Origin of the sequence: Cellulomonas xiejunii, assembly GCF_024508315.1 — a bacterium.
Classification (GTDB): domain Bacteria; phylum Actinomycetota; class Actinomycetes; order Actinomycetales; family Cellulomonadaceae; genus Cellulomonas; species Cellulomonas xiejunii.
Genome location: NZ_CP101987.1, coordinates 3,490,419 through 3,546,277, shown reverse-complemented (window position 1 = coordinate 3,546,277; position 55,859 = coordinate 3,490,419). Strand labels below are relative to the sequence as shown.

General features: G+C 74.8%; 56 protein-coding genes, 1 tRNA gene, 1 other RNA gene and 2 pseudogenes (2 of these 60 cut by a window edge). 38 read left to right on the top strand and 22 right to left on the bottom strand.

Translation table 11 applies throughout. The annotated features are described in order from the left end of the window. A protein-coding gene (locus NP048_RS16270) for an AAA family ATPase (RefSeq protein ID WP_227575383.1) crosses the window boundary here: on the top strand, positions 1 to 714 show its 3' portion. The gene continues 33 nt to the left of window position 1, outside the view; 714 of the gene's 747 nt are visible here — the last part of the coding sequence; its start codon lies off the left edge, out of view; the stop codon is at positions 712 to 714. An 83-nt stretch (positions 715 to 797) separates the two neighbouring features. Here NP048_RS16270 and NP048_RS16265 read toward each other — a convergent pair whose 3' ends face one another. After that, a complete protein-coding gene (locus tag NP048_RS16265; protein WP_227575384.1) occupies positions 798 to 2,075 on the bottom strand; it encodes an amidohydrolase in 1,278 nt (425 codons plus the stop codon). A gap of 146 nt (positions 2,076 to 2,221) precedes the next feature. Here NP048_RS16265 and NP048_RS16260 point away from each other — a divergent pair, with 146 nt between their 5' ends. From NP048_RS16260 to NP048_RS16230, 8 genes and pseudogenes are all read left to right on the top strand, one after another. Continuing rightward, a complete protein-coding gene (locus NP048_RS16260; protein ID WP_227575385.1) occupies positions 2,222 to 3,202 on the top strand; it encodes a hypothetical protein in 981 nt (326 codons plus the stop codon). Between the two features lie 59 nt (positions 3,203 to 3,261). Then, positions 3,262 to 3,358, top strand: an RNA gene (ffs, locus tag NP048_RS16255) — signal recognition particle sRNA small type. 160 nt (positions 3,359 to 3,518) lie between these two features. Continuing rightward, positions 3,519 to 4,292 (top strand): annotated as a pseudogene (locus tag NP048_RS16250) (ABC transporter ATP-binding protein); the annotation flags it as partial. A gap of 93 nt (positions 4,293 to 4,385) precedes the next feature. Beyond that, the gene (locus NP048_RS19365; protein WP_431355889.1) at positions 4,386 to 5,747 is read left to right on the top strand and encodes an FtsX-like permease family protein; all 1,362 of its coding nucleotides are present in this window, start codon (positions 4,386 to 4,388) and stop codon (positions 5,745 to 5,747) included. A 75-nt stretch (positions 5,748 to 5,822) separates the two neighbouring features. Beyond that, positions 5,823 to 8,387 (top strand): DNA polymerase III subunit gamma and tau, encoded by a 2,565-nt coding sequence (locus NP048_RS16245; RefSeq protein ID WP_227575386.1) that lies wholly within the window; start codon positions 5,823 to 5,825, stop codon positions 8,385 to 8,387. Between the two features lie 20 nt (positions 8,388 to 8,407). After that, a complete protein-coding gene (locus NP048_RS16240; protein ID WP_227575387.1) occupies positions 8,408 to 9,094 on the top strand; it encodes a hypothetical protein in 687 nt (228 codons plus the stop codon). Positions 9,095 to 9,133: 39 nt separating this feature from the next. Then, the gene (gene recR, locus NP048_RS16235) at positions 9,134 to 9,733 is read left to right on the top strand and encodes a recombination mediator RecR (RefSeq protein ID WP_227575388.1); all 600 of its coding nucleotides are present in this window, start codon (positions 9,134 to 9,136) and stop codon (positions 9,731 to 9,733) included. A 19-nt stretch (positions 9,734 to 9,752) separates the two neighbouring features. Next, positions 9,753 to 10,334: a DUF5063 domain-containing protein gene (locus NP048_RS16230; protein WP_227575389.1), complete on the top strand. Its 582-nt coding sequence runs from the start codon at positions 9,753 to 9,755 to the stop codon at positions 10,332 to 10,334. A gap of 117 nt (positions 10,335 to 10,451) precedes the next feature. On the opposite strand, the gene NP048_RS16225 is transcribed toward NP048_RS16230, so the two are convergent. From NP048_RS16225 to NP048_RS16215, 3 genes are all read right to left on the bottom strand, one after another. Continuing rightward, the gene (locus NP048_RS16225; protein ID WP_227575390.1) at positions 10,452 to 11,594 is read right to left on the bottom strand and encodes an ABC transporter permease; all 1,143 of its coding nucleotides are present in this window, start codon (positions 11,592 to 11,594) and stop codon (positions 10,452 to 10,454) included. Then, complete coding sequence (locus NP048_RS16220; RefSeq protein WP_227575391.1) at positions 11,591 to 12,646, bottom strand: ABC transporter ATP-binding protein; 1,056 nt, start codon at positions 12,644 to 12,646, stop codon at positions 11,591 to 11,593. The genes NP048_RS16225 and NP048_RS16220 overlap by 4 nt, the downstream gene beginning before the upstream one ends. 152 nt (positions 12,647 to 12,798) lie before the next feature. Beyond that, entirely contained in the window at positions 12,799 to 14,082 is a 1,284-nt protein-coding gene (locus NP048_RS16215; protein WP_227575392.1) for a cellulose binding domain-containing protein, read from the bottom strand. A 230-nt stretch (positions 14,083 to 14,312) separates the two neighbouring features. Between NP048_RS16215 and NP048_RS16210 the strand changes: the two genes are divergently transcribed. Together NP048_RS16210 and NP048_RS16205 are read left to right on the top strand one after the other, a co-directional pair. Next, the gene (locus tag NP048_RS16210; RefSeq protein ID WP_227575393.1) at positions 14,313 to 15,578 is read left to right on the top strand and encodes an aspartate kinase; all 1,266 of its coding nucleotides are present in this window, start codon (positions 14,313 to 14,315) and stop codon (positions 15,576 to 15,578) included. 1 nt (position 15,579) lies between these two features. Beyond that, positions 15,580 to 16,641, top strand: coding sequence for an aspartate-semialdehyde dehydrogenase (locus NP048_RS16205; RefSeq protein ID WP_227575394.1), 1,062 nt, complete (start codon positions 15,580 to 15,582; stop codon positions 16,639 to 16,641). Between the two features lie 278 nt (positions 16,642 to 16,919). Here NP048_RS16205 and NP048_RS16195 read toward each other — a convergent pair. Then, positions 16,920 to 17,234, bottom strand: a pseudogene (locus NP048_RS16195) (serine hydrolase); the annotation flags it as partial. On the opposite strand from NP048_RS16195, the gene NP048_RS16190 reads away from it, so the two are divergent. Further along, complete coding sequence (locus tag NP048_RS16190) at positions 17,184 to 17,666, top strand: GNAT family N-acetyltransferase (RefSeq protein WP_227575395.1); 483 nt, start codon at positions 17,184 to 17,186, stop codon at positions 17,664 to 17,666. The pseudogene NP048_RS16195 and the gene NP048_RS16190 overlap by 51 nt on opposite strands. A gap of 4 nt (positions 17,667 to 17,670) precedes the next feature. On the opposite strand, the gene NP048_RS16185 is transcribed toward NP048_RS16190, so the two are convergent. Then, positions 17,671 to 19,935, bottom strand: coding sequence for an LLM class flavin-dependent oxidoreductase (locus NP048_RS16185; RefSeq protein WP_227575396.1), 2,265 nt, complete (start codon positions 19,933 to 19,935; stop codon positions 17,671 to 17,673). A 79-nt stretch (positions 19,936 to 20,014) separates the two neighbouring features. Here NP048_RS16185 and NP048_RS16180 point away from each other — a divergent pair, with 79 nt between their 5' ends. The 7 genes from NP048_RS16180 (at position 20,015) to NP048_RS16150 (ending at position 25,419) form a co-directional block, all read left to right on the top strand. Next, positions 20,015 to 20,509 carry a MarR family winged helix-turn-helix transcriptional regulator gene (locus NP048_RS16180; RefSeq protein WP_227575397.1) on the top strand — a complete coding sequence of 165 codons (495 nt, stop codon included), beginning with the start codon at positions 20,015 to 20,017 and terminating at the stop codon, positions 20,507 to 20,509. A gap of 149 nt (positions 20,510 to 20,658) precedes the next feature. Beyond that, positions 20,659 to 21,066, top strand: a complete 408-nt coding sequence (locus NP048_RS16175; RefSeq protein ID WP_227575975.1) for a GntR family transcriptional regulator — start codon at positions 20,659 to 20,661, stop codon at positions 21,064 to 21,066. Beyond that, positions 21,063 to 21,992 (top strand): ABC transporter ATP-binding protein, encoded by a 930-nt coding sequence (locus tag NP048_RS16170; protein ID WP_227575398.1) that lies wholly within the window; start codon positions 21,063 to 21,065, stop codon positions 21,990 to 21,992. The genes NP048_RS16175 and NP048_RS16170 overlap by 4 nt, the downstream gene beginning before the upstream one ends. Then, on the top strand, positions 21,989 to 22,735 hold the full coding sequence (locus NP048_RS16165; RefSeq protein ID WP_227575399.1) for a hypothetical protein: 747 nt from the start codon (positions 21,989 to 21,991) through the stop codon (positions 22,733 to 22,735). The genes NP048_RS16170 and NP048_RS16165 overlap by 4 nt, the downstream gene beginning before the upstream one ends. 30 nt (positions 22,736 to 22,765) lie before the next feature. After that, positions 22,766 to 23,503, top strand: a complete 738-nt coding sequence (locus tag NP048_RS16160) for a hypothetical protein (RefSeq protein WP_227575400.1) — start codon at positions 22,766 to 22,768, stop codon at positions 23,501 to 23,503. A gap of 118 nt (positions 23,504 to 23,621) precedes the next feature. Continuing rightward, on the top strand, positions 23,622 to 24,581 hold the full coding sequence (locus NP048_RS16155; protein WP_227575401.1) for an ABC transporter ATP-binding protein: 960 nt from the start codon (positions 23,622 to 23,624) through the stop codon (positions 24,579 to 24,581). A gap of 1 nt (position 24,582) precedes the next feature. After that, complete coding sequence (locus tag NP048_RS16150) at positions 24,583 to 25,419, top strand: ABC transporter permease (RefSeq protein ID WP_227575402.1); 837 nt, start codon at positions 24,583 to 24,585, stop codon at positions 25,417 to 25,419. An 82-nt stretch (positions 25,420 to 25,501) separates the two neighbouring features. Here NP048_RS16150 and NP048_RS16145 read toward each other — a convergent pair whose 3' ends face one another. Continuing rightward, positions 25,502 to 25,702 carry a helix-turn-helix transcriptional regulator gene (locus NP048_RS16145; protein WP_227575403.1) on the bottom strand — a complete coding sequence of 67 codons (201 nt, stop codon included), beginning with the start codon at positions 25,700 to 25,702 and terminating at the stop codon, positions 25,502 to 25,504. Beyond that, positions 25,699 to 26,085, bottom strand: a complete 387-nt coding sequence (locus NP048_RS16140) for a hypothetical protein (RefSeq protein ID WP_227575404.1) — start codon at positions 26,083 to 26,085, stop codon at positions 25,699 to 25,701. Before NP048_RS16140 ends, NP048_RS16145 begins: the two co-directional genes overlap by 4 nt. Positions 26,086 to 26,452: 367 nt before the next feature. Between NP048_RS16140 and NP048_RS16135 the strand changes: the two genes are divergently transcribed. The 6 genes from NP048_RS16135 to NP048_RS16110 all read left to right on the top strand — a co-directional run bounded on the left by NP048_RS16135 (position 26,453) and on the right by NP048_RS16110 (position 33,035). Further along, complete coding sequence (locus tag NP048_RS16135) at positions 26,453 to 28,981, top strand: glycoside hydrolase family 48 protein (protein WP_227575405.1); 2,529 nt, start codon at positions 26,453 to 26,455, stop codon at positions 28,979 to 28,981. 171 nt (positions 28,982 to 29,152) lie between these two features. Further along, a complete protein-coding gene (locus NP048_RS16130) occupies positions 29,153 to 30,520 on the top strand; it encodes a sensor histidine kinase (RefSeq protein ID WP_227576638.1) in 1,368 nt (455 codons plus the stop codon). Continuing rightward, positions 30,508 to 31,179: a response regulator gene (locus NP048_RS16125; RefSeq protein WP_227576637.1), complete on the top strand. Its 672-nt coding sequence runs from the start codon at positions 30,508 to 30,510 to the stop codon at positions 31,177 to 31,179. The genes NP048_RS16130 and NP048_RS16125 overlap by 13 nt, the downstream gene beginning before the upstream one ends. Further along, positions 31,176 to 32,141, top strand: a complete 966-nt coding sequence (locus NP048_RS16120) for a DUF4097 family beta strand repeat-containing protein (protein WP_227576636.1) — start codon at positions 31,176 to 31,178, stop codon at positions 32,139 to 32,141. The genes NP048_RS16125 and NP048_RS16120 overlap by 4 nt, the downstream gene beginning before the upstream one ends. Before the next feature lie 104 nt (positions 32,142 to 32,245). Continuing rightward, positions 32,246 to 32,665, top strand: coding sequence for a hypothetical protein (locus tag NP048_RS16115; RefSeq protein WP_227576635.1), 420 nt, complete (start codon positions 32,246 to 32,248; stop codon positions 32,663 to 32,665). A gap of 139 nt (positions 32,666 to 32,804) precedes the next feature. Further along, positions 32,805 to 33,035 carry a DUF7455 domain-containing protein gene (locus tag NP048_RS16110; RefSeq protein WP_227576634.1) on the top strand — a complete coding sequence of 77 codons (231 nt, stop codon included), beginning with the start codon at positions 32,805 to 32,807 and terminating at the stop codon, positions 33,033 to 33,035. A gap of 83 nt (positions 33,036 to 33,118) precedes the next feature. On the opposite strand, the gene NP048_RS16105 is transcribed toward NP048_RS16110, so the two are convergent. From NP048_RS16105 to NP048_RS16095, 3 genes are all read right to left on the bottom strand, one after another. Continuing rightward, positions 33,119 to 33,192: transfer RNA gene (locus NP048_RS16105), tRNA-Pro, on the bottom strand. Positions 33,193 to 33,329: 137 nt separating this feature from the next. Then, a complete protein-coding gene (locus tag NP048_RS16100; protein WP_227576633.1) occupies positions 33,330 to 34,286 on the bottom strand; it encodes a metallophosphoesterase in 957 nt (318 codons plus the stop codon). Between the two features lie 3 nt (positions 34,287 to 34,289). Beyond that, positions 34,290 to 36,800 carry a penicillin-binding protein gene (locus NP048_RS16095; RefSeq protein WP_227576632.1) on the bottom strand — a complete coding sequence of 837 codons (2,511 nt, stop codon included), beginning with the start codon at positions 36,798 to 36,800 and terminating at the stop codon, positions 34,290 to 34,292. Positions 36,801 to 37,038: 238 nt separating this feature from the next. Between NP048_RS16095 and NP048_RS16090 the strand changes: the two genes are divergently transcribed. The 3 genes from NP048_RS16090 to NP048_RS16080 are packed head-to-tail and all read left to right on the top strand — an operon-like array spanning position 37,039 to position 38,024. Next, a complete protein-coding gene (locus tag NP048_RS16090; RefSeq protein ID WP_227576657.1) occupies positions 37,039 to 37,311 on the top strand; it encodes a WhiB family transcriptional regulator in 273 nt (90 codons plus the stop codon). 51 nt (positions 37,312 to 37,362) lie between these two features. Beyond that, positions 37,363 to 37,524: a Sp36 family protein gene (sp36, locus tag NP048_RS16085; RefSeq protein WP_227576631.1), complete on the top strand. Its 162-nt coding sequence runs from the start codon at positions 37,363 to 37,365 to the stop codon at positions 37,522 to 37,524. Next, positions 37,521 to 38,024, top strand: a complete 504-nt coding sequence (locus tag NP048_RS16080; protein WP_227576630.1) for a RidA family protein — start codon at positions 37,521 to 37,523, stop codon at positions 38,022 to 38,024. The genes sp36 and NP048_RS16080 overlap by 4 nt, the downstream gene beginning before the upstream one ends. Positions 38,025 to 38,078: 54 nt before the next feature. Here NP048_RS16080 and NP048_RS16075 read toward each other — a convergent pair whose 3' ends face one another. Beyond that, on the bottom strand, positions 38,079 to 38,756 hold the full coding sequence (locus tag NP048_RS16075; protein WP_284439706.1) for a Crp/Fnr family transcriptional regulator: 678 nt from the start codon (positions 38,754 to 38,756) through the stop codon (positions 38,079 to 38,081). A gap of 172 nt (positions 38,757 to 38,928) precedes the next feature. Continuing rightward, the gene (locus NP048_RS16070) at positions 38,929 to 39,342 is read right to left on the bottom strand and encodes a hypothetical protein (protein ID WP_227576629.1); all 414 of its coding nucleotides are present in this window, start codon (positions 39,340 to 39,342) and stop codon (positions 38,929 to 38,931) included. A 127-nt stretch (positions 39,343 to 39,469) separates the two neighbouring features. Between NP048_RS16070 and nth the strand changes: the two genes are divergently transcribed. Continuing rightward, on the top strand, positions 39,470 to 40,168 hold the full coding sequence (gene nth, locus NP048_RS16065; protein WP_256769319.1) for an endonuclease III: 699 nt from the start codon (positions 39,470 to 39,472) through the stop codon (positions 40,166 to 40,168). Here nth and NP048_RS16060 read toward each other — a convergent pair. From NP048_RS16060 to NP048_RS16050, 3 genes are all read right to left on the bottom strand, one after another. After that, positions 40,158 to 41,087, bottom strand: coding sequence for an alpha/beta fold hydrolase (locus tag NP048_RS16060; RefSeq protein ID WP_227576628.1), 930 nt, complete (start codon positions 41,085 to 41,087; stop codon positions 40,158 to 40,160). The two genes, nth and NP048_RS16060, sit on opposite strands and share 11 nt — an antisense overlap. A 39-nt stretch (positions 41,088 to 41,126) precedes the next feature. Beyond that, a complete protein-coding gene (nhaA, locus tag NP048_RS16055) occupies positions 41,127 to 42,419 on the bottom strand; it encodes a Na+/H+ antiporter NhaA (protein ID WP_227576627.1) in 1,293 nt (430 codons plus the stop codon). A 122-nt stretch (positions 42,420 to 42,541) separates the two neighbouring features. After that, on the bottom strand, positions 42,542 to 43,267 hold the full coding sequence (locus NP048_RS16050; protein ID WP_227576626.1) for a winged helix-turn-helix transcriptional regulator: 726 nt from the start codon (positions 43,265 to 43,267) through the stop codon (positions 42,542 to 42,544). A 208-nt stretch (positions 43,268 to 43,475) separates the two neighbouring features. Between NP048_RS16050 and NP048_RS16045 the strand changes: the two genes are divergently transcribed. From NP048_RS16045 to NP048_RS16005, 9 genes are all read left to right on the top strand, one after another. Next, entirely contained in the window at positions 43,476 to 44,210 is a 735-nt protein-coding gene (locus tag NP048_RS16045) for a hypothetical protein (RefSeq protein WP_227576625.1), read from the top strand. Between the two features lie 257 nt (positions 44,211 to 44,467). After that, positions 44,468 to 45,088: a heme-binding beta-barrel domain-containing protein gene (locus NP048_RS16040; protein WP_227576624.1), complete on the top strand. Its 621-nt coding sequence runs from the start codon at positions 44,468 to 44,470 to the stop codon at positions 45,086 to 45,088. A 1-nt stretch (position 45,089) separates the two neighbouring features. Continuing rightward, complete coding sequence (gene ygfZ, locus NP048_RS16035) at positions 45,090 to 46,289, top strand: CAF17-like 4Fe-4S cluster assembly/insertion protein YgfZ (protein ID WP_227576623.1); 1,200 nt, start codon at positions 45,090 to 45,092, stop codon at positions 46,287 to 46,289. A gap of 19 nt (positions 46,290 to 46,308) precedes the next feature. Beyond that, entirely contained in the window at positions 46,309 to 47,433 is a 1,125-nt protein-coding gene (locus NP048_RS16030; RefSeq protein ID WP_227576622.1) for an FUSC family protein, read from the top strand. 39 nt (positions 47,434 to 47,472) lie between these two features. Then, positions 47,473 to 47,811 (top strand): DUF2516 family protein, encoded by a 339-nt coding sequence (locus NP048_RS16025; RefSeq protein ID WP_227576621.1) that lies wholly within the window; start codon positions 47,473 to 47,475, stop codon positions 47,809 to 47,811. Then, entirely contained in the window at positions 47,805 to 48,791 is a 987-nt protein-coding gene (locus tag NP048_RS16020; RefSeq protein WP_372456812.1) for an asparaginase, read from the top strand. The genes NP048_RS16025 and NP048_RS16020 overlap by 7 nt, the downstream gene beginning before the upstream one ends. Before the next feature lie 13 nt (positions 48,792 to 48,804). Then, complete coding sequence (gene dtd, locus NP048_RS16015; protein WP_227576619.1) at positions 48,805 to 49,242, top strand: D-aminoacyl-tRNA deacylase; 438 nt, start codon at positions 48,805 to 48,807, stop codon at positions 49,240 to 49,242. 380 nt (positions 49,243 to 49,622) lie between these two features. Beyond that, complete coding sequence (locus NP048_RS16010) at positions 49,623 to 50,150, top strand: O-acetyl-ADP-ribose deacetylase (protein WP_227576618.1); 528 nt, start codon at positions 49,623 to 49,625, stop codon at positions 50,148 to 50,150. A 75-nt stretch (positions 50,151 to 50,225) separates the two neighbouring features. Continuing rightward, positions 50,226 to 50,987, top strand: a complete 762-nt coding sequence (locus NP048_RS16005) for a PIG-L deacetylase family protein (RefSeq protein WP_227576617.1) — start codon at positions 50,226 to 50,228, stop codon at positions 50,985 to 50,987. Positions 50,988 to 51,011: 24 nt separating this feature from the next. Here the strand turns inward: NP048_RS16005 and NP048_RS16000 are convergent, their stop codons facing one another. The 6 genes in view from NP048_RS16000 to NP048_RS15975 are tightly spaced (at most 29 nt apart) and all read right to left on the bottom strand, a layout consistent with a single transcriptional unit that may run on beyond the window. Further along, entirely contained in the window at positions 51,012 to 51,836 is an 825-nt protein-coding gene (locus NP048_RS16000; protein ID WP_372456811.1) for a Cof-type HAD-IIB family hydrolase, read from the bottom strand. Positions 51,837 to 51,865: 29 nt separating this feature from the next. Then, positions 51,866 to 52,987, bottom strand: a complete 1,122-nt coding sequence (locus tag NP048_RS15995; protein ID WP_227576616.1) for a hypothetical protein — start codon at positions 52,985 to 52,987, stop codon at positions 51,866 to 51,868. Beyond that, entirely contained in the window at positions 52,984 to 54,045 is a 1,062-nt protein-coding gene (locus NP048_RS15990; RefSeq protein WP_227576615.1) for a VWA domain-containing protein, read from the bottom strand. Before NP048_RS15990 ends, NP048_RS15995 begins: the two co-directional genes overlap by 4 nt. After that, positions 54,042 to 55,034: a vWA domain-containing protein gene (locus NP048_RS15985; RefSeq protein ID WP_227576614.1), complete on the bottom strand. Its 993-nt coding sequence runs from the start codon at positions 55,032 to 55,034 to the stop codon at positions 54,042 to 54,044. Before NP048_RS15985 ends, NP048_RS15990 begins: the two co-directional genes overlap by 4 nt. Then, positions 55,028 to 55,528: a hypothetical protein gene (locus NP048_RS15980; RefSeq protein WP_227576613.1), complete on the bottom strand. Its 501-nt coding sequence runs from the start codon at positions 55,526 to 55,528 to the stop codon at positions 55,028 to 55,030. The genes NP048_RS15985 and NP048_RS15980 overlap by 7 nt, the downstream gene beginning before the upstream one ends. Continuing rightward, positions 55,515 to 55,859: the 3' end of a DUF58 domain-containing protein gene (locus NP048_RS15975; RefSeq protein WP_227576612.1), read on the bottom strand. 621 nt of this gene lie beyond the right edge of the window; 345 of the gene's 966 nt are visible here — the last part of the coding sequence; the start codon falls outside the window, past its right edge; its stop codon occupies positions 55,515 to 55,517. Before NP048_RS15975 ends, NP048_RS15980 begins: the two co-directional genes overlap by 14 nt.

The window sequence follows — 55,859 nt, the reverse complement described above, 5'->3', positions numbered from 1 at the left end:
CCCGTGCGCGGGGTCCAGAGACGGACGGGGGTGTCGGGGCTCGACACGGAGCGCGGCGGGGACTGGCACCTGAGCGTCCCCGCGGTGCGTCAGGTGCTCGAGCAGGGCTGGGACCTGGGGTCGGCCACGGTGCTGGTGGGGGACAACGGCGCCGGCAAGTCGACGCTGGTCGAGGGCATCGCCACGGCCTTCGGCATGGCGGCCGAGGGCGGGTCGACGGGGTCGATGCACCGCACCCGCCCCACCGAGTCGGGGTTCGCGCACGACCTCCAGCTCGTGCGGGGCGCCGGTGCCCCGCGGCGCGGGTTCTTCCTGCGGGCCGAGACGATGCACGGCTTCTACACGTACCTCGACGAGCATCCCGGCTACGACCCGGTGTTCCACGAGATGTCCCACGGGGAGTCGTTCCTCGAGCTGATCGGCTCCCGGATGATGTACCCCGGCCTGTACGTCCTCGACGAGCCCGAGTCCGCGCTGTCGTTCACCGGCAGCCTCGCGCTGCTGCGGCACCTGCACGACCTGGTGCAGCACGGCTCACAGGTCATCCTCTCGACGCACTCGCCCCTGCTCGCGTCGCTGCCCGGCGCGACGATCCTCGAGGTCGGTGAGTGGGGCCTGCGCGAGTGCGCGTGGGAGGACCTGGACCTCGTCACGTCGTGGCGCGCGTTCCTCGACGCCCCGGAGCGCTACCTGCGGCACGTGCTGGCGGACTGACGCGGCACCGCCCGGTCGGCTGTCCACGGGTGTGGGACGGGGGAACTGGATCGACCTCTCACCGGGGGGTGGCGGGGCCCCCGTCAGTGGGCGAAGCGCTCCGCGCGCTCGCGGACGCGGCCCTCGCCCAGGCCGCCGCGGGCCGTCGGGTCCCACGTGTAGACCTCGGTGCCCGTGACGAAGACGTGCTCGGCGCGCGCGTTGACGTCGAGCGGGTCGCCGGACCAGATCACCACGTCGCCGTCGAGGCCGGGCGCCAGGGCGCCGACCCGGTCGTCGAGACCCATGAACGCGGCCGGGTTGACCGTCAGCGCCCGCAGCGCCGTGTCCCGGTCCAGGCCCTCCTTGACCGCGAGCGACGCCTGGTGGACGAGGAAGTTGATCGGCACCACCGGGTGGTCCGTCGTGATCGCGACCCGGACCCCGGCACGCGCCAGCACGCCGAGGTTCGCGATCGCGCGGTCGCGCAGCTCGACCTTCGACCGCGACGTGAACAGCGGCCCGAAGATCACCGGCACGTCCCGCTCGGCCAGCACGTCCGCGACCGCCGCGCCGTCCGTGCCGTGGTTGACGACCAGCCGGTACCCGAACTCGTCGGCGAGGCGCAGCGCGGTCGCGATGTCGTCGGCACGGTGGGTGTGCTGGTCCCACGCGAGCTCGCCCGCGAGCACGGCCGCGAGCGTCTCCTTGGCGAGGTCCCGCTCGAACGGCTCGCCCTTGGCGGCGGCCACGTCCCGACGTGCCGCATAGCCCTGCGCCTCGACGAACGCGGCGCGGATGACGGCGGCGACGCCCAGCCGCGTCGACGGGAGCTTCTTCTGGTCCCCGTACACGCGCTTGGGGTTCTCACCGAGCGCCGACTTCACCGACACGTCGTGCCGGATGACCTGCTCGTCGACCGTCCGCCCGCCCCACGTCTTGATCGCGACGGTCCGCCCGCCGATCGGGTTGGCCGACCCCGGCTTCACCACGGCCGACGTCACACCGCCGACGAGCGCGTCCCGGAACCCCTCGTCCTCGATGTTGATCCCGTCGATCGCGCGCAGGGCAGCGCCGTTGGGCCCGGTCTTCTCGTTGGTGTCGTCACCGGCCCAGCCCTCGGCCTCCTCCATGACGCCCATGTGCGCGTGCGCCTCGACGAAGCCCGGCAGCACCCAGCGCCCCGCCGCGTCGACGACCCGCACGCCGTCGGGCACGACGACGTCCGTGCCGACCGCGGTCACGACGCCGTCCTCGACCAGCACGGTCGCCCCGTCCACCGGGGCCGACGCGACCGGGACGACGTACCCACCGACGATCGCGACGGACCCGCGTGCGGTGAGGATCGGCGACGGGGGGACAGGGCTGCTGACGTCGGGCATGTCGCCATCATGGCGCGCCCCTCCAGGCCTGCGCCCGCGCACGGGGCCGTGCGTCGCGCCCTGCGCGTGTGAGGGGAGCGTGCAGGTCCGCGTCGGGGGCAGCCGGACGGATGTCCGGATCGTCCGATGGTGGTTAGCGTGGTGCCATGACCCAGGACCCCTCGCAGACCCCCGAGGAGCGCCTGCACCACGGCGCCCGCCCCGCCCCCGACGAGACGTCCGCGCCCGCCGCGGGCCGGTGGGACCCCGACCGGTGGGACGTCGACCGGTGGCGCTCGCCCGTGGTCGGCGCGGTGCTCGGCGTCCTCACCCTGCCGGCGGTCGCCATGGTGCTCGTCGGGCTCCTGGTCCTGGCCGTCCAGGGGGTCGCGACGTGGCTCGTCGTGGCCGGCGTGGCCCTCGTGACGACGCTGCTCGGCGCGACGGGCGCCGTCGTCGCCGCGCGCGGCGGGCACCCGGGCGTCGTGCACCGGCTCGCGGTGCTCTCCTGGGTGTGGGGCGTCCTCGTCGTCGTCCTGGCCGTGGTGCTGGCGCTGTCGCTCGACTCCGAGGAGCGCGTCGCGATCGCGGTGCTGCTCGTCCTCGGCGGTACCTACACCGTCGTCCTGGGGCTGGGGCTGTGGGTCGCCGCGCGGGTGCTGCCCACGCCCGACGAGCCGACGGCCGACGACGCGCCCGACCGCGCGGCGGACGACGTGACCCCGCCCCGCGGCGCACCCGCGGTCGACGACTCCCCGACGCGGGCCGCAGGCCCCGACGACGACGAGGTGCTCGCCGACTGGCCCGAGTGGGGAGGGTCGGGACCCGACCCGCGCGCCGGCCGGGCGCCGTACCAGGGCGTCACCGAGGACGTCGTCGAGCCCGCTCCCGCCGCGCGTCGGACGCCCGCCGTCCCCGCTCCGGCGCGACCCGCCGCTCCCGCGCGACCCGCCACCCCCCGGCGCACGGCCCCGACGACCGGACCCGCCGAGCCGCCGCCGTCCCCGCCCCGACGCCCCGCGACGCCCGAAGGCCGCTCGGCGCGCCGCACACCGCCGGTCGGCGACGCCTCCGCGACCGAGCTGATCGCCCGGCACCCCGGTGACGAGGGACCGCCCACGGAACGGCTCCCCCCGATCGCCCCCTGACACCACAGGGCACCCACCGGGTGGGCGCGGCGCGCTCCCCACCTGGGTTAGGGTGGTGCGCAGACCCCTCGTACGGCGTCATCTCGCTGAACTCCCCCAGGGCCGGAAGGCAGCAAGGGCAGGCGAGCTCTGGCGGGTGTGCGGGGGGTCCTTGCATGCCCGCGCACCGTCGGTGCGTCCGCGACGGTGCGGCGCGCTCGTGCGACCACGGGTGGGCGCGTGCGCCGCGGTGTCCCCCTCGGGTCGCAGGCGAGGGGCCGCGAGAACGTCCCGCCGCCGGACGCGCCGGCCGCCGGCCCGCGCGCACGATGGCCGTATGAACACCAGGTCCGTCCCCGTCCGGCCGCCGCTTCCGATCGTGTCGTCCGGCCCGAGCGCGTCGTCCGGCCCGGGCGCGTCGTCCGGCGGCACGCCCTGCCTCACGGCGCGCGGGCTGGTCCACCGCTTCGGGGCCACGACCGCGCTCGCGGGCGTCGACGTCGACCTCGCCGACGGGGAGTCGCTCGCCGTGATGGGCCCCTCGGGGTCGGGCAAGTCGACGCTGCTGCACGTGCTCGCGGGGATCCTCGTGCCGACGTCGGGCGTCGTGGCGCTGCGCGGGCAGGAGGTGCAGGGGCTCGGCGAGAAGGAGCGGTCGCTGCTGCGCCGCAGCCGGTACGGGTTCGTGTTCCAGCTCGGGCAGCTGCTGTCCGAGCTGTCGGCACGGGAGAACGTCGCCCTGCCGGCGATGCTCACGGGTACGTCGCGCGCGGCGGCCGAGGCCGCGGCGGACCGGTGGCTCGCCGCGTTGGGGCTCGCCGGCACGGAGGGGCGACGACCGGGTGAGCTGTCCGGCGGGCAGGCGCAGCGCGTCGCGGTGGCGCGCGCCCTCGTCACGCGGCCCGAGGTGGTGTTCGCCGACGAGCCGACGGGGTCCCTCGACCAGTCCACCGGGCACGACGTCATGAAGCTGCTCGTGGAGTCGACCCGTACGGTCGGCGCGTCACTCGTCGTCGTCACGCACGACGCCGACGTCGCGGCGTGGTGCGACCGGCGCATCGACATGCGCGACGGGCTCGTCGTCGCGCCGGGCTCGACCACGGGGACCGGCGCGGGACCGCGTCCCGGCGAGCGGGCGGCGGCGGGCGGCGGACGCGGGCGTCGGGCAGGGCGTCGGCGACCTCCCCGTGAGCGGCGGCGACCGGTGAGGGTCAACCCCGTCCTCGCGCTGGCACCGCGCCTGCAGCGCGCCGCAGGACGCGACAGCCGCACGACCACCGTCCTGGCCGTCACCGCGTTCGCGGTGTCGACGGCCCTGACGCTGTCCGTCGTCGCGGCGCTGCTGGGGTTCATCGACCGGGCCGCGCACCCCGTGACCGACCTCGAGCGCGAGGCGGGCGGCTTCTACGTGACGCTCGCGGTGACCGCGACGATCCTGCTGGTCGTGCCGCTGCTCACCCTCGGTGGCGCGGCCGCACGGCTCGGCGTCGCGCGGCGCGACGCCCGGCTGGCGGCGCTGCGGCTCCTGGGCGCCACCCCGCGCGAGGTGGTCGGCCTCACCCTCGTCGAGACCGCCCTGCAGGGCCTGGCCGGTGCGGTGGCGGGGACCGCGCTGTACGGCGTGCTGCTGGGGGTGTGGACGCAGATCCCCTTCCAGGGGCGGCCGTTCACCGTCGGGGAGCTGTGGGTCGGCGTGCCGGTCGTGCTGCTCACGTGGCTCGCGGTGCCGCTGCTCGCGGCGGTCAGCGGTGCCGTGTCGCTGCGGCGCGTCGTCGTGTCGCCCCTGGGGGTCGCGCAGCGCGTGGCGCGTCCGGGGCTCAAGGCCGTGCGCGTCGTCGTCGCCGTCCTGGCGTTCGGGGCGTTCATGGTGGTGTCGGTCGTCGGGCAGGCGCTCGCCGCGGCGTTCGTCGGCATCATGCTCGCGGGCCTCGCGGTCGCGTTCCTCACGATGAACGCGGTCGGGCCGTGGGCGCTCGGCGTGCTCGGGCGCGTGCGGCTGCGCCTCGCGCGGACGCCCGAGCAGCTTCTCGCGGCGCGACGGCTGCTCGACGACCCGCGTGCGGTCTGGCGCGTCGTCGGCGGGCTGGGGCTCGCGTCGTTCGTCGCGGGGTGCCTCGCGGTCGTGCCCCTGCTCGCGGGTGGTCCGGGAGGCAGCCCCGAGGACGCGATCGTCTCGGCGGACCTGCTCACGGGGTCCCTGCTCACCCTCGCGATCACGTTCCTGCTCGCGGCCGTGTCCGCGGGGATCGCGCAGGCCGCGGCCGTGCTGGACCGGCGGCGGGAGCTGTCGCTCGCGCGGCTCGCCGGTGTGCCGACCGACCTGTTCGACCGTGTGCGACGGCGCGAGGTGCTGGTGCCGGTGCTGGTCGTGTCGGTGGGGTCGGCGCTCGCCGCGCTCGTGATGTTCTTCCCGCTCTTCGGTCTCGCTGCGCTCACCGCGCCGCAGGGCCTGCTGCTGCTGGTCGGGAGCCTGACGGTGGGGGTCGGGCTGGTCGTGGCCGCCACGGAGGCGACGCGCCCGCTGCTGCACCGCGTCCTGGCGGACACGGTCGTCCGTGCCGACTGAGGGCCCGGACGCGGTGAGGTCCACGGGTGGGGACGGCGGTGCCGCCGTGTGGGCGGTGGCGCTTAGGCTCGGGGTGTGACGACAGCGCTGTACCGCCGCTACCGGCCCGAGTCCTTCGCCGAGGTGATCGGGCAGGATCACGTGACCGCGCCCCTGCGGCAGGCCCTGCGGTCGGGCCAGGCCAACCACGCCTACCTGTTCTCCGGGCCGCGCGGCTGCGGCAAGACGACGAGCGCACGGATCCTCGCGCGGTGCCTCAACTGCGCCGAGGGGCCGACCGACACCCCGTGCGGCGTGTGCCCGTCGTGCGTCGAGCTCGCGCGCGGCGGCTCCGGGTCGCTCGACGTCGTCGAGATCGACGCGGCCAGCCACGGTGGTGTCGACGACGCCCGCGAGCTGCGCGAGCGCGCGACGTTCGCCCCCGCGCGGGACCGCTACAAGGTCTTCATCCTCGACGAGGCGCACATGGTCTCGCCGCAGGGCTTCAACGCGCTGCTCAAGATCGTCGAGGAGCCGCCGCCGCACGTGAAGTTCATCTTCGCGACGACGGAGCCCGACAAGGTCATCGGCACCATCCGCTCCCGCACGCACCACTACCCGTTCCGGCTCGTCCCGCCCGACGTGCTCGTGCCCTACCTCGAGCAGCTCTGCGCGACCGAGGGCGTGCCCGTGGGCTCCGGCGTGCTGCCGCTCGTGGTGCGCTCGGGCGGCGGGTCCGTGCGTGACACGCTGTCGGTGCTCGACCAGCTCATCGCGGGCTCGGGCGACGCCGGCCTCGACTACGAGGGCGCCGTCGCGCTGCTCGGCTACACGCACGCCTCGCTGCTCGACGACCTGGTCGACGCCATCGCCGCACGCGACGGGGCGTCGGCCTTCCGCGTCGTGGAGCGCGTCGTCGCGACGGGCCACGAGCCGCGACGGTTCGTCGAGGACCTGCTGGAGCGGCTGCGCGACCTCATCGTCATCGCCGCGTCGGGCGACGCGGCCGACGCGGTCCTGCGCGACCTGCCGGCCGACCAGCTCGACCGCATGCGACGGCAGTCGACGCACCTCGGCGCGTCCGAGCTGTCCCGTTCGGCCGACCTGACCAACGCCGCCCTCACCGAGATGGTCGGTGCGACGTCACCGCGCCTGCACCTCGAGCTGCTCATGGCCCGGCTGCTGCTGCCCAGCGTGGACGACTCGCGCACCGGCCTCGGGGCGCGGATCGACCGGCTCGAGCGCGGGCTGCCCGCGGCCGGAGCCGCGCCGGGCGCGCACGTTCCCGCGGCGCCTGCGTCCGCAGCCCGGGTCGAGGAGCCGCGGGCGGCGACCGCACCCGCCGCGACGCCCGTGCCGGTGGTCCGCCCCGAGCCCGCAGCCGTGCGCGCCGAGGCGCCCGCGGCCGAGGTGAGCACAGCTGCGCACGCCACCGCTGCGAGCCCTGCCGCTGTGGACCCTGCCGGCCGTGCGCGCCCGACGGGCGGTCGAGACGGTGCCGACGAGCCGCAAGGGCGTCCGGACGGTCCCGGTGCCCCGGGCGAGGTCCGGACCCCGCCGACCACGGCCGCCGCCCAGCCGTCGACCCCGCCCGAGCCGTCGACCCCGTCCCCGTCGGCGGCGCCCGCCCAGCCCCCGACGCCCGCCCAGCCCCCGACGCCCGCACCCGGCGCCGTCGCGGCAGCGGCGGACACCGAGATGCTGCGCCGCCGCTGGCCCGACGTGCTGACGACGCTGCGGCGGCTGCGGCTGCCCTCGTGGGCGCTCGTCAACCAGCACGCGCAGGTCCTCGAGCTCGACGCGACGACGCTGCGGCTCGGGTTCGCGCAGCCCGGCCTCGTCACCACGTTCCGCAACAGCAACCACGGTGACGTCGTGGCCCGCGCGCTGTCGGAGACGCTCGGGGTCACCGCACGCGTCGAGGCCGTGCTCGACGAGCCCGGCGGTGCGTCGGCCCGTCCGGCGGCCGCGCCGTCGTCCGAGGTGCCGCAGGTGCCCGGGACGATCTCGCGCGAGCGAGCGGCCGCGTCCTGGGACGTCCCGGCGGCCGCACCGGAGCAGGACGGCCAGCGCGCCGTGCCCGTTGTCGCGCCGCCCGGTGGCCGTCCCGCTGCCGATGGTGCCGGCCGCGATCGCCCGGGTCGTCCGGCCGGTGCCGGCGAGGCCGCGCCCGCGGACGACCCCGCCGGTGACGGGTCCTCGGACCGGCCGGTGCCGCCGTGGGAGCCCGAGCCCGGTGAGGGTGCGGCCGCCCGGACGCAGGCCCCCGGCTCGGGTGGTCAGGGCGCGCGCACCGGCGAGGCCCCGGTCGTCGTGCACCCCGACGACGACATCCCGCCGGGTGACGAGCCCGACGACCCGTGGCGCAACGGCCCGCCGGCTGCCCGCTCCGGCGGGACGTCCGCCGCCCCGGCCGCTGCCGGACGGCCCGCGTCGGGTGGTCCCGGCGCCGGCGGAACGGCCGCACCCGGCCGTGGGACGGCCCGCGAGCGCGGCATCGCGGCCGCCCGTGCGGCGGCCGCACAGTCGCGCGGCCGGATGTCGGAGCCGGACGAGCCGTCGCCCGACGACCCGACGATCGGCCAGTCCGGGCTCGTGGGCGTCCCCCTGGTGGCCCAGGTGCTCGGCGGGCGCGTCATCGACGAGCAGATCGACGTCTGACCTCACCGGAGGCACCTGTCATGCCCGCTGCCCCCGCGCCGGCCCCTCCCCGCGCACGAGCGGGACGGACGGGGGTGCTCGCGGCCGCGCCGCTCGCCGGCGCGCTGCTCCTCGCCGGGTGCTCGGTGCCGGGCGAGCAGGAGGTCACCGCGTCCATCACGCGTCTCGGCGACCCGGCCACCGCGGTGGCGCGCTGGGTCGACCCGCAGACGGGTGAGGTGATCGACGTCCCCGAGGGCACCGACGTGTGGCTCCGGGGTGACCGGCCGCCGGGTGACCGGTCCGGCGGGGACCGACCCCGCGGCGACCAGCCCTCCGGCGACACAGGGGCAGGAGCAGGCGGCCAGGCCGGCACGGGGCTGCCACCGGTCCTCGACCGGGACGCGCTCGACGGGCAGGTCACGCAGTGGCTGACCTGCGACGGCGGTGACCTGCTGGTCCCGACGGGCGGTGCCGTGGACGTCTCGGGTGACTGCGCGACCCTGACGGTCACGGGTACGGACGCCCGCGTCGTGGCACGCGACGTCGAGCGGTTGGTCGTGCAGGGTGCCGGTGCCCAGGTCGTCGTCGCGACGGTGGACGTCGTGGTCGTCGAGGCGCAGGACGTGCGGGTCGCCTGGGAGGACGGCATCCCGGAGGTCAGCAGCAGCACGGGCGACGGCGCGGCCTACGGGCCCGTCGGGGTCGTCCGGCTCGCCGCCCGCTGACGCGCCGATCGCACGGTCGGGCACGGCTAGGCTGACGGGGTGTACGAAGGCGCGATCCAGGACCTGGTCGACGAGCTCGGGCGGCTGCCCGGGGTCGGCCCCAAGAGCGCCCAGCGCATCGCGTTCCACATCCTCGCGGCGGACCCCGCGGACGTACGCCGGCTCGCGGACGCGCTGAGCGAGGTCAAGCTGCGCGTGCAGTTCTGCGAGATCTGCGGCAACGTCGCCCAGGAGCCGCAGTGCCGCATCTGCCGTGACCCGCGCCGGCTGCTGACGACCATCTGCGTCGTCGAGGAGGCCAAGGACGTCGTCGCGATCGAGCGCACGCGGGAGTTCCGTGGCCGGTACCACGTGCTCGGCGGGGCCATCAACCCGATCGCGGGCGTCGGGCCCGACGACCTGCGTATCGCGCAGCTCATGCGGCGCCTCGCCGACGGCGCGGTCACCGAGGTCATCCTCGCCACCGACCCCAACGTCGAGGGCGAGGCCACGGCCACCTACCTGGCGCGGCTGCTGGTGCCGATGGGCCTGACGGTCAGCCGGCTCGCGTCCGGCCTGCCGGTGGGCGGGGACCTGGAGTACGCGGACGAGGTGACCCTCGGCCGCGCGTTCGAGGGCCGCCGGCGCCTGAGTGCATGACGACCTGGAGGGGGAGGGCATGACCACCGACGACGAACGGCCCGTGGCGGACGCGGACCTGAGGGAGATCGCGGACGCCGTCGCGTCCGAGGCCCGCGGCTTCCTCACGACGGTGACGGAGGTCGCGGCCGGCTCGGCGCCCGACGCGTCGCTGCCGTTGCTGCTGCTGGCGCTGTCCGACCTGCTCGCGGCCGGTGCGCGCCTCGGCGCGACGACCGACGTCGTCCCCCCGTCGCGCTTCGAGCCCGACGTCGGCCCGGACGCGGACCTCGAGCCGCTGCGCGCGAACCTCGCGAACCTCTTCGACGGCATCGACGAGTACGTCGAGGTCGTGGACCCGCTGCTGGGCGCGGAGGTCGAGGAGGCGACGATCTCCGGTGACCTCGTCGCGATCGTCGGCGCGCTCACCCAGGGGCTGGCGCACCACGAGCGCGGGCACGTGCTGGAGGCGCTGTGGTGGTGGCAGTTCAGCTACCTGTCCGACTGGGGCGAGCGGGCCGCCAGCACGCTGCGTGCCATCCAGACGATCCTCGCGCACGTCCGTCTCGACGTGGAGGACGACGTCGCGGCCGAGGCGGAGTACGACGCGCTGCAGCCCTGACGCTGGTCCGCCCGCCGGTCGCCGTCGGTGACCGCCGACCGGAGGGGAGAGGACCGGGGGGCGGGGACGGGATGACCGGCGGGCGGCGTCGTGGGCCCGGCGCGGGGCCGGGGCGTGTCAGGCCACGCGCGTACCGCGGGCGAGGGTGCGCTGCGGGATGCGCAGCCGGCGGACGGCGACGACGAACCCCGCGGCACCGAGCAGCAGGTTCACCGCGAGCCCGACGGGCCACACGGGTCCGGCTCCGTCACGCACGGGGACGAGGTCCGAGGTGTCCTCGTCGGTCCAGCACTCGTCGATGATCTCCGGCTCACCCAGTCGCAGGTCGCGCAGGGTCTGCGTGGCGGCGGCGACGACCTCGCCGGGGGAGTCCTCGTCCGTCGTCGCCGACGCCGGCACGGCGCCGTCCGCGACGACCGCGAACGGGTTGATCGCCAGCAGCCACCACGTCCGCTCGGTGCGGGCCACGGACCGCTCCTGCACGCTCAACTCGCACACGGGAACGGTGGTCGGCGCACCGGTCTCCTTGTCCATCTCCATCCAGTAGGAGTCGGGCACCCCGTAGACCTGCACGTCCTGCGTGGTGCTGAGGAACGGGTAGGTCAGGCCGAAGAAGACGGGTGTGAACACCGTGAGCCCGGCCACCGTGACGAAGGTCAGCACCGTCGACCCGGCGGGCCGCGCCGCGAGCGTCGACCAGCCGAGGCCCATGCCGCACACCGCCGCGAGCAGCAGCGCGATGAGCACGACCACACGCGGCAGCGTCGCGACGGGAACGCCGCCCATCGCCAGCGCGATCGCGAAGAACGGCAGGCTGACGACGAGGAACGCGCACGCGCTGACCCACGCGGCCAGCAGCTTGCCGGCGGCGATCTCCGTGGGCGAGAGCAGGGTGACCTGCAGGGTCGCGAGCGTCCCGGCGGACCGGTCCCCGTTCACGGCCGTCGACGCGAGGGTCGGCGTGACCAGGAGGCCGAGCCCGAGCACGAGCGCCGTCACGACGACGAACAGCACGGCGCCGGCCTGGTCGGTCGTCACGGCGGAGTCGTCGAAGATCGTCAGGACGCCGCCCGCGAGGAGCGTGATCGCCCCCACGACGACGAACCACACGATCAGCGCGGTCTTCCACCGTGACGAGCGGACGCGCTGCCGCAGCTCGAGGGCCGCGACGGTGCGCACGCCGTGCCACGTCACCGTCCAGGTGCCCACGCGCGGTGTCGTCCCGGGCGCGGGGGGCGGGGTGGTCGTGGTCGCGGTCATCGCCGCTCCTCCTCCAGTGCGAGGTACGCCTGCTCGAGCGCACCGGCGGCGGGTGCCGACGACACGACGGGGACACCGGCGGCGACGGCGTCGCGCAGCAGCGCGGCGGCGCCGGCCTCGCCGTCGACGTCGACGAGGACGCCCCCGGCGACGGCTGTCGGTGCGTCCGCGGCCCGTGTGGCGCCGTCGGGGCGGTACGCCACTCCGGTCGCGTCGAGCCACGCGGTGAGCTCGGTGAGCGACAGCGCCCGCACGTGCCACGTGCGCCGGCCGGTCGCGACGTCGGCCTCGGACAGCCCGGCGACAGTGCGCCCGCGCGAGAGGAACACCGCGTCGTCGGCCATCTCGTCGAGCTCGGACAGCACGTGCGAGGACACCAGGACGGTGCGGCCCTCGTCCGCGAGGCGGCGCAGCAGGATCCGCAGGTCGACGCGCGAGCGCGGGTCGAGCCCGCTGGCCGGCTCGTCGAGCAGCAGCACCTGCGGGTCGTGGACGAGCGCGCGGGCCAGGCCGAGGCGCTGCTTCTGACCGCGGGACAGGACGGCGGCGGGCTGGTCGGCGTACTCCGTGAGGTGCACGGTCGCGAGCAGCTCCTCGATGCGGGCCGACGCTGTCGCACGGTCGACGCGGTAGGCGTCGGCGAACGTCGCGAGGACCTCGCGGGCCGTCAGGGAGTCCCACGTGCCGAACGCGTCGGGCATCCACCCGGTGCGGGCGCGGGCCCCGGCGTTGTCCGTGACGGGGTCGTGGCCGGCGACGCGCACCGATCCCGAGTCCGGGACGAGCAGACCGGCGAGGACCAGCAGGAGCGTCGTCTTGCCGGAGCCGTTGGGCCCGACGAGCGCGGTCACGGCACCGGCGCGCGCGACCAGGTCGGCGCCGTCGAGGGCCTTGACCGTCCCGAACGCGCGCCGCAGACCGGTGACCTCGATGCCGTGGGGCCGGGGAGCGAGCGCGACGGCGGCCGCAGCAGGTGCGGCAGCGGGTGCCGGGTCGGTGTCGGCGGCCGGGGCGGACCCGTCAGCCGGGCCGTGCGGTGCGTCGGGTGGCATGCCGCCACGCTAGGAGTCCCGGCCCCGGCGCGGGTCCCCCTGCAGGTGGACGGCACCCGAATGCGCGTCGCACCAGGGGCGTAGCACCCCTCCGGGACCTCCGCGGTGCGCTGGATCGCCCTCTCGCGGTGAGAGGGCGATCCAGCACCTCGTCAGCAGCCCGTGCGGGCGGAGCCGACCACCACGTCGTCGTACCAGAGGGTGTCCGCGCCGTCGCCGTAGCTCTCCCAGCCGAGCTTGAGGTCGACCAGACGCGGCGTCCACGCCTTGTTGTGCCACTGGCTGTCGACGTCGTGCGTGGGCGTGCCGTCGGCGACCAGGCCGGTGACCTGCGAGCCGTCGAGCCACGTCGTCAGACGCCCGACCGGGTCGACCAGCGCCTCGATGCAGGACCACTGCCCCGTCGGCAAGGGCTTGCTCAGCGCGACGCCCGCCGGGCTCTGCTCGGGGAGCGTGGCGTCGTCCGACGCGCGGTTCCACTGCAGGGCACCGTTCTGGCCGCCCATGCGCAGGTCCTTGCCGCCGTCGTTGGCGTCCTTGAGCGCCACGAACGTCACGTGCGACGTGGGCAGCGCCGTGGTGTGACGGACCCAGAACCGCACGTACGTCGGCTGGCCCGCCGTGCCGGAGACGGCGCCGGACGCCTGGACGAACACGTGGTTGCAGTAGCCGACCGCGCCGTTGACGCGCAGCGAGCGGCTGCCGCTGCGTGCGACCGCGGTGTCGATGCTCGCGGTGCCCGTGCCCGAGCAGTCGGGGTGCACGACCGTCCACGGCGCGGCCGGTGCGGTACCCGTCTGCGACTCGAAGCCGTCGCAGAACGCGCCGGTGCAGCCGCCCGGGTCAGGCGTGGGCGTCGGTGTCGGGGTGGGTGTGGGGGTCGGCGTCGGTGTGGGGGTGGGTGTCGGGGTGGGTGTCACCGTCGGTGTCGGCGTCACCGTGGGCGTGGGTGTCGGGGTGGGCGTCGCCGTGGGCGTCGGGGTGGCCGTGGGCGTCGTGGGCGTGCTGGTCGGCACGGTCTGCCCCTCGCACAGCACGCCGTCGACGCGCACGTTCCGGGGGGTGGCCGGTGTCGACGCCGCCGAGCCCTGGAACCCGAACGACGTCGTCGCGCCGGCGGCGAGCTGACCGTTCCACGAGGCGTTCGTGACGGTCACCGCCGCGCCGGACTGGCTGACGGTGGCGCTCCACGCGTTGCTGATCCGCTCGCCGGACGCGAGGTCGAACGTGAGCGTCCACCCGGAGCGTGCCGGTCCGGTCGTGAGGCGCGCCTCGGTGACGAAGCCGCCGGGCCAGGCATTCGTGGTCCAGTCGACGCGGCACGCGTCGACGGCCTGCGCGGCGATCGCACCGGCGACACCGCCTGCCGCCAGCACGCCCGCGACGAGCGCGGTGACGACCGCGCGTACGCGCGCGGTGGGACGGGTCGTGGACATGGTCCTCCCAGGGCAGTGCGCCGCAGGGTCGCCGGCGCGGGTGCGGCGGCACGTGACACACGGGCCGCCGCTCCGCAGCGTGCGGCACACCACGGGGTGCCACCAGGCGCCCAAACGCTTCAGTGGCGACCCGGACAACCGTCCACCAGTCGAACGGCCCGGTGTCCGCATCCTGGGCTCGGCCTACACTCACGAGGTCCCTGCACGTCGAGCCGGAAGCGTCAACGCCCGTGGCCCTCATCGTCCAGAAGTTCGGTGGCTCGTCCGTCGCCGACGCCGCCAGCATCAAGCGCGTCGCGAAGCGGGTCGTCGAGACGCGCAAGGCCGGGCACGACGTGGTCGTCGTGGTCTCGGCCATGGGGGACACCACGGACGAGCTCATCGACCTCGCGCAGCAGGTGACGCCGCTGCCGCCCGTGCGGGAGATGGACATCCTGCTGACGGCGGGCGAGCGCATCTCGATGTCGCTGCTCGCGATGGCGATCCACAACCTCGGTGTCGAGGCGAAGTCGTTCACCGGCCAGCAGGCGGGCGTCATCACGGACGAGGTCTACGGCAAGGCGCACATCATCGACGTGTCGCCCAGCCGCATCAAGGACACCGTCGCGCGCGGCGAGGTCGCCATCGTCGCCGGCTTCCAGGGCGTCAACCCGTCGACCAACGACGTGACGACGCTGGGCCGCGGCGGGTCGGACACGACGGCCGTCGCCCTCGCGGCCGCCCTCAAGGCCGATGTCTGCGAGATCTACACCGACGTCGACGGTGTGTTCACCGCCGACCCCCGCATCGTGCCCACGGCGCGCAAGCGCGACCGCATCGGCTATGACGAGATGCTCGAGCTTGCGGCCAGCGGGGCCAAGGTGCTCATGCCCCGCTGCGTCGAGTACGCCCGCCGGTACGACGTGCCGGTGCACGTGCGGTCGTCGTTCTCGGCGCACACCGGCACGCTCGTGACGAACCAGGAGGACCCCACCATGGAGCAGCCGATCATCGCGGGCGTCGCGCACGACCGCAGCGAGGCCAAGATCACGGTCGTCGGTGTGCCCGACGTGCCCGGCAAGGCCGCCCGCATCTTCGAGATCGTCGCCGGCGCCGGCGTGAACATCGACATGATCGTCCAGAACGTGTCGATCGCCGCGACGGGTCAGACGGACATCTCCTTCACGCTGCCCGCGAGCGACGGTGCCGCCGCGACGTCGGCGCTGACGACGGACCAGCCGACGATCGGCTTCCAGTCCCTGCAGTACGACGACCAGATCGGCAAGCTCTCGCTCATCGGCGCGGGTATGAAGTCGCACCCCGGGGTGTCCGCGAAGCTGTTCGCCGCGCTGTCCGAGGCCGGTATCAACATCGAGATGATCTCGACGTCGGAGATCCGCATCTCCGTCGTCACCCGCGCCGACTCGCTCGACGACGCGGTGCGGGCCGTGCACACGGCGTTCGACCTGGACGCCGAGGACACCGAGGCCGTCGTGTACGGCGGGACGGGGCGCTGACATGGCGCAGGGTCTGAGGATCGCAGTCGTCGGGGCGACCGGTCAGGTCGGCGCCGTGATGCGCCGTCTGCTGGACGAGCGTGACTTCCCCGTCGCGTCCATCCGGTACTTCGCCTCCGCGCGCTCCGCGGGCACGACGCTGCCGTGGCGCGGGGAGGACGTCGTCGTCGAGGACGTCGCGACGGCCGACCTGTCCGGCATCGACATCGCGCTGTTCTCCGCGGGTGGCGGCACGTCCAAGGAGCACGCACCGCGGTTCGCCGCGGCCGGTGCGATCGTCGTCGACAACTCCTCGGCGTGGCGCCGGGACCCGCGCGTGCCGCTCGTGGTGTCCGAGGTGAACCCGGACGCGCTCGACGAGATCGAGATCGGGATCGTCGCGAACCCCAACTGCACGACCATGGCCGCCATGCCCGTGCTCAAGGTGCTGCACGACGAGGCGGGTCTGCGCCGGCTCGTCGTGTCCACGTACCAGGCGGTCTCCGGGTCGGGCCTCGCCGGGGCGAAGGAGCTCGACAACCAGGTGCGCGCCGCGGTCGAGCAGGACACGCTCGCGCTCGTGCAGGACGGCGGCGCGGTCGCGTTCCCGTCGCCCGAGAAGTACGTCGCGCCGATCGCGTTCGACGTGATCCCGCTCGCGGGGTCGATCGTCGAGGACGGCCTGCACGAGACCGACGAGGAGCAGAAGCTGCGGCACGAGTCGCGCAAGATCCTCGACGTCCCGGACCTGCTGGTCTCGGGCACGTGCGTGCGCGTGCCGGTGTTCACGGGCCACTCCCTGAGCGTGAACGCGGAGTTCGAGCGCTCGATCTCGGTGGAGCGGGCGACGGAGCTGCTGTCGACGGCCCCGGGCGTGCAGCTCGCGGACGTCCCGACGCCGCTCGTCGCCGCCGGTCAGGACCCGTCGTTCGTCGGCCGCATCCGGCAGGACGAGGGCGCGCCCGACGGTCGCGGCCTGGCGCTGTTCATCAGCAACGACAACCTGCGCAAGGGCGCCGCGCTCAACGCGGTCCAGATCGCCGAGGTCCTGGCGACCCGCCGCTTCGCCATCACCCGCGCCTGACGCCCCACACCACCCCACCCGCGAGAGAGCAATCCAGTCACGGCTGGATTGCTCTCTCGCGGTTTGAGGTGTGCTGGATTGCACTCTCACGACTGGGGGGGTGGGGTGGCGTGACTGGATTGCACTCTCACGACCTGGGGGGGTGGGGTGGGGGTCAGGCGGGGGTGGCCAGGCCCGTGCGGTAGGCCCAGACGACGGTCTGGAGGCGGTCGCGCGTGCCGAGCTTCATCATGGCGCGGCCCAGGTGCGACTTCACCGTGGACGGCGGCCTCGACGAGCTGCATGACGGCCGTCGCGGTGAACAGCTTCGACACCGACCCGACGCGGAACAGCGTGCGGTCCGGGTCGACGGGCGTGCCCGCGTCGACGTCGGCCTGCCCGAACCCGCGCGCCGTGAGGACCTCACCGGCGCGCACGACCGCGACCGTGGCGCCGGCGGGTGCGTCTCGGCCGACGGGCGGTGAGCCGACCGGGTAGGCGGGTGGCGCTAGCGTCCGTCGCCTGCGCGCGCCGCCGGCGGGCCGGTCGGGAGCGGGGGAGTCATGGGGATCGTCCGGGTGTCCGCGGACAGCACCGCGGACGTGGCGGCGCAGGTGACGGAGCTGTTCGTCGCCTACCGCGCGTTCTACGGCCGCGTGGGCGACGAGGACGAGGCGCGCGCGTTCGTCGCGACGCGGTTCGCGCGCGGCGACTCGCTCGTGTGGGCGGGGCTCGACCAGGGGCGTGCGGTCGCGTTCACGCAGGTGTACCCGGGGCACTCGTCGGTGCGGCTGCGCACGACCTGGCAGCTCAACGACCTGTTCGTCGCCCCGGACGCCCGCGGTGCGGGGCACGGCGCCGCGCTCGTGCGGCACGTGCTCGCGCAGGCGCAGGACGCGGGCGCCCACGAGGTCCGCCTGGAGACGCAGCGCACGAACGCGACGGCCCGCGCCCTGTACGAGCGGCTCGGGTTCCGCCCCGCGGCGTCCGCCGACCCGGACGGCGAGTTCGTCGCGTACGCCCGGCCCCCCGGCCGCGACGCCTGACGGCTCACCCCCGCGGGTCGATCGGGAAGTTCTGGTCGAAGACGTGGTCCGGGTCGTACGTGCGCTTGAGCGCGCGCAGCCGGTCGAGCGTGAGCGGCGGGAACGCCTCGAGCAGGCGCGCGGGTCGCGGGTCGGTCTCGAAGGACAGGTAGAGGCCGTCCATGTGCGGGTGGGCGAGGCGGTCCCACGCGTCGTCGAGGCCGCCGCGCCCTCCGCGCCCGGCGAAGGCCGTGGCGGAGAACCGCTGGTGCCGGTGCGCGTAGGCGGTGGCGTCGGGCGCCACGTCGTTGCCGGCGCCGCCGGTGGCGCGCAGCTGCAGCAGCATGGCCTCCCCGGAGCCGAGCAACCGCCCGAGGTCGGCCGCGGCGGCCTCCGTCATCGTCGGCAGCAGCCCCGAGCGTGTCACCGGCGGTGCGCCCCCGTCGTGGGCCTTGGCGACGGGCCCGACGATTCCCGAGTACGGCGTGAGCGTCGCGCGCTGGTCGAGCACGGGCCCGGCGCCGAGCAGCTCCTCGAGGGCCGCGACGGCGGACGTCGTGTCGTCGTCGGCCCACACCGTCATGGCCTGTGCGAGCGGCTGCCGCCCGCCGCTGCCGGCCTGCAGGTGCAGGAAGCTCGTGAGCTGCCGCGGGGCGTCCTGCACCGTGCGGCCCCAGCGTTCCAGGAGCCGCGCGGGCTCGGAGGCGTCGAACGTCATGGTCGCGTACACGACGTCGGGGACCTCGGCCGCCTCGATCTCCACCCACGTGACGATCCCGAGGTTGCCGCCGGCGCCGCGCAGCCCCCAGAACAGCTCGGGCTCGCGCTGCGCGTCGACGACGTGCACCGTGCCGTCGGCCGTGACGACCTCGTACGCCACGACGTGGTCGATCGTCAGGCCGTACGACCGGCCGAGCAGCCCGATGCCGCCGGTCGTCGCCAGCCCGCCGACGCCGACGCCGCCGTAGTCGCCCGACGAGATCGCCCACCCGCGCGGCGCCAGTGTGGCGGCGACCTTGCCCCACGTCGCACCCGTGCCCAGGCGCACGCGCCGGGTCGCCTCGTCGACGACCGCGATCTCGTCGAGCGCGCCGACGTCGAGCAGCACGCCGCCGTCGTTGGTCGAGCGGCCGGAGATGCCGTGCCCCCCGGAGCGCACGGCGAGCGGTCCGCGCTGCTCGCGCGCCCAGCCGAGGGCGTCGACCACCTGGGGCGTCGTGCGGGGGAGCAGGACGACGCCGGGGGCGCCGCGCCGCATGTACGTCGAGCGCAGCGCCGTGTACGCGCGGTCGCCGGGCTCGACGGCGGTGACGTCGGCCGGGACCGTGTCGTACGCGATGCCGTCGGCGCGCTTCGCGAGCGCGACCGCGCTGCGCACCGGGCCGGCGGCGGTGCCGGACGTCGCCCGCTCGGCCGCGACCGCGTCGCGCACGGCGGGGGCGACCTGCTCGGCGAACGTGCGGATCGTCCCCGGGTCGTCGGTGGCCAGGACGAACGTGCCCACGCCGTCCTCGAGCGCGTACCGGGTGAGCGCGTCGACCCACTGCTCGGGCGGGCCGTCGAGGCCGCCGCCGGGCGTCGGGGTGAAGCGGCCGCCGATGTTCAGCAGACGGCGGATCTCGCGCGGGTCGCGGCCGGCCCCGGCGGCGGACTCGTCGATGGTCGCGTTGCCGCGGCCCAGGTCGCCGGGCTGGAGGTACGCCAGCGACGGCAGCCAGCCGTCGGCCTTGCGCCCGACGAGCCGCAGCATGCGTGGCTTCAACGCGCCGACCCAGATGCCGATGTCGTGCGCCGGGGCCGGTCCGCGCTTGGCGCCCGCGAGCCGGTGGTGGTCCCCGTCGACGCGCAGCGGGCCGCGCCCGTCGGTGTCCCACAGCGCGCGGATGACGTCGATCGCCTCGTCGAGGGCGTCGACGGCCTCGCCGGGCGTGAGCCGCGGGACGCCCATGGCCTCGATCGCGTCCCAGAAGGCGCCCGCGCCCAGGCCCAGCTCGACGCGGCCGCCGGAGAGCAGGTCGAGGCTCGCGGCTGCCCGCGCGAGGACCGCCGGGGGGCGCATCGGCACGTTGAGCACGTTGCCGGACAGGTGCACGCGCTGCGTGCGCGCCGCGACGTAGGAGAGCAGTGTCCACGTGTCGAGGAACGACGGCTGGTACGGGTGGTCCTGGAACGTCACGAGGTCGAGCCCGACGTCCTCGGTGAGCACCGCGAGCTCGACCGGTGCTTGCGGGTCGGCGTTCTGCGGGGTGAGGAACGTGCCGAACTGCAGCTCGTGTCCGTAGTCGGTCATGACGTCGCCTCCAGGGTCGTGTAGTGGATAGATCATATGCACGACAGACGATCTAGCGGAACGCGGGTATGCTGACGGCGTGACGGACACCACGACCCGCGCCGCCGCGCCCGCACCGCAGCGCCCTGCCGACGACCTCGGCTGGCAGCTCGGCACCCTGCTGGCGCGCTGGCGCGACGGCGTCGCCGACGCCCTCGAGGGCATCCCGGCCGGCCCGCGCGGCTACCACCTGCTGCGCGTCGCCGCCGAGGCCACCGTCCCGCCGACCCAGGCGGCGCTCGCGAGCCACCTCGGGATCGACCGCACCGTCATGACGTACCTGCTCGACGACCTGTGCGCCGCGGGCCTCGTCGAACGCTGCCCCGACCCCGCCGACCGCCGGGTGCGCCGCATCGCCGCCACGGGCACCGGGCGGTCCCTGCTGGCCGACGTCGGGGATCGCATGGCCGCCGCCGAGGTCGACGTGCTCCGCGGGCTGAGCGCCGCCGAGCGCGAGACGCTGCGCACCCTGCTCGCGCGCACGACCGGGACCGCCGCGCCCGGCGAGGACCGCTGCGCCGTCGTCACCGGCTGACGCCGCGGCCTCGCGAGGCGGTCACGTCCGTGACCGCCTCCCTTCGCGCGCCCGCTCCGGACTGCCGGGGGCTGGGAGGTTGTCCCCAGCGAGGTTCCGTGGTTCACTAGTCGAGTAATGAACCACAGAACCAGCAGGAAGGGGTGACCGTGTTCGACGGACGAGACCCCGTGTACCTGCAGATCGCCGACCAGATCCGCCAGGACGTGCTCTCGGGTGCCCTGGCCGCCGAGGAGCAGGTCATGTCCACGACGCAGTACGCCACCACGTTCCGGATCAACCCGGCGACGGCGGCCAAGGCGTTCGCGCAGCTCGTCGACGAGGGCGTGCTCTACAAGCGGCGCGGCGTCGGGATGTTCGTCGCCCCCGGTGCCCGTGAGCGGCTGCTCGCCGACGCCCGCGAGTCCTTCTTCACCGACAGCGTCGACCCGGTGGCCGACGCCGCCCGCGTCCTGGGCATCGACGTCGAGGACGTCGTCGACCGCCTCCGCGCCCGCGCGGTCACCGCCCCGGCGCCCACCACCACCACCGACGGACCCCAGGGAGATGCACGATGACCGCGACGACCACCGGCTGGGGCGTCGAGCTGCAGGGCGTCACGCAGCGCTACGGCGACGTCGTCGCGCTCGACGACGTGACCCTGACGATCCGCCCCGGCACCATCACCGGCCTGCTCGGGCGCAACGGCTCCGGCAAGTCCACGCTCGCCGGGCTGGTCGCCGCGTTCCGTCGCCCGACCGCCGGTCGGGTCCTCGTCGACGGCGAGGACCCGTGGGAGAACGAGCGCGTCGTGCCCGGCGTGTGCTTCGTCCGTGAGTCGGGCGACGTCCTGGACGACTACTCGCTGAAGGACAACCTCGCGTACGTCTCCGGTGCCCGCCCGACGTTCTCGCACGAGCTCGCGGGCGAGCTCATGGACCTCTTCGAGCTCGAGCCGCAGCGCAAGCCGTCCAAGCTCTCGCGCGGCAAGAAGTCCGCCTTCGGCATCGTGCTCGGCCTGGCGTCGCGCGCGCCCCTGACGATCCTCGACGAGGTCCACCTGGGGCTCGACGCGCCCAGCCGGTACGCGTTCTACGACACGCTGCTCGCGGACTACGCCGAGCACCCGCGCACCCTGGTGCTGTCCAGCCACCTCATCGACGAGATCGAGCGGCTCCTCGAGGACGTCGTCGTGCTCGACCGCGGCCGCGTGCTGGTGACGCAGGACGCCGAGAGCCTGCGTGCCGAGGGTGTGTCGGTCACCGGCCCGGCGACCGCGGTGCAGGAGTTCGTCGCCGGGCGCGAGGTGCTCGCGACCCAGCGGCTCGGCGGCACCGTCCAGACGACCGTGCGCGGCGCACTCGTGGAGGGCGACGTGCGCCGCGCACGGGAGGCCGGGATCGAGCTGGGCCCCGTGCCGCTGCAGGACCTGTTCGTGCACCTCACGGACCCGAACCGCACGGGCGCGTCGTCGTCCCGCGCACCTCGGGAGGCCGACCGATGACCGCCGGCACCGCCGCACCCGCGCGCACCACGACACCCGTCGCGCACACCGCGCGCCGGCTGGGTGCTGCCCTGCTGGTCATGGCCGGGTGGTTCTGGGGGATCGCAGTCCCCGTGCTCGCCCTCGTCACCGTCGTCGTCTGGCTCGTCAACGGCAGCGTGGACGTGTCCGTCGCCGTGTACGCCCGCCAGGCCTCGCTGTGGTTCCCGTTCTCGCTGGCGATCATGCTCGTCGCCGCCTACCTGCGGGTCCACGTCGCGTCCGGCATGACGCGGCGCACGTTCGTCCGCGCCGCCGTGCTCGTCGAGGTGGCGGCGGGTCTGGCGTACGCCGCGATCCTCACGGCGGTCATCCTCGCGGAGCGGGCCGTCCACGCCGCCCTCGGGTGGGACGCGACGATCAACGAGATCCAGCTCACCGACGAGTCGTCACCGTTCTGGCTGCTGTTCCTCGACCTCGCCGTGCCGTTCGTCCTCGGCAACCTGTCGGGCCTGCTGGTCGGCATCGTCTACCAGACGCGCGGCGGGTGGTGGGGCACGCTCACGCTGCCGCTGACGGTCGGCCCGGTCGCCGTCTCGCAGTACGTCGCAGGGGCGCGGCTGGTCGACCTGCCCGGCGTGTGGACCACGACGCCCGGAGGCGACATGGCGCTCGCCGTCGGCATCGGTGCCGCGCTCGGGACCGTGATGCTCCTGGTGTTCGCCACCCTGACCCGGCGCGCCCAGCTCGCGTCGAACGCCTGACCCACCCGCTCGACCTGGAAGGAGGAGACGATGACCACCACCGACGTGACCCGCCCGTCACCGACCCTGCACACCGTGAAGTCGCTGAGGCGGACCGTCCTGCGGATGGCCGCCTGGTTCTGGGGCCTCGCGGTCGCCGGCGTCGCCCTCGCGACGCTCGTCGTCTGGCTCGTCGACGGCGAGGTCGACCAGCTCATCGCGGTGCTCGCCCTCCAGGGCGGGATCTGGTTCCCGTTCTCCCAGGCGATCGCGATCAGCGGGACCTACCTCGTGGCGCACGTCGCCGCGGGCATGACGCGTCGCACGTTCGCCCGGGCGGCGCTCGTCGTCGCCGTCGTCACGGGGTTCGGCTACGCGGTGGCCCTCGGGCTGCTCGTCCTCGCGGAGCGTGCGCTCCACCTGGCCCTCGGCTGGGGAGTTCGCACGGCCACCGTCGGGCTGCCGGTGGGCGACCCCTCCGTCGGGGACCTCCTCGCCGCGCTCGCCGCCCTCGTCGTGCCGTTCGTCCTGGCCAACGTCGCCGGGTTGCTCGTGGGGATCGTCTACCAGCGGCTGGGCGGCCTGTGGGGCACGCTCACCCTGCCGTTCACGGTGGGACCGCTCGTGCTCGTCCTCTACGTGCTGCCGTTCGTCCCGTTCCTCGGTCTGCCCGAGGGCGGCCCCCGGATCGCACTCGGCGCCCTCGTCGGCGGGCTCCTCGCCGCGGCCTGCGCCGCCGTGTTCGCGACGCTCGCGCGCCGCACCCAGCTCGCCTCGACGACCGGCTGAGCCCACAGCCCTCGACCGCTGCACGACCCGCCACCGCCCACGGATCCGGCAGCTGCCGGAGCCGCGGCACCCCACTCCCCTCGCGCCGCGCGGCGCACCACCTTCGAGGAGGCGCACCATGAGCTCCACCCCGGTCATCCTGGCCGAGCACCTGCGCAAGTCCTACGGCACCACCCACGCGGTCCGCGACGTCTCCCTGTCGGTCGATCGCGGCGAGATCTACGGCGTCCTGGGACGCAACGGCGCCGGCAAGACCACGACGGTCGAGATGATCGCCGGTCTGCGGCGCCCCGACGGCGGCACCGTCAGCGTCCTCGGGCTCGACCCCACGACGCAGGCCGCCGCGCTGCACGAGAAGGTCGGGCTGCAGCTGCAGGAGTCGGCGCTGCCCGACCGGCTGCGCGTCCAGGAGGCGCTCGAGCTGTACGCGTCCTTCTACTCCGCACCCGCAGACCCGGCGGACCTGCTCGACCTGCTCGGGCTCACCGCCAAGCGGGACGCCGCGTTCAAGGACCTGTCCGGCGGGCAGAAGCAGCGGCTGTCGGTCGCGCTCGCGCTCGTCGGCCGGCCCGAGCTGGCGATCCTCGACGAGCTGACGACGGGACTCGACCCGCACGCCCGCCGTGAGACGTGGGCCGTCGTCGAGGCGATCCGCGACGCCGGCGTGACGATCGTGCTCGTCACGCACCTCATGGAGGAGGCGGAGCGCCTGTGCGACCGCATCGCGCTCATCGCGGCGGGAAGCGTCGCGGCGGTCGGGACGCCGGACCAGATCGTCGAGCTCGCGCAGGGGGAGCACGTGCTGCGCGTGCGCCCCGACGTGCCGGTCGCCGACGGTGTGCTGCTGGGCGCGCTCGCGGGGGTCCCCGGGGTGCGCGAGGCGGTGGTCGAGGACCGCGCGCTGGTGGTGCGCGGCGGCGGCGCGCTCGTCCAGGGCGTGCTCGTCGCGCTCGCCCGTCACGACGTCACCACGCACGACGTCCGTCTCGAGCGCGCGTCCCTCGAGGACGCGTTCGTCTCCCTCACCGGTGCCGAGGGCACCGAGCCCGAGCTCGCCACGACCACCGCGGAGGTGTGACATGACCACGACCCCGACCACCACTCCTGCTGCCGTGCGACGCGGCGCCCTGGCCCCCGCGCCCGCCGCGGCGCAGCGCCGCGGTGGGGCCCTCGTCCGGATGATCGTCTCGGAGGCGCGTCTGCTCGTCCGGGACCCGGCCGCGGCCTTCTTCTCGCTGGGCTTCCCCGTGGTGCTGATCACCGTGCTGGGGCTCGTGATGCCCTGGGCGGACGACCCCTTCAGCGACCAGGACCCGCTCCTCGCGCAGATCACGGCCATCACGGGGTACACGCCCATCGTGCTGAGCCTCGCGATCGCGACGATCGGCCTGTCGAGCTTCCCGGTCACGATGGCCACCTACCGCCAGCGCGGCGTGCTGCGCCGGCTGTCGACGACACCGGTCGGACCGGCGCGGCTCCTGGTCGCGCAGGTGCTCGTCAACCTCGCGGCGCTCGTCGTGGCGACCGTGCTGGCGCTCGTCTCCGCGGTGGTCGTGCTGGGCATCGAGCTGCCGCGGCAGCCGTGGACCGTCGCGCTGGCGTTCCTGCTCGCGATGCTGTCGGTGTTCGGGCTCGGTGCGCTCATCGCGGCCCGGGCGCCGACGACGGGGGCGGCGAACGGGATCGGCATGACGGCCTACTTCATCAGCCTGTTCTTCGCCGGCGTGTGGATGCCGCTGCCGATCATGCCGGAGGTCGTCCAGACGATCGCCACGTACCTGCCGCTCGGCGCCGCCACCCAGGCGATGACCGACGCGTGGGTCGGTGCGCCGTTCCCGACGCAGCAGATGGTCGTCATGGCGCTGTGGGCGGCGGTCGCGACGCCGGTGGCCGCGCGCATCTTCCGCTGGAGCTGACGGACGGACGGAGCCGCCCGGACGGTGCGTCACCCCTCACGGGGGTGGCGCGCCGTCCGGGCGGTGCCCGTCCCGCAGACGCTCAGTCCGGGGGTGAGAAGAGGTCCTCGATCGTGCACCCGAACACCGCCGCGAGCCGGAACGCCAGCGAGAGCCTGGGCTCGTAGCGGCCCTGCTCCAGGGCGATGATGGTCTGGCGCGAGACGCCCACGCGACGCGCGAGCTCCTCCTGGACCATCCCGGCGGCCGTCCTGCGCTGGGCGAGCGTGTTCCGGGTCGTCACACGCCCTGCCGCCGCAGACGGGCGTACGCGACCCAGTGGGCCACGACCGTGAGCACGACCGCGAGGAAGCAGAGCGCCGTGAGCTCCCACTCGCCGCGCACCGTCGTCGCCAGGCCGAGGAGCACGAGGGCGACCAGGGCGACCGGGAACGTCGCGGCTGCCGCCCTGCGACCCAGCTCGAGCTCGACGCCGTCCTCGGCGTCCTGGCGAGCGGCGGCGCGACGGCGGTCGAGGAGGAGCTTCGTCCCGACACCCGACGTGAGCACCACCACCCCGTACAGCACCGAGGTGACGGACACGTCGACGACGTCCTGGGCGTCGAGGACCGCCACGAGGCCCAGTGCGGCGACGAGCGTCGCGGACCAGCCGATCCAGAACCGCACGGGAGTCTCCTTTACGTCAAGGTTCCTTGACATCGCGCCGAGGCTACTCGGCGCCGTAGGGGCCATGTCAAGGAACCCTGACGTCCGGCATGCGGCAGGCCCGCACGTCTGCTGCCGCGCCGAGCGGCCCGTCGCCGCTTGGTCGCGCTCCCACCGGCTCCCGTCCCTAAGCGTTTCGCCACCTGGACGGCGCACGCGCGCGTGAACAGAGTGAGCGACGTCCAGACCGCTCGCCGCGGTGCGCGATGCCGCGCCACCGGCTGCGGTCCGTTCCTTCTCGCAGGACTGGCGGCGGCACCGAGGCCGCCGGCAGGTTCCACGACGGCACCGAGGCCGTGCGTGGTCGACGCCAAGAAAGGTACGGAAGATGTCCTCAAGCACCCGACGGCGTGCCGTCAGAGCGGCCTGGGCCGTTCTGACAGCCACGTCGCTCGTGGCCGTGGCGGGCGCGCAGGCCGCGTCCGCCCTCGCCGGGCCCACGGCGCAGGTCGCGCCGGCAGCGGTCGCGGTCGACTCCGAGTACGCGGAGCGGTTCCTCGAGCAGTACGACAAGATCAAGGACCCCGCCAACGGGTACTTCAGCCCGCAGGGCATCCCCTACCACGCGGTCGAGACCCTCATGGTCGAGGCCCCGGACTACGGGCACATGACCACGTCCGAGGCGTACAGCTACTGGCTGTGGCTCGAGGCGCTGTACGGCCAGGCGACGGGCGACTGGGACCCGCTGAACGAGGCCTGGGTCAACATGGAGACGTACATGATCCCCCAGCAGGCGGATCAGCCCACGAACTCCTTCTACAAGGCCGACGGGCCGGCCAGCTACGCCTCCGAGTACAACCACCCGAGCAACTACCCGTCGCAGATCGGCAGCAGCGGCAGCGTCGGCAAGGACCCGATCGCCGCCGAGCTGCGCGCGACCTACGGCAACAACGACATCTACCAGATGCACTGGCTGGGCGACGTCGACAACATCTACGGCTTCGGTGCCGCGCCCGGCCCCGGCTGCCAGCTCGGCCCGGACCACGAGGGCATGTCGCTCGTCAACACGTTCCAGCGTGGCCCGCAGGAGTCCGTGTGGGAGACCGTCCCGCACCCCACGTGCGACGACTTCACGTACGGCGGCAAGAACGGCTACCTCGACCTGTTCACGGGTGACGCGTCGTACGCCAAGCAGTGGAAGTACACGTCGGCCTCCGACGCCGACGCGCGCGCCGTCGAGGCCGTCTACTGGGCCAACAAGTGGGCGACCGAGCAGGGCAAGGCGGCGGACGTCGCGGCGACGGTCGCCAAGGCCGCCAAGCTCGGCGACTACCTGCGCTACACGCTGTTCGACAAGTACTTCAAGACCATCGGCTGCACGTCGCCGAGCTGCCCCGCCGGCTCCGGCAAGGAGAGCGCGCACTACCTGCTCTCCTGGTACATGGCCTGGGGCGGCGCGACCGACACCAGCTCCGGCTGGGCGTGGCGCATCGGCTCGTCGCACGCGCACTTCGGGTACCAGAACCCGTTCGCGGCGTGGGCGCTGGCCAACGACCCGAAGCTGACGCCGAAGTCGGCGACGGCCAAGGCGGACTGGACCAAGGCCGCCGAGCGTCAGGTCGAGCTGTACCAGTGGCTGCAGTCGTCCAACGGCCCGATCGCCGGTGGCGCCACCAACAGCTGGGACGGTGCGTACGCGCAGCCCCCGGCCGGCACGCCGACGTTCTACGGCATGGCCTACACCGAGGCGCCCGTCTACAACGACCCGCCGTCGAACCAGTGGTTCGGCATGCAGGCCTGGGGCGTCCAGCGGCTCGCCGAGCTCTACTACGAGACGGGCAACGCCAAGGCGAAGGGCGTGCTCGACAAGTGGGCAGCGTGGGTCGTCGACCACATCGAGACCGACGGCGCCGACTGGTCCGTCCCGTCCGAGCTGACGTGGTCGGGCAAGCCCGACACCTGGAACCCGACCAACCCGGGCTCCAACTCCGGTCTGACCGTCACGCTCAAGAGCTCCGGCCAGGACGTCGGCGTCGCCGGCGACACCGCCCGTGCGCTGCTGTTCTACGCGGCCAAGTCCGGCAACACCGAGGCGCGTGACACGGCCAAGGACCTGCTCGACGCGATCTGGGAGAACAACCAGGACTCCCTGGGCGTGACCTCGGTCGAGACCCGCGGGGACTACAAGCGGTTCGACGACGTCTACACCGCGGGCGGCAACGGCGTGTACATCCCGTCCGGCTGGACGGGCACCATGCCCAACGGCGACCAGGTCAAGCCCGGCGTCTCGTTCCTCGACATCCGGTCCTTCTACAAGCAGGACCCGCAGTGGGCCAAGGTCCAGGCGGCGCTCAACGGCGGGGCCGACCCGCAGTTCGAGTACCACCGGTTCTGGGCGCAGACGGCGATCGCCGGTGCGCTGTCCGACTACGCGCGCCTCTTCGAGGCCGCGGACCCGGGTGAGGACCCCACGGTCACGCCGACGCCCACCGTGACGCCGACGGTCACGCCGACGCCGACGGTCACGCCGACGCCCACCGTGACGCCGACGCCGACGGTCACGCCGACGCCGACGGTCACGCCCACGCCGACGCAGAACCCGACGGCGTCCTGCTCGGTGAGCTACACGGCGAACAGCTGGAACACCGGCTTCACGGCCTCGGTGAAGGTCACGAACCGTGGGACCACCGCGCTGAGCGGCTGGAACCTGAAGTTCACCTTCGCCAACGGCCAGCAGGTCCAGCAGGGCTGGAGCGCGACCTGGTCGCAGTCCGGCTCGACCGTGACGGCCACGAACGCGGCCTGGAACGGCACGCTGGCACCGGGTGGTTCGGTGGACATCGGCTTCAACGGCTCGCACACCGGGACGAACAACGTCCCGACGTCGTTCACGCTGAACGGCGCGACCTGCTCCTAGTGGCGTCAGGTCGTCGCAACCCGTCGTGACCCCATGCGCGACGGGGGAGGGGCCGGTCCCGGGCACACGCCCGGGGCCGGCCCCTCGTCGTGGGGGTAGGGCTGCCCCTACCCCCACGACGTGGGCGGGCACAGCAGCGGTCGGCCGGGGCGGGCCCCTACCGTCGTCGGCATGAGCACAGACGGCGAGCACCCCGCGCCCCCGCCCTTCCCGGACGACGTCCCCGTCGCGGACGACGTCCCCGTCGCGGACGACGTGCGGACGGTGGCCCCGATGCTGACGGGCGGCCGCGCGCTCGCCCTGGCCCCGGTCTCGGGCGCGACGTGGGCGGGAGCCGGGCAGCTCGTCATCGCGGCGCTCGTGAGCCTGGCGGCCGCGATCGTGACCGTGGTCGGCGTCGCCACCGGCGTCGGGCTCGCGGTCGTCCTGGTCGGGGTGCCGCTGCTCGTCCTGACGCTCGTCCTCGCCCGCGGGTACGGCACGGCCGAGCGGGCCCGCCTGCGCGCCCAGCTCGGCGTCGTCGTGCCGCCCCCGGCCCCGGGCCCCGGTGCCCCGTACCGCCCGCGGACCTGGTGGCCGTGGGTACGCGACGCACGTGCGTGGTCGGCCGTCGGGCACGCGCTGGTCGCGTCCGTGCTCACGTGGACCGCCGGGCCTGTCGCCCTGAGCCTGGCGGCGTTCGCGCTCGTCGTGCCCGTGGTGCCGTTCGCCGGGCGCACCAACGGGATCCACCTCGCGCTGCTCGTCCCCGTGGCGCTGGTGGCGGCCTGGGGGGCCGCGCTCGTCGTGCAGCTCGCCACGCTGGCGCAGGTCCGGCTGACCCGCGCGCTGCTGGGAGCACGGTCCCGTGCCGAGGCCGAGCGCGCCGCGCGTGCCGCCGAGCAGCGGGCGACCGTCGCCGAGGGGCGTGCCGAGCACCTGCGCGAGACGCGCTCGGCGGCCGTCGTCGCGGCCGACGACGAACGGCGCCGCATCGAGCGGGACCTGCACGACGGTGCGCAGCAGCGGCTCGTCGCGCTCGGTGTCGAGCTCGGTGTCGCGCGCCGCGCCGCCGCGGACGACCCCGCGGCCGCCGCAGCGGCCCTCGACGCGGCGCACGGCGAGGTGAAGGAGGTGCTCGCCGAGCTGCGCGACCTCGTGCGTGGCGTGCACCCCGCCGTGCTCACGGACCGCGGCCTGGACGCCGCGCTGTCGGCGCTCGCGGCGCGCTGCCCGGTCCCTGTCGAGGTCGACGCGGACGGCGTGGGCCCGGGCGTCGGGTCGCAGGCGCAGGCCGCCGCGTACTTCGTCGTCGCCGAGGCCCTGACCAACCTCGCCAAGCACGCGACCGCGTCCCGCGCGACGGTCCGCGCCGACGTGCGCGGCGACCGGCTGCGCGTCGAGGTCCGCGACGACGGTGCCGGCGGCGCGCAGGCCGCACCGGGCGGCGGCCTGGACGGTCTGCGCCGTCGCGTCGAGGCCCTCGACGGCACGTTCGACCTCGTCAGCCCCGCCGGTCGGGGCACCGTGCTCACCGTGGAGGTGCCGTGCGCATCGTGATCGCCGAGGACTCCGTCCTCCTGCTCGACGGGCTGACCCGTCTGCTCATCGCCGAGGGCCACGCCGTCACCGGCTACCGCACGGCCGACGAGCTCGTGGCCGTCCTGGGCGACCCGGCCGCCGACCTGCCCGACGTCGTCGTCACCGACGTCCGCATGCCGCCGACGCACACCGACGAGGGCCTGCGTGCCGCCGTGCACCTGCGCGGCCTGCACCCGCGGCTGCCCGTGCTGGTGCTCTCGCAGTACGTCGAGCAGCGGTACGCCCGCGAGCTCTTCGCCGCCGACGCCCGTGGCCTGGGCTACGTCCTGAAGGACCGCGTGGCCGACGTCGACGACTTCCTCGCGGCGCTCGCCCGGGTCGCCGCGGGCGGCACGGCGCTCGACCCCGAGGTCGTCGCCCAGGTGCTGGCGCGGTCGCGGCAGGGCCTGTCCGGCCTGCTGTCGCCGCGGGAGCGCGAGGTCATCGCGCTCATGGCCGAGGGCCGGTCCAACGCGGCGATCGCCGAGCGGCTCGTCGTCGGCCTGCCGGCCGTGGAGAAGCACGTGACGTCCATCCTCACCAAGCTCGACCTGCCCCCCGACGCCGACGACCACCGCCGCGTCCTCGCGGTGCTGCGCTGGCTCGAGGACGGCCCGACGAACGGAGCGCGACCGTGACCGCGACACCCACCACCGACCTGCCGACCGTCCACCCGCCGGCGCGCGCGCGACGATCACCCGGCGGGTGGGCCCTGACCGTGGTGGGCGTCCTCGCCGCGGCGTTGCTGCTGCTCCTCGGCGTGCTGCAGCTGCTCGCCGGGATGTTCACGACCACGACCTCGGCGAGCGCGACGCTCACCGCGACGGACGTCGTCGAGCTCGTCGCCGACGGTGAGGTCCGCGTGACCGTGTCCCCGGTCGACGACGTCCGCGTCGAGCGCATCGCGCGGTTCGCGTGGGGCGGGCCGCGCTATGAGGTCACGTCGGACGGCGACCGGACGGTCGTGCGGCACGAGTGCGTGGAGCTGATGGCGATGAGCTGCTCGGCCGAGCTGGTCGTCGACGTGCCGGAGGGCACCCACGTGGTGGTGCGCACCGTCGATGGCACGGCCCGCGTGGCCGGGCCGGCCGGCGACGTCGAGGTGCGGACGGCCGACGGCGACGTGCACGTGGCGGGCGCCGAGGGGGCGCTGGAGGTCCGAGGGCTCGACGGCGACGTGACGGTCCGCGGCGTCGGCGGTGACGTCACGGTGGCGCTCGCGGACGGGGACGTGCGCGTCACCGACGCCGGTGGCGACGCCGTGGTCCGTGGCCGCGACGGGGCGACGTTCCTGGCGGGGGTGGCAGGCGACGTGCAGCTGCAGGTGTCGGACGGTCGCGTCGAGGCGCGCGACGTCGGCGGCGCGCTCACGGCGCGCGTCCGGGACGGCGACGTCCTCGTGGCGGCCGTCGGCGGTGACGTCGACGTGCAGGCGACCGACGGCGACGTGACGGTGCACGGCCCGGGCGAGCCCGTCGCGCTGAGCGTGATCTCCAACGGGGAGCAGCGGGTCGAGGGGCCGACGGACCCCGCCGCGGACGTGCGCGTCGACCTGCGGGCCCGCGACGGCGACGTGGCGTACCTGGGGCCGGAGCGCTGACCTGCCCACCGTGACCGTGAGGCCCGCGTCTCGGCGGTGGACGGCACCACGCTGCGGGTGGACCACCACCAGCAGCGCCGACCGGGTCTGCCACACTCCTGCGCGTGACATCGACACGCACCACCTCGAGCCCCGGACGGGCCGTCGCCGGCCACCTGGGGGTCGCCCTGCTCGCCGCCGTCTCCTGGTTCGCCTGGATGGGCTGGGACACGCAGTACCAGACCGACCCGGCCACCGGGGCCGTCACGGGCCCGTACGAGGCGTGGCAGGTCGTCGGCTGCGCCGTGTGCCTCGTCGTCGTGACGGTCCTGGCGGCACGCGTGCTCGGCGCGTGGCGTGCCGCCGCCACGGTCGCGCTCGCGTTCACGGTGGCCTGGTCGCTCACCCAGGCGTCGACCGACGAGTCCGGCCTCTGGCTCGTCGGCGCTGCACTGGTGCTCGTCGGCACGGGCGTGGGAGCGGCCGTGGTCGCGCTCGTCACGGTGGCGGTGGGCCGACGACGCGCAGCCCGGGTGCCCGCGTGACGAGCGGGCTCACCGGGTGTTCGGTGTGGGCGAACGGCCGATCCGGAACACGGGTCGCACGGCGGGGGTTCTACAGGCGTCTGCGCTCCGAGGTCGCTCGGGGCGCCGACCGACCGGACGACGAAACGAGGCTCGCCCCATGACCGCCGCCACGATGTCCCACGACACCGCCGAGCTCACCCGTCAGGACCGCTGCGACCGCTGCGGTGCCCAGGCCTTCGCGCGGGCGACGCTGCCCGGTGCGGGCGGGGTCCTGCTCTTCTGCGGGCACCACTTCCGCAACCACGAGTCCGCTCTCGCCGAGGCCGGTGCGCAGGTCCACGACGAGCGGCACCGCCTCCAGCAGGAGGTCCGGACGCCGGAGCGCTGACCGCTCGGCCGGCCACGGACGAGGCCCCACGCACGACGAAGGCCCCTGATCAGCATTCCTGCTGATCAGGGGCCTTCGACCTGTCGGGGTGGCGGGATTTGAACCCACGACCTCTTCGTCCCGAACGAAGCGCGCTACCAAGCTGCGCCACACCCCGTGGAGCCTGGCAAGGATAGCCGACGATGGGCGCAGACATGAAATGCGATCCGCGGTGCAGGTGGTCTGCGGTAGCTCGTGACGAGGTCGAGACGAGGCCCCACCCCCGGGCCCGCCGTCGCGGTAGCAGGCGGTCCGTCAGGCCGGGACGAGCGTCAGCAGCGTCGCCTCCGGGCGGCACGCGAAGCGGACGGGCGCGTACGGCGAGGTCCCGAGGCCCGCGGACACGTGCAGCCACGACGACCCCGCCCCGTCGGTGCGGTCCGGTCGCGCGCCGGGCCAGCCGTGCAGGCCCTTGGCGCGGCGCAGGTCGAGGTCGCAGTTGGTGGTGAGCGCGCCCCAGCCGGGCACGGCGAGCTGGCCGCCGTGCGTGTGCCCGGCGATCGTCAGGTCGACGCCGTCGGCGTGCATCGCGTCGAGCACGCGCCGGTACGGGGCGTGCGTCACGCCGACGTGCAGGTCGACGAGGCCGGCCGTGCGCGCGTCGTCAGGCCCGCCGGCAGCCGGCATCTCGTCGCGGTCCATGTGCGCGTCGTCCGTGCCGACGAGCGACAGGCGCCGGCCGTCCACGTCGATCGCGTCGCGGCGGTTCGACAGGTCGATCCAGCCGGCCGAGGTGAGGCGCGCCACGAGCTCACGCCACGGCAGGGGGACCGGGGGCTGGGGCGGCTCGCGGCGTGCGTCGGGGAGCAGGTAGCGGGCGGGGTTCTTGAACCCCGGTCCGAGGTAGTCGTTGGACCCCAGGACGAACGCGCCGGGCACGGCGAGCAGCGGCTCGAGGGCGTGCAGCAGCGCCGGCATCGCGTCGAGGTGCGCCCAGTTGTCGCCCGTGTCGACGACGAGGTGCGGGTCGAGGGTCGCCAGGTCCCGTACCCAGTCGACCTTGCGGCGCTGGCCGGGCGTCAGGTGCAGGTCGGACACGTGCAGGATCCGCAGCGGGTCCTGGCCCGCAGGCAGCACCGGCACGGTGACCTCACGCAGCGCGTACCAGCGCACCTCGACGAGGGACGCCCAGGCCAGCGCGGCCGCACCGGCGAGCGCGAGGCCGCCGACGGCGCGCACCGCGGGGTGCGCGCCGGGGGAGGAGTGCGTCATCGATCAGCCGTTGCCGGGGCGGCCGTCGCCGGGCCCGCCCGGGTTGTCCCCGCGGGGACCCCCGCCCGGGAGGCCCGGCAACCCGCCGGGGCCTGGATCCTGCTGCGGCTGCCCGGCCGACAGCTTCAGCGTGATGGTCGAGCCCTTGGTGGCCGTCGTGGGGGACTGCTCCGCGACGGTCCCGGCCGGGTACGCGGACGGCACCTGCTCCGCGATCGCCACCTGGAACCCGCGGCCCTCCAGCGTCTGACGCGCCTGCTGCTCGTTCTGCCCGAGCACCGACGGGACGGGCACCCGCTCGCCGTAGAGCTCACGTTCGGTGGGGCTCGCGAAACCGGGGTTCTCGGCACCGGCGAGGGTCTGCACCATGAACCGCTTCCAGGTCGGCGCGGCGATCGACGAGCCGTACGGGCCCGAGCCCCGGCCGTAGTAGGTGCCGGCGATCGTCTCGCGGCTCATCGAGCGCGTGCCCTCGCTGTACCCGACCCACACGGCGGTCGCCCGCAGCGGCGTGTAGCCGACGAACCAGTTGTGCTCGTTGTACGTCGTGGTCCCGGTCTTGCCGGCGGCGGGGAACGGCGGGGCGCCGACGGAGCGGGCGGTGCCCGACCACACGTTGCTCAGCGCGTAGTTCATCGCCGAGGCGTACCGCGGGTCGATCGCGTTGGTCTGGCAGTCGGCCGTCGGGACCGGGAGCGACTCGCCCTGCGCGTTGATCACGCTGGTGATGGCGATCGGCTTGCAGTACGTACCGTTGGACGCGAACGTCGCGTAGGCGGCAGCCATCTGCAGGGGCGAGGTCGACTGCGACCCGAGGACGTTGCCGGGGACCGCGTCGAACGGGACGTCCCCCCTGGGGGTGTTGGTCTGCGTGTCCATCTCGGCGGGGTTGCCGGCCTTGGTGACGCCCAGCGCCGCGGCCCCGTTGTTGATGGCGCAGAGGTCCATCTGGTGCGCCATGGCGACGAACGCCGAGTTCACGGAGTTCTTCGTCGCGTCGAGGACGGTCTGACGGATCGCCTTGCCGCCCTCGGAGTTGCCGAACGGGAACTGCCCGCTGCCGAGCTGGTAGCAGGACGCGGTGAACTCACGGGTGTTGTAGGAGAGTCGGGTGCCGTCGACGGTCTCGTTCAGGGCGTGCCCCTGCTTGAGCCACTCGAGCAGGGTGAAGACCTTGTACGTCGAGCCCGGGGGGAACCCGCCCGAGCCGCCGTACCGGAAGCTGGTGTTGAAGTTGACCGACGTCTCGCCGGGGTTCTGGTCCTTGAGCGCGGAGTAGATGCGGTTCTGCGCCATCGCCGTGATCTCACCCGTCCCGGGCTTGACGGAGACGATCGAGCTCGAGACGCCCGAGGGGTCGTCGACCGGGACGCCGTTCTTCACCTCGGCGTCGGCGATGGCCTGCTCGCCGGGCACGATCGTGGTGGTGATCGTCAGGCCGCCCTTGTAGAGGAGGTTCATGCGGTCGCGCGACGTCTCGCCGAACGCGGGGTCGTTGGCGATCACCTTGGTGACGTAGTCGCAGAAGAACCCGGCTCCGGGCACCGTCTCGTTCGCGCTCATGCACCCCTGGCTCAGCTTCGAGACGTTGAGCGTCGCCTCGACGGGCGTCGCGATCCCGTTGTCGTACTCCTCCGGGGTGATGTAGCCGAGCTCGCGCATGTCCTTGAGGACCTGGTCGCGACGCTTCTTGGAGTCGACGTACCGCGCGGCGTCCTCCTCCGGGGTCTCGTTCGCGCGTCCCACCGGGTCCCACCGCGTCGGTGACTGGGTGATCCCGGCGATGGTGGCGGCCTCGAGGTAGTTGACGTCCTTCGCGGACTTGCTGAAGAAGTACCGCGCCGCGGACTCGACGCCGTACACCGAGGAGCCGAAGGCGGCGATGTTGAGGTACTTCTCGAGGATCTCGTCCTTGGTCATCGTCTTCTCGAGCGTGATGGCGATCTTCGCCTCGCGCAGCTTGCGCGCGATGCCCGGGGCGCCGTCGTTCTCCCTGGCCTCCTGCCGCAGCCTCATGCGCTCCGTCTCGTCGTCCGCGCGCTCCGCCGCGTCGAGGAAGACGTTCTTCACGTACTGCTGCGTGAGCGTCGAGGCGCCCTGCTTCTGGCCCGCCAGGCTGGCGACCGCGGCGCGGAGCATGGCGGCCGGGTCGACGCCGGAGTGCTCGTAGAACCGGCGGTCCTCGACCGCGATGACGGCCTGCCGCATGATCGGGGCGATCTCGGAGAGCGGCACGACGATGCGGTTCTGGTCCCAGAACGTCGCGAGGAGCGTCCCGTCCGCCGCGAGGATCTCGGACTTCTCCGGCAACGGCTGCTGCTGGATCTCGCTGGGCAGGTCGTCGAACGCCGTCACGGTCATGCCCGTGAGGCCGTTCGCCACCGCCACCCCGGGCAGCACGAGGCCGGCGGTGAGGACACCACCGATCCCGGCGACGAGGGAGAAGGAGAGCAGCAGGGCCAGAGCCTGGACGGCGCTGATCCTGCGTCCGCGCGAGCGGGCAGGGTTCGGCATGCCGCCAGGGTACCGGGGGCAGCTCATCCGGGAAGAGGGGGACGACTGTCCCGTGCGTGTCCTCCACGCGACCTGCACACGGCAGGCAGAGGGCCGTTCGGCGGAATAGACCCGTCTGGGGTCTCGTCAGGACCTCCCCCGTGCCGATACGGTCACGGCGGCGACACGCAGGGAGAGACACGCGGAGGAACACGTGGCAGGCCTGGGGGCACAGGACTACGAGGGGCACTGGACCGCGATGGCGGCGTGCGGTCAGGGCAAGCAGGCGCCCGATGCGCTGTTCGTCGAGGGCGCCGCACAGCGGGAGGCCCGCGCGGTCTGCCAGGGCTGCCCCGTGCGCCTCGACTGCCTCGCCGACGCCCTGGACAGCCGCGCCGACTTCGGCGTCTGGGGCGGTATGACCGAGCGCGAGCGGCGAGCACTGCTGCGGCGCCGTCCCGACGTCGTGTCCTGGCGGACCGAGCTGGTGGGCAGCGAGCCGACGCTCGTCGCCCTCGGGGGGCTCGTGTGAGCGCTTCCACGTCCGGCGCGCACCGCTGAGCCTCCCCACTAGGGTGGGCGCATGTCGACCCAGTGGGAGTACGCGACCGTTCCGCTCATCATCCACGCCACCAAGGCGATCCTCGATCAGTGGGGATCCGACGGCTGGGAGCTCGTGACCGTCATCCAGGGTCCCGACGCCGGCCTCGTGGCGTACCTCAAGCGACCGAAGCCGGTCATGTGAGCGGCGCCGAGGGTCGCGTCGCCGCACGCCTGGCCGAGCTGGGCCTGACCCTGCCGGCCGCAGCGGCACCGCTCGCCGCCTACGTCCCCGCCGTCCGCAGCGGCGCGCACGTCTGGACGTCCGGTCAGCTGCCGTTCGTCGAGGGCGTCATGCCGACCACCGGCAAGGTCGGTGGCGGGCTGGACGCCGAGACGGCCACCACGCTCGCGCGCACGGCCGCGCTCAACGCGTTGGCGGCCGTGGGCGCGCTCCTCGCGTCCGAGGGCCCGGTCACCGACCCGGCGACGGCGCTCGACCGGGTGCGGCGGGTCGTCAAGGTCGTCGGGTTCGTCGCGAGCGACCCGGCGTTCACCGGTCAGCCCGCGGTGGTCAACGGCGCGAGCCTGCTGCTGCACGAGGTCTTCGGGGAGGCCGGCGTCCACGCGCGCTCGGCCGTGGGCGTCGCGGCCCTGCCGCTCGACGCGGCGGTCGAGATCGAGCTGGTCGTCGAGGTCGACTGACACGGCAGGTCCGGGCGCGGTGATGTGCCCGGACCGGCCGGACCGCCGGACGCCTCAGCGGGCCCGGCGCTCCAGGCGGTCGACGTCCAGCAGGACCACGGCACGGCCCTCACGTCGCACCCAGCCGCGAGCGGCGAAGTCCGCGAGGGCCTTGTTGACGGTCTCTCGCGACGCGCCGACGAGCTGCGCGAGCTCCTCCTGCGTCAGGTCGTGCGCCACGCGGATGCCCTCGTCGACCTGCTGGCCGAACCGCGTCGACAGGTCGAGCAGCGCCTTGGCGACACGCCCCGGCACATCGGAGAAGACCAGGTCGGCCAGCGCCTCGTTGGTCCGACGCAGGCGCCGCGCCAGTGCCTGGAGCAGGTGCTCGGCGACCGTCGGCTTGTCGGCGAGCCACGTGATGAGGTCCCGGTGGCCCAGCTCGAGCACGACGGCGTCGGCGACGACCGTCGCGGTCGCGGTGCGCGGGCCCGGGTCGAACAGCGACAGCTCGCCGAACATCTCGCCGGGGCCGAGCACGGCCAGGAGGTTCTCGCGCCCGTCGTTCGACCGACGGCCCAGCTTGATCTTGCCGTCGCGCACCAGGAAGAGCCGGTCGCCCGGCTCGCCCTCGTGGAAAAGCACGTCACCTCGCGCGGCGTCGAGCACCTTCATCGAGTCGATGAGTGCCCGGGACGACTCCTCGTCCATGCCTGCGAACAGTGGCGCCGTCAGCACGATGTCCTCCGCCACGGCGGTCCTTCCCCTCTTCCCGCGATCGAGCGCGGGCGCGCGTCGTGTCCGGCGGCAGGGCCGGACCCTCGCCGTCCAGTCTGCCCCATCCCGGTCCCCCCGCGCGGCGGCGCGACGGTGCGGGTGCCCGGCGCACGTCGCCGGGGCACCGGCGGACGTCGCACCGGCGTCGTCATACGCCGTCGGCGACCGCCGTGCGGGTTCGCAGCACTGCTCCCGGGTCGTCGGCGATGCGCTCGACGAGCCGCAGCGTCGCACGCTCGATGGCCTCCGCGACCCCGGTCTCGTAGGTGGCGAGCCGCTGGTCCAAGGCCCACAGCGCGGGCAGCAGGCCGGCCTCGCGTCCGGGGTCGGCGTCGGGGAGCGCCGCGCGCAGGTCGCCGGCTCGGGGGACCTCCAGGCACACGTCGAGCGGCAGGATGAACGCGACGTCCTCACCCAGCGGGCCGGGCCCGGCGGCGCCCGCGACGGCGAGGTCCATGCGTGCCCGCACGACACGACGCCACCAGTCGACCCGTTCCCGCTCGGCACGCAGCGCGCGGCGCTCCAGCCGGAGGTGGTGCAGGGGTTCGTCGGGCGACGTCACACTGCTTGTTCGGCTCAGCGCGGGTGCCGCTTGACCGATGGGTCGAGAACCTGACGGTCGGTTCACCCGGCAGGAGCAACCTCCCCGCCCGGCCGTGGCTGTCGGCACGGGCACGTAGGCTCGCGCCGTGGACGCCACTGTGCAGGAGAGCCAGCTCGCCCGAACCAGGCGCGCCCGACGGGTCGACCGGATGCTGGCCGAGAGGTACCCCGACGCGCGGTGCGAGCTGGACTTCCGCAACCCGCTCGAGCTGCTGATCGCGACCGTGCTGTCCGCGCAGACCACCGACGTGCGCGTGAACGCCACGACGCCCGAGGTCTTCGACCGGTGGCCCGACGCCGCGGCGATGGCCGGTGCGGACCTGCGGGACCTCGAAGACGTGCTGCACCCCGTGGGGTTCTACCGCGCCAAGGCGCAGTCGGTCGTCGGCATCGGTGCCGCTCTCGTCGAGCGCTTCGGCGGGCAGGTGCCGCGCAGGCTCGAGGACCTGGTGACCCTGCCGGGGGTGGGCCGCAAGACCGCGAACGTGGTGCTCGGCAACGCGTTCGGAGTGCCCGGCATCACCGTCGACACCCATGTCCAGCGGCTGGCGCTGCGGCTCGGCTACACGACGAGCGAGGACCCCGTCGTCATCGAGGCCGACCTCGGTGCGCTGCTGGAGAAGCGGGAGTGGACGATGGCGTCCCACCGACTGATCTTCCACGGGCGGCGGACCTGCTTCGCCCGGCGTCCCGCGTGCGGCGCGTGCCCCGTCGCCGCGCTCTGCCCGTCGGCGGGCATCGGCGAGACGGACCCCGAGCGGGCCGCCGCGATGCTCAAGGGCTGACGGGCTCGACCTCGGCCAGCCAGTCCACGAGCAGCTCACCGACCAGGCCCGGGGCCTGGTCCGTGAGGTAGTGCCCGGCGTTGTGCATCAGCTCCAAGCGGTACGGCCGCGCGACCGTCGCCGTGGCCGGCCGCAGCGCCGCCGACGACGCCGGACGCAGCCCGTCACGCAGGCCGTGGACCTGCAGCACCGGCACCGGTCGCGCCGCACGCAGGACCGCCCGGTACCGGCGGCCGTCCGGCCGCGGCGTGGAGCGGACGAGCCACCGCACCTGCTCGAGCTGGCTGTGCGCCGCGAACGGCACGCGTGCCGCCCGGCGGTACGTCGCGACCGCTTCCCGCCCCGGCAGCCCCGGGACCCCGCCCCAGTGCGTGAGCATCCGGTCCACGAGGTCGCCGCGCACCATCGCCTGCTCCGGCAGTGACGGCAGCTGGGCGAACGCGACGAGCCCCGCCGCGGCCGGTCCGGGCGGTGTGCGGGGCACCGCGAACGCGTCGAGCGGGTGCGGCGCACCCAGCACGGCCAGCGCCTGCACCACGGCAGGGTGGTACGCGGCGGTGGCCCAGGCGACGTCGCCCCCGGTCCCGGCCCCGACGACGACCGCGGACCCCGCCCCCAGGGAGCGCACGACACCGGCCACGTCCGCGGCGAGGGTCGGCACGTCGTACCCCTGGGGGGGCTTGTCCGACGCGCCCGTGCCGCGCAGGTCCATCGCGGCGACGCGGTAGCCGGCCGCGGCCAGCACGGGCATCTGGTGGCGCCAGGCCCACCACAGCTGCGGGACGCCGTGCAGGAGCAGCACGAGGGGCGCGTCCTGGTCGCCTGCGACAGTGACGTGGAACCGAGCGCCGTTGGCGGTCACGAAGCGGTGCTGCCAGGGTCCCTCGATGAGGAGCGACGCTGCGTCGACGGGTGTCATCAGTGGCAACCTACCGGGTCGTCGCCGGTCGGAGGTGACTCACGACGCGCCCGGACGTGCAGCGTGGACGCGTCCGCGCCACGACAGGACGGCACCACCGCCGAGCGCGGCGATCAGGGACGCCGCGAGGACGCCCACGACGACCTGGTCGTCGAGCACCGTCCCGGTACCGAACGCGAGCGATCCCACCAGCAGGGAGACGGTGAAGCCGATCCCCCCGAGCAGGCCGACGCCGATCACGTCCCACCAGCCGAGCCCGGGCGCGAGCCGCGCCCGCGTGAACCGTGCGACGAGGAACGTCGCGAGCGTGATGCCCAGCGGCTTGCCGAGGACGAGCCCCAGGACCACGCCGAGGCCCACGGGCTCGGTGAACGTCGCGCCGATCGTGGCGACCTCGACCGTGACGCCCGCCGCGAACAGCGCGAAGACCGGCACGGCGAACCCGGCGGACACGGGCCGCCACAGGTGCTCGTAGTGCTCGGCGAGCGAGTGGTCCGCGTGCTCGTCGGGCGCGGCACCCGGTGCCCGGGACGCCGGGGCGGCGGACCCCGGTGCGGCGGGCACCGCGAACCCGATCAGCACGCCGGCGATCGTCGCGTGGACCCCGGACGCGTGCAGCAGCGCCCACGCCGCGAGCGCGAGCGGGACCAGCAGGAACGGCGTGCGCACACCCCGCCGCAGGGCGAGGGCGAACAGGGCGACGCATCCGAACGACCCGAGCAGCAGCCCGAGCGTCACCGAGTCGGTGTACCCGACCGCGATGATGATGATCGCGAGCAGGTCGTCCACGACCGCGAGGGTCAGCAGGAAGGCCCGCAGTGCGACGGGCAGGCCGCGCCCGACGATCGCGAGCACGCCCACCGCGAACGCGATGTCCGTGGCCGTCGGGACCGCCCAGCCCTGCGGGGCGCCACCGGGCATCGCGGCGTTGACGGCGAGGTAGATCCCCGCCGGGACCACCATGCCGCCGACCGCGGCCGCCGCGGGCAGGGCCGCCGTGGCCACGTGCCGGAGCTCACCGACGGTGATCTCGCGCTTGAGCTCGAGGCCGACGACGAAGAAGAAGATGGCGAGCAGCCCGTCGGCGGCCCAGTGCGCGAGGTCGAGGTCCAGGTGCAGGGCGGCCGGGCCGACGACCGTCCCGCTGACCGCCCGGTACGACTCGGGCGCCAGGTTGGCCCACAGGAGTGCGGCCAGCGCACCGAGCAGCAGCAGCACGCCACCCGTGCGCTCGTCGCGCAGCGTGTCGGCGAAGTTGCGCTCACCGCCGGGGCTCAGCCGGGAGAACAGCGTGCGCGCGGGGCGCTCGGGGGCAGGGGAGTCCGTGGGCACAGGCGTACCTCTCGAGGGAGGGGTCGGTCGGGTCGTTGCCGACCAGACTTCCCGGCGCACCGGTCGTCGATCCTACCCGCCAGGTGCGGCGCCGCCCGCGCGAGGCGGTGCCGGCCACGTGATCAGGCGCCCGCGGGCTCCGGGACGTCCGTGCGGTCGTCCGCGGCGCGGCGGTCCTTCGGAGGGTCGAACCGGTAACCCACGTTGCGGACCGTGCCGATGAGCTGCTCGTGCTCCGGGCCCAGTTTCGCCCGCAGGCGACGCACGTGCACGTCGACGGTGCGCGTGCCCCCGTAGTAGTCGTAGCCCCAGACCTCCTGCAGCAGCTGCGCACGCGTGAACACGCGGCCAGGGTGCTGGACGAGGTACTTGAGGAGCTCGAACTCCTTGTAGGTCAGGTCCAGGGGGCGCCCGCGCAGGCGGGCGGTGTACCCGCCCGCGTCGATCGTCAGCTCACCCGACGAGATCTCCTGCGGGGCGTCGTCGTAGGACGCCGCCGCGGCGTGCTCCATGACGAGCCGGAAACGCGTCTCGACCTCGGCCGGCGTCGCGTGCTCGAGGATGATGTCGTTCGCGCCCCACTCGGCCGTGACGACGGTCAGGCCGCCCTCGGTGAGCACGAGGACCAGGGGCACCGTCAGACCCGTGGCGCGCAGCAGGCGGCACGTGGTGCGCGCGGTGACGAGGTCGCGGCGTGCGTCGAGCACGACGATGTCCGCGTCCGGGGCGTCCACGAGAGCGGACGGTTCGACAGGGAGGACCCTGACGCGGTGGGACAGGAGCCCCAACGCGGGTAGCACCTGTGCCGAACCCCCGGACGCAGGCGTGAGCAGCAGCAGATCCGCCACCGGCGTCACCTCCTGGCTGAGAGTGGGCACACGTTACCGCGTGGTTCGCTCGGGTCGTGCCGCCGCCCACGCGAGGCCCCCGTCCGGGTGCAGGTCGGGAGTCGACCCCGGGGTCTGCGAGAATCGCCCGCGTGCTTCATCACGACCGTCCGACGACCCGGCGCACCGACCGGCCGATGAGACGACTGCACGCACGACGGGGTCCGCGATGAGCGTCGAGACGCGCTCGGTCGTCACCGCCGTCCTGTCCGCCGTCGTCGCGGTGGCCGGCTACCTCGGGGTCCTGCCGCTGGCCGGTGTCAGCGCCGCGCTCGTGCTCGTGCTCGCGCTCGGCTGGCCCGGCCTGGCGGGGCTGCCCTTCAGCCCGGGTGCCGGCGCGGTCGTGGCGCTCGGCGGGCTCGGCTCGGTCGCGGCGGTCACCTTCACGCCCGAGGAGCCGTACCTGCAGCACCTGGCGCTGGTCTTCGCCGGGGCTGTCGTGCTCGCGTTCGTCAACGAGCTGCTGCGCCGCGACGGACGGCTGCGGCTGGTGGAGTCGGTCTCCGGCACCGTCACCGGCACCGTGCTGGCCGTGTGCGTCACCGGCTGGGTGGCCACGGCCCGGCTGGACGGCGGCGAGGAGCTCGTCGTCGCGGGCGCCGTGGCGCTCGCCCTGGGCTCGGCCGCGGTCGCGCTGCGCGGACGCACGTGGCTCGTCTACCTGGTCACGGTCGTGGTGCCAGCGGCCGGAGGCACGCTCGTCGGGTGGGCGCTGCCGGCCGTGCAGCTCGTCGCGGGCGCCGTGCTCGGCGTGGGCGTCGGCGTCCTCGTCACCGCCCTGCACGCCCTGTTCGACCGCTTCCCGGCACTGGTCCGGCACCTGCCCTCGCTCGCCGTCGTGGTGCTGCCGGTCACGGTCAGCGGCGTCCTGGTGTACGTCGCCGGACGCGTCTTCGCCGCCTGATCGCAGGCCACGGGACGATCCGCGCGCCCCACGTCGTTAGGATCGGTGCATGACTGCGCTCGAGGGCTTCTTCATCGGTCTGCTGGTGCTGGCCACGGGGACCATCACGTGGTTCGCCGGCTTCGTCGCCTACCGGCTGTACAAGGGCCAGCGCTGAGCCCTCGACGCTGACCTGCGTCCCGCGGGTGACCTCACGGTCGTCCGCCACCCGTGCACGTCGGCGCACCGCCGACGCACGCCCGATCCGAGGAGGCGCCGTGCCGTTCGTGCTGCCCGAGGGCCTGGCCCCCGAGGTCTACCCGCTCGCCTGGTTGGTCGGCCGCTGGCGCGGCGAAGGCGTCGTGGGCTACCCCGGCGTGGAGGAGAGCGCCTTCACGCAGGAGCTCGAGATCACCCACGACGGCGGTCCGTACCTGGCGTACCGGACCACCATCCGGCTCGTCGTCGCCCCCGACGACGCCGCGGCGATCGCCGCGGACGCAACCGCCGACCCCGGCGCGTCGGGCGACCACGACCCCGACGCACCGCCGCAGGCCGTGCCCGACGACGCCGACGCGCCCGTGTGGACGACCGAGTCCGGGTACTGGCGCGTGCCGCCGGAGCGTCCCGCGGACCTGGCGCCGGACCAGCACCCGGTGGAGCTGCTGATCGCCGACCCGGCAGGGTTCGTCGCCGTGTACGTCGGGACCACGGGCAACGGGCGCGTGGACCTCGCGTCCGACCTCATCGCGCACACCGCGACCGGTGCGGCCGTCAACGCCGGCAAGCGGCTGTACGGCATGGTCGAGGGCCAGCTGATGTGGGCGCACGACATCGCCGCCTTCGGTGAGCCGATGCAGTCGTACGCGTCCGCCCGGCTGAGCCGCGTGGACGGCTGACGTGGCCGACGTCGACGGGACGCCCGAGGCGCCCGCCCCGCGGCACCGCAGCCCGCTGCTCGCGCAGCACGGCGCGGTGCCCGCGGCCGGCGCCGACGCGGGCGTCGCGTGGCACTACGGCGACCCGACCGCCGAGCAGCGAGCCCTGGCCCGGGGCGGTGCGGTCGTCGACCAGTCGCACCTGGGCGTCGTGACGGTCACCGGCCCCGACCGGCTCACCTGGCTGCACTCCCTGACGACGCAGGACGTCGCCACGCTCCCGCCGCGCACGTCCACCGAGCTGCTCGTGCTCGACCCGCAGGGACGCGTGGAGCACGCCGTCGGTCTGGTCGACGACGGCACCACCGCGTGGCTGCTGACCGAGACGGCGCCCGCACTGGCCGCGTGGCTCGACCGGATGCGTTTCGCGCTGCGCGTCGAGGTCGCGGACGTCACCGACGACTGGGCCGCGCTCGCCGAGCCCGTCGACGCCGAGGGCGCGGACGGTGAGCCCGTGACGTGGCGCGACCCGTGGCCCCGCACGGCACCGGGCGGCACCCGCTACGGCCCCGCGGACGACGCGCACCCCGGTGCCGACCGGCGCTGGCGGCTCGTGCTCGTGCCGCGCGACCGCCTGGTCGAGGAGGTCCGCACGCGCCAGGCCGCGGGCTGGCCCCTGGTCGGCACGTGGGCGTCCGAGGCGCTGCGCGTGGAGGCGTGGCGTCCGCGCACGTCGCACGAGGTCGACGACCGCACGATCCCGCACGAGCTCGACTGGCTGCGCACCGCCGTCCACCTGCACAAGGGCTGCTACCGGGGTCAAGAGACGGTCGCGCGCGTCCACAACCTGGGCCGGCCGCCGCGTCGGCTCGTCATGCTGCACCTGGACGGGTCGGGGCACCTGGTCCCCGAGGTGGGGGCGCCCGTGCGGCTGCCCGGTGCCGCGGCACCCACGGCCGGTGGTGCCGAGGCGGCCGAGTCGGGTCGGCAGGTCGGGCAGGTCACGTCGGTGGCGCGGCACCACGAGCTGGGGCCGATCGCGCTCGCCGTCGTCAAGCGGTCCGTGCCCACGGACGCCGTCCTGCTGGTCGACTGCGACGGCGGTGCGATCGCGGCCGGCCAGGAGGTGGTCGTCGACGGCGAGGGCGTGACCCCCGACCGTCCGCCCGCCCGCGGTCCCTTGTCCCGCGGTCTCGGCCACCACCCGATGCTGGGGCCGTGAGGCACGTGGGGGCCGGGCGGTGAGCGCGGGGGCAGCGGCCGACCGGCCACGCGCGCTGCCCTCGCGGGCGACGCTGCGGCTGCACCTGCGGTCCCGCGTCCGCGCCGGCTGGGCGCGGGTGCGCTCGTCGTGGGCGCTCATCGTCCAGGCGTCGGTCGCCGCGGGTGTCGCGTACGGCATCGGCATGTACGTCTTCGGGCACGAGATGCCCTTCTTCGCGCCCGTCGCGGCGTGGCTCGCGCTCGGGTTCTCGCGCGACCGGTCGATGCGGCGCGTGGCGGAGCTCGCCGGTGGCGTCGCGATCGGTGTCGCCGCCGGGGACCTCGTCGTGCACGTCATCGGCTCCGGGATCTGGCAGATGGCGCTGGTCCTGGCGGGGTCCGCCCTGGTGGGGCGGTTCCTGGACCGTGGGCCGATGCTGACCACGCAGGCAGGGGTGCAGGCCATCGTCATCGTCGGGCTGCCGCAGATCGGCGGCGGGCCGTTCGGCCGGTGGATCGACGCCGTGGTCGGCGGGCTCGTCGCACTGGCGTTCGCGCTGCTCACCCCGACGGACCCGCGCCGGCACCCGCGTGCGCTCGCGCAGGCCGCAGTTCAGGAGCTCGCCGAGGTCCTGCGCCTGCTCGCCCGCGGGCTGCGCAGGGGGTCCGTCGAGGACGTCGAGTCGGCGTTGCTGACGGGCCGGGCGTCACAGCCGGCGCTCGACGAGTGGCGCGACGCCGCACGGTCGGCAGCCGAGCTGGCCCGCCTGGCTCCCGCGCACCGGCGGCACCGCGCCGAGCTCGAGCGGCTCGTCCACGAGTCCGTGCTGCTCGACCGCGCGATGCGCAACGCACGTGTCCTGACCCGCCGGTCCGTCGCCGCGGTGGAGGACGAGCAGGTCGTGCCGGGCCTGGCCGAGGTGGTCGAGTCCGCGGCGCTCGCCACCGACGACCTCGCCGGGTCCCTCGGCACCGGGCACGACCCGCGACCGGCGCGCGACCGCTTGCGCGCGGTCGCCCAGTCGCTCGACCCGCACGTCCTGGCACCGGGGGACTGGAAGTCCCAGTCGCTCGTGCTGCTGCTGCGCTCGCTCGTCGTGGACCTCCTCGAGGCCGCGGGTGCCGCACCCGCCGACGCGCACGCCGCCCTCCCCGAGCTCTGACGCCCGGTGCCCGCCGGGCGCGTCTCGTAGGCTCTCGTCGTGAGCATCATCGGGTCGCTGCAGCTCCTCCTGTTCTTCCTCTTCTACCTGGCGATCTTCGTGCTGTCCGTGTGGGCCCTGGTCGACTGCCTGCGGCGTCCTGCCGCGGCGTTCCTCTCCGCCGGCAAGCGGACGCGACAGTTCTGGACGTGGGTGCTCGTCGCCGCGACCGTCGTCGCGTTCATCTCGATCCCTCTGCCCGGCGTCCGGCTGCCGTTCCCCTCGTTCCTCGCCCTGATCGCGGCGGCCGCGGCGGTCATCTACCTCGTCGACGTGCGCCCGGCAGTCGCCCCCTACTCGGGCCGGCGCGGCGGCGGTCCTCCCCGGGGCGGCTGGTGAGCGTTCCCGACGTGGACCACGGCGCGGTGCCGCTCGCGCTCGTGCACCGCGGTGACCTCGTCGAGTCGGTGCACCTGGGGCACGTCGTCGTGCTGGCGCCCGACGGCTCGGTGCGCGACGCGCTGGGCGACCCGGACGTCGTGGTCTGGCCGCGGTCGTCCCTCAAGCCCGTGCAGGCCGTCGCGATGCTCGACCACGGCCTCGACGCGGCCGGGGAGGACCTCGCGCTGGTGTGCGCGAGCCACTCGGGTGAGGCAGGGCACCTGGACGTCGTGCAGCGGCTGCTGGCGGGCGCCGGGTTGACGGAGGACGACCTGCGCAACACCCCGGACTGGCCGCTGTCGCCCGAGGCCGCGTGGCTGCGCCGCGCCGCCGGCCACGGACCCGCACCGCTCACGCAGAACTGCTCCGGCAAGCACGCGGGGATGCTCGCGACGTGTCGCGCGGCCGGCTGGCCGACGGACGGCTACCTGGAGCCTGCGCACCCGCTGCAGCGTGCCGTGGTGGCGACCGCGGCGGAGCTGACGGGCGTGCCGGTCGAGCACGTCACGGTCGACGGGTGCGGCGCACCGTTGCTCTCCTCGACGCTGACGGGCCTCGCACGTGCCTTCGGGACGATCGCCGCGGCGGCCGCCCGCGGCGACGGGTCCGCGCCCGCGCGCGTGGGGCGTGCGATGGCGGCCCACCCCTGGCACGTCGGCGGGACGGGTCGCGACGTGACGGCGTTCATGGCCGCCGTGCCCGGGCTCGTCGCGAAGGACGGGGCGGACGGCGTGTACGCGGCCGGGCTCCCGGACGGCGGCGCGGTCGCGCTCAAGGTCCTCGACGGGTCCGCGCGGCCGCGTGCCGTGGTGCTGGCCGCTGCGCTGGGACTCGCGGGTGTCGACCCGGCGGCCGTCGCCGCCGTGGCGGACACCCCGGTGTTGGGGCACGGGCGACCCGTCGGTGCGGTCCGGGCGACGTTCGGTGCGCCGGCGTGAGGAGGCCGCAGCGGTGAGGGCGGTCGTGCAGCGGGTCACGCGCGCGGCCGTGCGCGTGGACGGGGAGGTCGTCGGTGCGATCGACCGGCCCGGGCTGCTCGCGCTCGTCGGTGTCACGCCGGGGGACGGGCCGGCGCAGGTCGAGCTCGTCGCCCGCAAGATCGCCGAGCTGAGGATCCTGCGCGACGAGCGCTCGGCGGTCGACGTCGGGGCGCCCGTGCTGGTCGTCAGCCAGTTCACGCTGTACGCCGACGTGCGCAAGGGGCGTCGGCCGACGTGGAACGCGGCCGCGCCGGGTGCGGTCGCCGAGCCGCTCGTCGACGCCGTCGTCGCGGCGCTGCGGGCGCGCGGCCTCGAGGTGGCGACGGGCCGCTTCGGCGCCGACATGGCCGTGGAGCTCGTCAACGACGGTCCGGTGACGATCCTGGTCGAGTCCGAGCCGACCGCCTGACGGTGCGCGCGCCGGGGTCCGGGCGATCCCTCGTCCACAGGCGTCCCGCGCTCCCGGGCGAGGTCGCGGACGGTCGCCGAAGGGCCGGTCGACGACCGTCGAGCACGGCCGCCGGAGCCCTCGGTGGAGGGGTGTTCCCGCAGGTCGACCGCTATCGGTCGACACGGTCCACCCCGTTGTAGCCGGGTCGTCGCGGTGCCGCAAGCGGCCGCGCGCGCCCGTCGTCGTCCACCGCTGTGTCCACAGGTCCGTCCACAGGTCCACCTGCGAACCCATCCGCGAGACACAGGGGTGTGGACGCAGGTTGTGGACGGGGAGGCGAAGTTTCACCCGCCGGGCCGTGCGGTGCACGACAGCTCGCGCCGGGTGAGGATGGCCCGGTGGCGATCATGACGGTCCTCGGCGACATCACGCGGCAGGACGTCGACGTCGTCGTCAACGCCGCCAACTCCACGCTGCTGGGCGGGGGCGGCGTCGACGGCGCCATCCACGCGGCGGCAGGGCCGGGACTCCTGGCCGCCTGCCGCGAGCTGCGACGCACCACGTGGCCGCAGGGCCTGCCCGTCGGCCACGCGGTCGCGACGCCGGCGTTCGACCTGCCCGCACGCTGGGTCGTCCACACCGTCGGGCCCGACCGCCACCGCGGCCAGGACGACCCCGCGCTCCTCGCGTCGTGCTTCACCGCGAGCCTCGACGTCGCCGACGGGCTGGGGGCGACGAGCATCGCGATGCCGGCCGTCGGGGCCGGGGTGTACGGGTGGGACGCCGTCCAGGCCGCCGACGTCGCGGTCGGCGCCACGCGGTCCTGGGTGGACGCCCACCCGACGACGCCGCTGACGGTCATCCGGTTCGTGCTGTTCTCCCCGCGGTTGCTCGCCGCGTTCGACGCCGCGCTCGCGCGCGGCTGACCGGGCCGCCACCCGCGTCCGCGGCCGGGCGCGTGCCGGGGTGCCGGTACCGGACGCCCGTCCTAGCGTGGGGGCATGCCGGAGTCGACGACGCTGCCGCTGCTGCCCGACGACGCGCTCACGCGTGTGCTGTGCGTCGTGGCCCACCCCGACGACCTCGAGTACGGCACGTCCGCCGCCGTCGCCGCGTGGACCGCGCGCGGCGTCGAAGTGGCGTACCTGCTGCTGACGCGTGGCGAGGCCGGCATGGACACGTCGGATCCGGCGCGGACCGCCGAGGTGCGGATGCGCGAGCAGGTCGCCGGCTCCGCGGCCGTCGGGGTCACGAAGGTCGACTTCCTCACGCACCCGGACGGCGTGCTGCAGTACGGGCTCGGGCTGCGCCGCGACATCGCCGCAGCGATCCGCCGGTTCCGTCCCGACGCCGTCCTCACCGCCACGTGGGCGCAGGAGACGTCGGTGGGCCTGAACCAGGCGGACCACCGCGCCGCCGGGCTGGCCGCCGCCGACGCCGTGCGCGACGCGGGCAACAGGTGGGTGTTCCCCGAGCTGCTCGACGCCGGGCTCGAGCCGTGCGCCGTCCGCTGGCTCCTGGTCGCGGGCGACCCGCACCCCACGCACGGGGTCGAGGTCACCGGTGAGGCGCTGCAGCGGGGGATCGCGTCGCTGGAGGCGCACCGCGAGTACCTCGCCCTGCTGCCCGGGCACCCGGCCCCGGCCGAGCTGGTCCCGGCGCTCACCGCCGCCCAGGGACGGCTGGCGGGCGTCGAGCACGCGGTGGCGCTGCGGGTCGTCGACCTGCAGGCGCCGCCACCGGTGCTCCGGCGGGAGCCCTGACCTCGTCCCCGATGCCCCGGATGCTCAGCCGAGCCGCAGCAGGGTCCGCAGGGTGCGGACCACGCCGTTGTCGTTGTTCGACGGTGCGACGAACCGCGCGTGCGCGCGGACGTCGGGGTGCGCGTTGTCCATCGCGAACGACCAGTGCGCGGCCTCGAGCATGCCGACGTCGTTGAAGTAGTCGCCGAACGCGACCGTCTGGTCCGGGCCCACGCCCAGCGCGCGCTGCACGTCACGCAGCGCGTGCCCCTTGTCGGCGTCCGGGCTCATGACGTCGACCCAGTGCGCACCGCTGACCAGCACGCGCGCCACGGCGCCGAACCGCTTGAGCGCCGGTCCCGCACCCGTGGCCGCCGGACCGAAGTCGTACACCGCGACCTTCAGGACGGCGTCGTCCACCGCCGTCAGGTCCGGTACCTGCTCCAGCAGCGCGTAGTACGGCTCGCACTGGGCGAGGAACCGCGCGTCGACCCGCTCGACGTACGCGCTGCGCAGCCCGCACAGCACGACCCCCACGTCGGCGCCCGCGTCGACCCACCGGCGCACGGCACGCACGACGTCCCGCGCGACGTGCGCGTCGAGCCCGTGTACGGCCAGCGGTCTGCCGTCGCGCACCACGTGCGCGCCGTTCTCGGCCACGTACACCAGGTCGTCCCGGTCGAGCTGGCGACGCAGCGTCGCGTACTGCCGGCCGCTCGCCGGGCACACCGTGACACCCCGCGCGACGAGGGTGTCGAGCAGCGGCCAGAACGACGGGTCGATGCGCTTGGCGTCGTCGAGCAGCGAGCCGTCCATGTCGACAGCGACGAGACGCACGTCGGGCACGACGGCGAGGCGGGGCAACGGGATGGGAGACACGCGCTGATCTTCGCACCGGCTCACCAGTTGCGGGCACCGCCCCGTCCGCCCGTGCCGTCCTCGCCGTCGCCGCCGCCGGGTGCCGTGCCCGTGCCCTCGCCGCCCGACGGTGCGGGCTGCCCACCACCGCCACCGCCGGCCTGCTGGTTGCGCTCCGCGAGCGCCTCCTGCCGCTGCGCCTCGGCCTGCGCCGGGTCCGGTGCCTGCTGCCCGCCTGCTCCGGGCGTCGGGGCGCCCTCGAGCGTGCCGTCCGTCGCGGCCTGCGCCAGGCGCTCGACGTCGGTCGCCAGGTCGAGGAGCTCCTGCATGCGCTGCTCGGCCTGCTGCTGCGGGCTCGGTGGCGCGTCCTCGCCCTGGCCGTCCTGGTCCTGCTCGTCCTGCCCGCCGCCGCCCTGGTCCTGCTCGTCCTGCCCGCCGCCGCCCTGGTCCTGCTCGTCGTCCTGCCCACCACCGCCCTGCGACGGCGGCGGGGTGCACGCCGGGTCGGCGAGCGCCTCGGCCGCGAGCGCGGCGGCGTCGGCCGCCATCCGCAGCAGGTACCCCGCGAACCCGAGCTCGTCCGCGACCGTCGGCTCGTCCGCGCCCTCGTACGGCGGCTCGAGGAGCTCCGCGTCGTACGGCTCGCCCGCGGCCTGCGCGTCCAGGGCCGCGGCGAGCTCCTCCACGTACGCCAGCTGCACCTCGGCCTCCTCGCGCGTCTGCTGCTCGTGCGCCTGCAGCGCCAGGGCGCGGTTGGTCTGGACGTCGCAGCGGTGCTGCTCGGGGACGGTCTGCAGCGCCTCGTCCAGATCCCGGATCGCACTGCTGTACAGGCCTGCGCGGTACCGGGCCGTGCCCGCGTTGAACGCGCCCTTCCAGCCCTCCACGAAGGTCCGGCCGTCGACGCGGTCGAAGAGGTCGACCGCGTCCCACTCGTCGCCCGCGTCGTACGCGGCGCGTGCCTCGCGGTAGCCCGGGCCGAGCGTCAGCAGGGTGACGGCGAAGCCCAGCAGCGCGAGCGCCGGCAGCCAGCTCCACCGCAGCAGGCGACGCCGGCGTCGCACGTGCGGCGGTACCGCACGCCGGCGCGCCTGCCGGGCGGCCCGGTCCCGGGCCACCTTCTGCTGCGTGCGGCGACGGACCTCGTCGCGGGTGCCGCTCATCGCCTCCGCCCCCGGCTCGACGCGCGCGCCCACGTCCACGCCTCCGCGGCGAGCAGCGCCCCGGCGACCAGCGCGAACGGCCACACGACGTCCCGCCGCGCACCCACGTCCGCCCGCCCGTCGGCGGCGATCGTGTCGACGTCCACGTCCGCGACGAGGTCCGCCGTGCTCGTCGGGCCGTCACGGTGGACGTACGGCACGCCGAGCTCCGCGGCCACCTCGCGCAGCGCGCCCTCGTCGGCACGCGACAGGGCCGGCTGCGACGGGTCCTCGGGGTCGGGGATGTAGTCCGCGTCCGGGTCGACCGTGCCGTCGTACGTGCGCATCGGCGCACCGGCCGCCGTGCCGTACCCGAGCACCGCGCCCCCGTCGACCAGCGGCGCGATCCGGTCGAACGTGCCCGGCTCCTCGTCCGCCGTCTGCTCGCCGTCCGACAGGTAGAACACGAGGCGCACCATCCCGGGGTCGCGGTCCTGCGCGTCGCGCAGCGAGCGCTCCAGCACGTCGAGGGCGCGGTCGCGGCGGGTGCCCGCCGACCCGGCCGTGACCTCCTGCGTCACGGTCTGCGCCCACGCACGCACGGCCGTCGCGTCGTCCGTCAGCGGCAGCTGGGTGCCCGCCTCGTCCGCGAACGCGATGACCGAGTAGAACGCGCCCGGCACGTCACCGGTCAGCGAGACCACGTCGTGGCGCACGCCGTCGAGGCGCTGCACCGCGGGCACCGGGTCCAGGCCTGGTCCGCGTATTACCGGGTCGCCGGGGCCCCAGTCCTCGGCCGCCATCGAGCCCGTGCGGTCGACGACGAACCACAGCTGTACACCGACGCGCGCGCCCCCGGCCTGCGTCACCGCGACCGTGGGCGTCAGCCCGACGACGGCCACGACGGCGACGAGTGCCGCACGCCGCCACCACGTCCACGCGCCCGCACGTGGCGCGTCGGACCGCCGGACGCCGCCCCGCCCCACCGTCAGCCCGAGCGACTGCCCCACGCACAGCACGAGCACCGGCACCGCCGTGAGCAGCACGACCCCCACGGGCACGACCGCGCGGGCGCTCACGAGCGCACCCGCCACGCGAGCAGCACCGCAGCCAGGGCGGCGGCGTACAGCAGGCGCACCCACAGGTCGTCGTCGTCGGTCACCACCCGCTCCGGGTCGGCCTGCATGGCCGTGAGCTGGCCCGCGCGGACCTGCTCGAGGATCGCCGGGACGGCCTCGGGGTCCTGCGCCACGGCGAACGTGCCACCGGTGCCCTGCGCGGCGATCCGCAGCTCGGCCGCGGTAGCGGCACCCAGCTGGCGGTCCTCGTCGGGGTACAGCGCGTGCAGGACCACGCCACGGGACGTCGCGAGCGCCGCGGCCTCGGGCAGCGAGTACACGGGCGCACCCCACACCTCGTTGTCCGTCGCCAGCACCACCGAGCGGGACCGGTCGACGTCGTACTGGTCGAACAGCAGCGTGCACGACGCGACCCCGTCACCGATGAGCGACGCCTGCCCCTCCAGGCCCGACGTACCGCGCAGGACCTCGGCCGCCGCGTCCGAGCCCCGGTCGGTGAAGGCCTCGCGCGCCGTGCGCAGCTGCGTCGTGACCAGCTCGTAGTCGTCCGTCAGCGGGAAGACCGTGGCCGAGGTCGAGTCGAACAGCGACAGCGCGACGCGTTCACCGGTGAACCCGTCGACGAGCTGCTCGAACGTCGCCACGACCCGCTCGTCGTACTCCAGCATCGACCCGGACACGTCCAGGCACAGCACGATGTCCCGGTTGGCGAGCTCGCGCGTGCGCTCCTGCACGGTGACGGGCCGGGCGGCCAGCACGGCGGCCCCGACGGCCGCCACGGCGACGGTCAGTGCGAGGACGACGCGCAGGACCCCGTAGCGCAGGCGCCACGCGCGCAGCGCAGGCACGGCGCGCAGGTCGTCCGTGTTGGCCACGGGCGTCGTCCCCCGCCGGTCGCGCAGCAGCAGCCCGGCGACGAGGGCGGCCGCCACCACACCCAGGACCACCGGCACCAGCCACGGCACCTCCAGCCCGGCGCCCCTCACCACGTGCGCACCCGCTTGCGCGCCTGGTCCAACGACCGCGACAGGCGCGCTCGTGACGTCGGGGCGAACGTCGGCATCGACGTGTTCTCGAGCAGCGTGGACAGCGGCCGGGTCCGGCGGTCCGCACGCGCCGTGGCCGCCGTCATCGCGGACGTGTCCACGCCCGTGCGTCCGGTCGCGAACTCGCGCAGCACGTACCGGATCTCGAGGTTCGCGCCCCGCACGTCGACGTCACCCGCGCGGTACCGGCGCTCGACCTCGTCGAGGCGGGCCAGCGTCGTACCCCGCAGCGCGGCGTAGGGGTCGCGCGGGTCCCGGGGAGCCGGCGGCGCGACGGGAGCCGGCGACGGGGACGGGGACGGCGGCTCCTGCGCGGGTGCGCGCGTCGAACGGACCACCCACACGAACCACGCGACCACGGCCACGACGATCGCCACCGCGACCCACGGCCACCACGGCGCGTAGGGCACGGGGTCGACCAGCTCAGCGCCGGGCACGACGCGACCTCCCCAGCAGGGCGACCATCTCGTCGAGGACGTCGTGCGTGCTCTCCACGGTCACCGACGTCACGCCGAGGCGGCGCATGCGGTGCCCGACCTCCGCGTGCCGCGCCGCACGTGCCGCGGCGACCGCCTCACGCACGCCGCGCCGCCCCCGCAGGTACGCGGGCAGGGACCAGCCGCTGACGACGTCCCGCACCGGCCGGCCGCGCGGTGGCGCGACGACGGGCCGACCACGGGCCGTGGCCGCCGACCCGCCCGCCAGCGTGCCCGGCGCCGCCCCCAGCCGGTCGGCGAACAGGTCGGCGTCGACGACCTGCACGACCAT

Excerpts from the sequence above, each read along its gene's own strand:
- NP048_RS16100 (WP_227576633.1), bottom strand. The coding sequence starts at position 34,286 with ATGACGCACTCCTCCCCCGGCGCGCACCCCGCGGTGCGCGCCGTCGGC.
- NP048_RS16170 (WP_227575398.1), top strand. The coding sequence starts at position 21,063 with ATGACCGCGACGACCACCGGCTGGGGCGTCGAGCTGCAGGGCGTCACG.
- sp36 (WP_227576631.1), top strand. The coding sequence starts at position 37,363 with ATGTCGACCCAGTGGGAGTACGCGACCGTTCCGCTCATCATCCACGCC.
- NP048_RS16155 (WP_227575401.1), top strand. The coding sequence starts at position 23,622 with ATGAGCTCCACCCCGGTCATCCTGGCCGAGCACCTGCGCAAGTCCTAC.
- NP048_RS16110 (WP_227576634.1), top strand. The coding sequence starts at position 32,805 with ATGACCGCCGCCACGATGTCCCACGACACCGCCGAGCTCACCCGTCAG.
- NP048_RS16225 (WP_227575390.1), bottom strand. The coding sequence starts at position 11,594 with ATGACCGCGACCACGACCACCCCGCCCCCCGCGCCCGGGACGACACCG.
- NP048_RS16240 (WP_227575387.1), top strand. The coding sequence starts at position 8,408 with ATGCCCGCTGCCCCCGCGCCGGCCCCTCCCCGCGCACGAGCGGGACGG.
- NP048_RS16165 (WP_227575399.1), top strand. The coding sequence starts at position 21,989 with ATGACCGCCGGCACCGCCGCACCCGCGCGCACCACGACACCCGTCGCG.
- NP048_RS16045 (WP_227576625.1), top strand. The coding sequence starts at position 43,476 with ATGAGCGTCGAGACGCGCTCGGTCGTCACCGCCGTCCTGTCCGCCGTC.
- NP048_RS16060 (WP_227576628.1), bottom strand. The coding sequence starts at position 41,087 with ATGACACCCGTCGACGCAGCGTCGCTCCTCATCGAGGGACCCTGGCAG.
- NP048_RS16230 (WP_227575389.1), top strand. The coding sequence starts at position 9,753 with ATGACCACCGACGACGAACGGCCCGTGGCGGACGCGGACCTGAGGGAG.
- NP048_RS16265 (WP_227575384.1), bottom strand. The coding sequence starts at position 2,075 with ATGCCCGACGTCAGCAGCCCTGTCCCCCCGTCGCCGATCCTCACCGCA.
- NP048_RS16190 (WP_227575395.1), top strand. The coding sequence starts at position 17,184 with ATGGGGATCGTCCGGGTGTCCGCGGACAGCACCGCGGACGTGGCGGCG.
- NP048_RS16160 (WP_227575400.1), top strand. The coding sequence starts at position 22,766 with ATGACCACCACCGACGTGACCCGCCCGTCACCGACCCTGCACACCGTG.
- NP048_RS16205 (WP_227575394.1), top strand. The coding sequence starts at position 15,580 with ATGGCGCAGGGTCTGAGGATCGCAGTCGTCGGGGCGACCGGTCAGGTC.
- NP048_RS16090 (WP_227576657.1), top strand. The coding sequence starts at position 37,039 with ATGGCGGCGTGCGGTCAGGGCAAGCAGGCGCCCGATGCGCTGTTCGTC.
- NP048_RS16130 (WP_227576638.1), top strand. The coding sequence starts at position 29,153 with ATGAGCACAGACGGCGAGCACCCCGCGCCCCCGCCCTTCCCGGACGAC.
- NP048_RS15995 (WP_227576616.1), bottom strand. The coding sequence starts at position 52,987 with ATGAGCGGCACCCGCGACGAGGTCCGTCGCCGCACGCAGCAGAAGGTG.
- NP048_RS16135 (WP_227575405.1), top strand. The coding sequence starts at position 26,453 with ATGTCCTCAAGCACCCGACGGCGTGCCGTCAGAGCGGCCTGGGCCGTT.
- NP048_RS16215 (WP_227575392.1), bottom strand. The coding sequence starts at position 14,082 with ATGTCCACGACCCGTCCCACCGCGCGCGTACGCGCGGTCGTCACCGCG.
- NP048_RS16260 (WP_227575385.1), top strand. The coding sequence starts at position 2,222 with ATGACCCAGGACCCCTCGCAGACCCCCGAGGAGCGCCTGCACCACGGC.
- NP048_RS16005 (WP_227576617.1), top strand. The coding sequence starts at position 50,226 with ATGCCGGAGTCGACGACGCTGCCGCTGCTGCCCGACGACGCGCTCACG.
- NP048_RS16185 (WP_227575396.1), bottom strand. The coding sequence starts at position 19,935 with ATGACCGACTACGGACACGAGCTGCAGTTCGGCACGTTCCTCACCCCG.
- NP048_RS16220 (WP_227575391.1), bottom strand. The coding sequence starts at position 12,646 with ATGCCACCCGACGCACCGCACGGCCCGGCTGACGGGTCCGCCCCGGCC.
- NP048_RS16150 (WP_227575402.1), top strand. The coding sequence starts at position 24,583 with ATGACCACGACCCCGACCACCACTCCTGCTGCCGTGCGACGCGGCGCC.
- NP048_RS16095 (WP_227576632.1), bottom strand. The coding sequence starts at position 36,800 with ATGCCGAACCCTGCCCGCTCGCGCGGACGCAGGATCAGCGCCGTCCAG.